This is a genomic window from Blautia ammoniilytica, assembly GCF_025566965.1.
Taxonomy (GTDB): domain Bacteria; phylum Bacillota; class Clostridia; order Lachnospirales; family Lachnospiraceae; genus Blautia_A; species Blautia_A ammoniilytica.
Genome location: NZ_JAOQJL010000007.1, coordinates 1 through 57,671, shown reverse-complemented (window position 1 = coordinate 57,671; position 57,671 = coordinate 1). Strand labels below are relative to the sequence as shown.

The following is a 57,671-nucleotide window of genomic DNA, read 5'->3' as shown; positions in this document are numbered from 1 at the left end:
GGGCCTACCGCACCGGCAAAAGGCCTGACTCTTATGGGAATCCAGTTTTTTGATTGATTTTTGCTTATATTTTATGCATATTTTTGTATTCATAAGGCGAAAAAGTAGTTGACATACTGCTGCCGGTATAATATAATTACTCAATGTGACGTAGTGCGAAGATACTTAAGCCAATAGCCCCGGCGACAGTATTTATCAGCGGTTTCGGACATTTCCGCAGTTTTTTGCATGTACGTTCAGGATTATAAATATTTGCGGGATACCGCAGTTTAACAAACAATCGTTGATAAATAGCAGGAGGTAAAACCATGCAGACTTATATGGCTAATCCAGATAAAATCGAAAGAAAATGGTATGTAGTTGACGCTGCTGGATGCACCCTTGGCCGTTTGGCTTCCGGTGTTGCAAGCGTTTTAAGAGGAAAGAATAAACCACAGTTTACACCTCACGTAGACACAGGTGATTATGTGATCATCATCAATGCTGACAAGATCAAAGTTACAGGTAAGAAGCTTGATCAGAAAGTTTATTACAACCACTCTGATTATGTTGGCGGCATGAGAGAGACTACATTAAAAGAAATGATGGCTAAAAAACCGGAGAAGGTTGTTGAGCTGGCAGTGAAAGGAATGCTTCCTAAGGGACCTCTTGGAAGAACCATGTACAAGAAACTTTTCGTTTATGCGGGATCTGAACACAAACATGAGGCTCAGAAACCGGAAGTTTTAACATTTTAATGAGGAGGTAGAAAACATTGGCTAGCGCAAAATTCTACGGAACAGGAAGAAGAAAAAAATCAGTTGCAAGAGTTTATCTGGTACCTGGAACCGGTAAAATCACTATTAATAAAAGAGACATTGATGAATATTTTGGATTAGATACACTGAAAGTTATCGTTCGTCAGCCACTGGTTGCTACAGAAACAGAAGGCAAGTTTGATGTACTTGTTAATGTTCATGGTGGTGGATACACAGGACAGGCTGGTGCGATCCGTCATGGTGTTGCAAGAGCCCTTCTTGAGGCAGACAACGAGTATAGACCAGTTCTTAAAGCTGCTGGATTCCTTACACGTGATCCACGTATGAAAGAGCGTAAGAAGTACGGTCTCAAAGCTGCCCGTCGTGCGCCTCAGTTCTCCAAGAGATAACAGGCCCGACAAACCAATTCAAAAATGCTCAAAAAGCCCGGAACCATGCGGTTTTCCGGGCTTTTTCCTTTCCAAAAAGTCTGTTGTCCTTTGTCCGATTTTGGAAGGATTTGACCTTGCCTGACCCGGTTTTTCTTGATTAATAATGGGGCAACAGGCCCTTTTTGACCCCGTTATGATTAAAAAATGGGGCAACTGCGAGCCGAAATCGGGGTGTTTTAGAGGGCATTTTCCCCGTCATTTTTTCGATTCCATGACGGCCTTTGTGAACGGTTTTTCTTTTGAAGGGGATGTCCTGATTTGTCAGGATTTGACCAAACCGAATCCAGTTTATCTTGTCCTTCTGAGTTGCCGCTGCTGTGTTTCAAGTGGATGAACTCTCGCACATTTGCGGCGCAGTGTTCCTTCCATATATACTGAAAGCGTAAAGGAGGAACGCCCTATGAAAAAACGGAAATTCAAGATATACCTCACCCCCGCCGAAAACAGCATTGTGATCCAGAGCCTTAATCACCTGCGCAATACTATGCTCCGTGAAAACCGGGACACCGGCTGCCTGGATGAACTTCTGCTCAAAGCCATGTGCGCCCCGGTGAAGAAGATGTAAAATTACATATCGCTGCCAGATGAGCCGCTTATTCTTTTCAGAAAGAGTAAGCGGCTTTTTTCATGTCCATCTTTCGGATTTTCTCATACATAGCCGTCCGTCTTGCCAACGGGCGGCTAAATCTAAGAAGAAGGAGGACATGAAAATGCCGGAACAAAGAAGCCGCCCCAGGGATGGCCGCGTGATCGCGCTGGCCAACCAGAAAGGCGGCACAGGCAAAACCACCACGACGGTGAACCTGGGCATTGGTTTAGCCCGTCTGGGGAAAAAGGTACTGCTCATTGACGCAGACCCACAGGGCGACCTCACCACCTGCCTAGGCTGGCAAGACCAAGACAGCCTGCCCACCACCCTGGCCACCGTTATGGAAAAAGTGATCCGGGATGAGCCATTCACCACGGATGAGGGCATTTTGCACCACAGCGAGGGCGTAGACCTTATGCCCGCCAACATTGAGCTGTCCGCGCTGGAAATGAGCCTGGTCAACGCCATGAGCCGGGAGTTTACTTTGCGGACCTATGTCAATGAAGCCAAGAAGCACTATGACGTGGTTCTCATTGACTGTATGCCGTCCCTGGGTATGATTACGATCAACGCCCTGGCTGCGGCGGACAGCGTGATTATCCCGGTGCAGGCCCACTATCTCCCCGCCAAGGGCATGACCCAGCTTATGAAAACCATCAATAAGGTGAAACGGCAGATCAACCCGGCTCTGAAGGTGGACGGGGTGCTGCTCACTCTGGTGGATGGGCGCACAAACCTTGCCAGACAGACAGCAGATACACTGCGGCAGAGTTACGGGAGCGTGTTGAAAATTTATCGTTCCGAGATTCCCGTAGCCATCAAAGCCGCAGAAATCAGCGCCGCAGGCAAGAGTATTTACGCCTACGACAAGGGGAGCAAGGTGGCCCAGGCTTATGCGGATTTTTCAAAGGAGGTGCTGGCGGATGGCGAAAAGCAACGGGCTAAACTTCAATCTTCCCTCAGTCGATGACCTGTTTTCCACGGAGGAAGAGCGGGCTGAGGCACGGCTTGAAAAAGTTGTCAATCTTTCGCCCACGGAAATCAGCGACTTCCCGAACCACCCGTTTAAGGTGCGGATGGACGCAGCTATGCAGGAAATGACGGAAAGCGTGAAGCAGTACGGCGTATTGGTCCCTGCCCTGGTGCGCCCCAAACCGGAGGGCGGCTATGAAATGGTGGCCGGACACCGCAGGAAAAAGGCGGCGGATTTAGCGGGGCTTGCGAAAATCCCCTGTATTGTGCGGCAGCTCACCGATGATGAAGCCACGATTATCATGGTGGACTCCAACTTGCAGCGGGAGCAGATTCTGCCCTCGGAGAAGGCGTTTGCCTACAAAATGAAGCTGGACGCATTAAAACGACAGGGTCAGCGGACGGATTTAACTTCTTCTCCACTGGATAATAAGTTAAAAGGCGTTACAGCAGCCCAGCAGATCAGCAGGGATAGCGGAGATAGTCAACCTCAGATTTATAGGTATATCCGCCTTACCCACCTTATCCCGGAAATTCTGGAGCTGGTAGATAACTCAGTCCTTAAAGACCAGGAAATGCTCCAGATTGCCATGCGCCCTGCGGTGGAGCTGTCCTACCTGCGAAAAGAAGAACAGGCCGACTTGTTCGCTATCATGGACGAGATGGACTGCACCCCGTCCCACGCCCAAGCCATCAAAATGCGACAGATGTCCGAAGCCAAGACTGGAGGGGAACGGCTGGCCAAAGACGCCCTTGTTTCCATTATGAAGGAGGAAAAGCCCAATCAAAAAGAACAGTTCAAAATCCCAAAAGAAAAAATCAGCCGGTTTTTTGCGCCGGGGACGCCCACGCAGAAGATCGAGGACACCATTGTCAAGGCGCTGGAACTTTACCGCAAACGCCAGCGCAGTTTAGAGAGATAGCCCACTCACAAGGGGGAAGTGCGCCCATTTGCAGGGAAACGGCAGCTTGTGCCGGTTCCCCCTCTCCACACCTCACCCCTTCCAAACAACCTAAACAGCCTAAAAAAAGAAGATATTTGGGGAGCCTGGATGTATATAGAAAGCTCCGGCCTCTTTTCCACAGGCAGACATCGGGCTGCGAGGAAAACCGGGCGGGCCTCTCTTTTTTAGACAGTAACCAACACAAGCCGCAGCACATCGGAAACGGTGTGCTTTTTTGCGGCCATTTCAAGGAGGTAACACGATGAAAGCATTGAGAAAGCCCCTGTCCCTGTTCATGGCCATGCTCATGTGCCTGGGCATATTCGCAGGGACGGGAACCACAGCGTTTGCCGCAGGGGAAACCATGACGACGTATATGGTGGAGTTCCCCCGTGCCAGCGACCCCAACAAGGCAGGCTGGGGACATTCCGCTATGAATTTCTTGGGCGGATGGTCTACCGGCGAAAATAACGGTTTTACCATCCACACGCAGGATTCCTTTAACGGGAAAGTCATCTACTGTATCGAACCCGGCGTCAGCGTTCATTCCGGCGACCAGTTTACTGGCCGGGGCGAGGATTTCTGGGATGATTACCCGTCCGATCTGAACCCCACTATCCCACCGGACACCATCAAGGAATATATCGGGCGGATTATGACCTATGGATGGCAGGGCAACGCCAGCACCTCATGGATGACCGATGACCCGGAGGACGCCAGCAAGATGGCCGGGGCAATCGCCACCCAGCTTCTTGTCTGGGAAACCGTCGTAGGCGAGCGCGACAGCCAGTTTAACCATGTGGACGCCAACGCCCAGGGCAAGAACAATATCGCGGAATATACCAGCCCGGAGAATCCCCTTTACAGCGAGATCTTCAGCCAGTATTCCGCTATTGAGAGCGCGGTAAAACGCCATACCATGCTGCCCAGCTTTTTCAGCAGCACCGCAGACGCCGGGGCCTACGAGCTGAAATGGGACGGCCAGCAGTATTCCCTCACTCTCACGGATACCAACGGCGTGCTGGGAGATTACACCTTTACCAGCAATATTACCGGCCTGAACTTCTCTGTGGACGGAAACCAGCTCACCATCACTTCCAGCCAGGCCATCAAAGGCTCTGTAACGGTAAAAGCAGAAAAAATCTCCGCCCAGCGCAGCGGCGTAGTGGTATGGACGGATGGGATTATCGGCGGCGGCAAGCAGGACTTTGCCACCTACGGGGAAACCGTGTCCGATTATATGGTGGGCTATCTGAACCTGGAAGTAAAAACCGGCAATATGAAGCTGGTCAAGACTTCCGAGGATGGACAGGTAGCCGGGATCAGCTTCACCATTACCGGCGAAGGATACAGCGCCACCAAGACCACCAATGAGGCGGGCGAGATCGACATCTCCGACCTCAATCCCGGCGTTTATACCGTAACCGAGCAGTCGATTGACAAATACGAACCCCAGGAAAGCCAGCGCGTGACCATCGTCAGCGGCCAGACCGCCACCGTGACTTTTAGCAACGTGCTCAAACGCGGCAGCCTGGAAGTGACGAAAACCAGCGAGGACGGGCTGGTGGAGGGCATGACCTTCCATCTGTACGGCACATCCCTCTCCGGGCAGCCGGTGGATGAGTATGCGGTGACAGACGGAAACGGTGTGGCGCGCTTTGAAAACGTGCTCATCGGCACGGGCTATGTACTGGAGGAGGTGGATACCCCCATCCGTTATGTGGTGCCGGATTCCCAGACAGCCACCATCGAGTGGAATGAAGTGACCCACAAGAGCGTGAACAATGTCCTCAAAAAGTTCCGTGTCACTGTCACCAAGAGCGATGTGGAAACGGGCGCGCCCCAGGGCGACGGTTCTCTTGCCGGAGCAACCTATGGGTTGTATAAGGGAGATACACTCATCGACAGCTATACCACCGATGAGAACGGCCAGTTCACCACCGGATATTACGTCTGCGATTCGGACTGGACAATCCGTGAAATCAACCCCAGCGAGGGCTACCTGCTGGATTCCTCTATCCACAAGGTAGGCGCGGAACCGGAATTGTATGAGATTGAGCTGAACGACACCGCCAACGATGTGACGGAGCAGGTCATCAAGGGCGACATTGCCATAATCAAGCATACCGACGACGGGGAAACCCAGATCGAAACCCCGGAATCCGGCGCGGAATTCCAGGTGTTTTTGAAATCAGCCGGCAGCTATGAAAATGCCAAGGAATCTGAGCGCGATGTCCTCGTCTGCGATGAGAACGGCTTTGCACAGTCGAAGAAGCTGCCCTACGGCACCTATATCGTCCGTCAGACCAAGGGCTGGGAAGGCCGCGAGCTGATGGACGATTTTGAAGTGTATATCGCTCAGGACGGCCAGACCTACCGTTATCTCATCAACAACGCCAACTTTGAGAGCTTCATCAAGGTGGTCAAGGTGGACGCGGAAACCGGCGTCACCATCCCCTATGCGGGGGCCGGGTTCCAGATTTACCGTCCCGATGGCAGCAAGGTGGAAATGACCTTCACTTACCCGACGCCGACCACCATTGATACGTTCTACACCAATTCCGAGGGCTATCTGGTAACACCTGAAAAGCTGGAATACGGCGCGGGATATTCCCTGGTTGAAGTACAGGCCCCCTACGGCTATGTGCTGGACAGCACCCCGGTTTACTTTGATGTGACCGAGGACAATTCCAGCGTGGAAGGCGGCGTGACGGTGATTGAAGTCACCAAGCCCAACATGGCCCAGAAAGGAATCATCAAAGTCAGCAAGACCGGCGAGGTATTTTCCTCTGTGACAGAAAACGAGGGCGTTTACCAGCCGGTGTATGAGGTGCAGGGCCTGCCCGGTGCGGTGTTTGAAATCACCGCCCTGGAGGACGTCTACACCCTGGACGGCACCCTGCGCTACTCTGCGGGCGAGGTAGTGGACACCATCACCACCGGCGAGGACGGGACAGCCCAGAGCCAGCCCCTCTACCTGGGCAAGTTCCAGGTGAAGGAAATCCAGTTCCCTCACGGCATGGTGGATACCGGCGAGAACGTCACCAACGTGGAGCTGGTGTACGCAGGCCAGGAGGTGGAAGTCACCGAAACCTCTGCCAGCTTCTACAACCAGCGCCAGAAAGCCCTTGTGACGCTTGACAAGGTGCTGGAGCAGGATGAAACCTTTGGCATTGGCATGAATGGCGAGATCTCCGCCGTGACCTTTGGCCTCTATGCCCAGGAGGACATCACCGCAGCAGACGGTTCCGTGATCCCGGCAGACGGGCTTCTGGAGATCGTTTCTGTGAATGAGAACGGCCAGGCCGTTTGCAGCACCGACCTGCCTTTCGGCAGCTTCTACCTGAAGGAGCTTTCCACTGACAGCCATTACCTGCTGAATGGCGAAACCTTCCCGTTCACCTTTGAGTACGGCGGGCCTTCTGTTGCCGTGGTAGAGATTTCCGCTAATGATGGCGAGGCTGTCACAAACGAGCTGATCCGCGGCGAAATCAAGGGCCTCAAAACCGATGAGAACGGCACGGGCCTGGGCGGGGCTGTAATCGGTCTGTTTAAGTCCGATGAAACCGAGTTTACCGCCGAAAACGCCCTTGCCACCACTACCTCAGCGGACGACGGCAGCTTTTCTTTCACCAATGTGCCTTACGGTGATTGGGTGCTGAAAGAACTGGAAAGCCCGGAAGGGTTCATCCTCTCCGATGAAGTGATTCCCGTTACTGTGGAGGAAGATGGACAGGTTGTAGAGATTTCCCTTGCCAATGAGCGTGTGTATGGTGATCTGCGGCTCACCAAGGTGGATAAGGATTATCCCGATAACAAATTGACGGGCGCTGAATTTGAAGTGTACCGCGATACCAACGGCAACAAAGAGCTGGACGAGGGTGACGAGCTGCTGGGCAAGCTGGAGGAAACCAGCACCGGCATTTACGAGATGTCCCACATCCTCTACGGCGGCGTGTTCGTAAGGGAAACCAAAGCGCCGGAGGGCTTCCTGCTGGATGAAAACGCCTATTATGTGGAGATCACCGAGAACGGCAAGATTTACGAGGTAGAGAACGAGGCCGGGATTGGTTTCACCAACATGGCCCAGACTGGCTCCCTGCGGATTGAAAAAACGTCCAGCGACGGCAAGGTGGAGGGCTTCTCCTTCCGCGTGACCGGGGCCAACGGCTACGACCAGACCTTCAAAACGGATAAAAACGGCGAAATCTTCATCGAGGGCCTGCGCGTAGGCGATTACACCGTGTCCGAGGTATCGGATGGGGCCAGCGCCAACTATGTGCTGCCTGCGGATAAAAAGGTGACGATTCTGGCGGATAAGACCACTGTGGCGCAAATGCACAATGAGCTGCGCGACACCCCGAAAACTGGTGACGACAGCAAGCCGTGGCTGTGGGCGGCCCTGATGGGCGTATCCGCTATGGGCGCTGCCGCCCTGGGCGTTGCGGCCTATGTGGGCAAGCGCAAAAAGGACAACCATACCGCAAAATAACGGCGGTTTGAATCTGTGTAAGGAGGAATGATTTTATGGAACTGAAAGCGATTATTGCCATTGCGCTGGTGGTATTCATCATCGGCGGCCTGATTTTCCTGAAAGTCAGAAGCCGGAAGAAGTAACCAGCCAGGGGCGGCCATGCGGGGCCGCCCCTTTTACATACCAAAAAAGAAAGGAGCTTTGCAGATGAGAGAACGATTTGAACAACGGCTGTTCCGCATCTTTGCCCAGGCTGGTTACTCCCCGGTGCAGCTTCTCACCATCACCCCGGAGGAGATGGTGGAGGTCCCCGGCATTACCGTTCCCAACATCCGGGCGGTGCTGTGCGTCCAGAACAAGGTGCTGGCAGACCGGAATAAAGTCCGCAGCGGCAGGCTGGTGGAGGAATTGCTGAAAGAAGCTGAAGAAAGCAGGTGTTGCCATGAATGAACTGCACCTGCTGGACATACTGGCGGCTCGGCATGGCTGTTTCATCTCCGACTTAAATCTTTCGCCTATCCTGCGGCGGGCGGCCCTTTTGGACCTGTGCAGGATGGATGAGAACAGCTACCCGCTGTCTCAATGGCAGGACACGGTGCGCTACCTTACCGGGGATGAACGGGATTTTGCCAGTGTAAAGGAAATCAAAGTATTTATTAAACAGGAATTGGAGGCAGAGTGATGAACGATGATTCCACAGAAAAACGCATGGCCGGTGATTATGAGATTATCCAGGCGGTGCAGATTGGCGACCGCGAGGTTGTCCTGGGGGAAAATCCGCAGGATGAAACCGGCATGAAGTATATGTGCGCCTTTTGTCGGCAAAACGCCTTATTTGCAGAATACAGCGAAGTGATGGCCAGTGATGATTTCCCGGAGATTGTGGAGCTGTTCGGCCAGCGGGTTGCCGAGCAAGCGCAGAAAACCCACATAGAACTCAATAAGCCCCGCATACAGGGCATAGACGACCGCCCCATTACAGCGGAGGGCTGCATCCCCATTTCCTATGAGGATGATCTGCACGGGAAAATCGTGGTGATAAAGCCGGAGGTGCTGCGCCGGGAATACCGCAGGGCCACTCGCCAGCTCAAGCTCTGTATGGGAGGCTTTGGGGCTTCCCCGCACAGCAGGGGGTCAGCCTGTTACTGCGTTGACCTTTATACTGGAAAAGAAAGCCGCTATGAGCGCATGGACGTGCTGGGAACGATACAGCCGGAGGACCTTCCCGGCTGGGCCAAGCATGGCCTTACTGCGATTCAGCAGGAACAGGCCAAAAAGAAAACCGCAAAGGAGCGTGAGCGATGATGGATTACAGAGAAAACGCCGGATATATCATTACGGATTCCTGTCATGTGGGCGACAGCGAATTTGTCTTGGGTGTTCATTTGACAGCGCCCCAGCAGTTTGTCACCTGGAAATGTAGTAACCGGACGGACTACGATTGGGGCCACTATTTCAGCGACCTGTTTTCCGCGCAGAAGGATTTGGTGGCGCGGGCGCAGGAGGAGGTGCAGTGCCTGGAGGAACAGCGGCAAAACACCATTGCGCCGGAGGCCCCGCCCTATTCCCCATGGGGCAAAGTCCAGGAGTGCGAAACGCTCTGCCCCGGCGTTTATTCCGTTTCTACCCCAGGGCATGGCGGCGTTATGGTGCGGCGGGAGCTGGCGGAAAAGGTATTCCGAAAAGAAGCGATGGGCTGCGGTTTTATAGCGAGCGGTTATCTTTGCTTTGAGGAAGATAATGACGCGCAGGTGGCTCTCCGGGAGCTGATGGATAAAAAGATGATCCAGGCTCCGGTGAACGGGCGCTTTGCCCCCGGTGCGTATGAGGCTGTTATCAATAGCAGCGTGCAAATTCACCACCCCGAATATTGGCAGGCAAGGGAAAAAGCCATATCGGAGCAAAAACGACAAGCGAAAAAGAAAGGACGTGAGCGATAATGGAACTGACAATTACCAGCATGACCCCGGCGGATCGCCTGTATGCGTACAACCAGAGCAGCCAGCTTGAAGGGCAAACCGGCTGTATCGGCCATCTGCGCGGGGATTTTGGCGCTGGAAAAGAGTTTTACACTTCCTGGTTCGACCATCGGAGGGAATACAAGACGGACGAGTTTAAGGCGGAGCTTGATGAGGTGGTCAACACTCTGCGGGAGAAGAATGGGCTGCTCTGTACCCGTGACAGCATGACCAGGTTTTGCTATCAGAACCCGGAGGCTGAGTTTGAGGGAAACTACTGCGCCGAGTATGGTTTTAAGGTGCAGACGCCGCAGCACACCTATATGCTCCGGTGCAATCCCAATTATGGAGACTACAACTTTTACCTCTACGCCTACGTTTCCCGATTCCTGGAACACCACATGGAAAAGGCCAAACAGGGTATCCGGTTTATCACGCCCGGCTACAAGGAGCTGTTCCGCATTCCCGACGGCGACCACATCCGCATTTTCACTGGCGGCGGAGAAACCCGCGACCGCACCTGCCGGGTCATCGACGAAACCCATTTTGAAACCAGCGGCGGGTATTCCAGCGCCCTGTATCATATCTGCGAATTTGCGGAGCGATTGGAGCAAACTCACGGGAGCGTGATCCCGCTGCGTTCTTCTCTGCCGGTGCAGTGTTTTAGTGTACTGCCCTCATCCGGGGAGCTGATTCTTCTGACCAGGGGCGAAAAAGGCTACAGCCCTTGCTATGATTTTTCAACTCCTGACGCTCAACAGAACCGAGAGTTTGCAGACGACCGCAATGTGAAGAATGGCGTTACCAAAGCACAGGAGGCCGCCATGCTTGCCGGCTCCATGCTTGGCTGGCAGACTCCCGCCGCCGATCCCAGAAACTATGACGAGCAGGGGCAGCCTATCAAGCCCAGGCAGAAAGACCGGGGTGAAGCCCGATGAAGGAGGAAAGACACGTTATCTGGAGCAATTATGGCCTGGACTATGAGGATTGGAGGGATGACCTGGAGGCGGACTACCCGGATTTATCCGAAGATGAGCGCATTTCCCTGATGTATGAGATCAATGGGGATTACCTGGATGATGAACGCGCCAACCTCAATGTGCAGCTCTCCCAACCGATTTTAGTCGTAGGCGACCTGGGCCTGTGGAATGGTCGGCGCATGGGATATAAGGAAATCCCCAGCGGCAATATCCGGGACTGCCTGTATTCCGATACGGATTATTCCACCTGGTATGTGGACCGGCTGGGTGATCTGCGGTGCGACGCCATCCACCATGATGGCACGAACTTTTATCTTTACCGCGTTTACAAGGACAGCGCCAGCCCTTCTCAAATTGAACTGCTGAAAGAAAAACTATATCGCGGCATTGCAACCCGCGCCGATATTACGAGAGTGACCCGCAGGCTGGGCGACGACATCGCCAAAGTCTACGGGTTTTCCATTCCCCGGCAGCGGCAGGCCGTCGCCATGGAAAGATGAGGTGATAAAAATGGCGTCTTTACCGCCCGTAAAACTGGATACGCATGAGGACTGGTTCAACTTGCTGATGACGGTTCTCCATCAGCAGGCGGAACAGAACCCCTATGAAGAATACCGGGAGATGGCTCAAAAGCTGATCGACCAGTTTATGCGCTATGGGAGGCCCTTTGTTGACAGTGACCATGCGCCCTGCGTGGCGCTTCGGATGTACCCGAAGGAGGCCGGAAATACCATCTGGCTGTTGCTGCTCTCCCTGTGCAATCAATATGACCCTGATAAGGATTACAGCGCAGAACTGAAAGCTGCGAAAAAAGAATAAGAAAAGGAGGGGCAACCGATGGCGATACGATATAAAGCCTTGACGGAGCTGTACCAGGAAACGCAGCGCAGCGTGACAGCTCCTGACCAGTGGCGGGCGTTTCTGGCTTCTGCCTGCCGCAACTACCGGCTTTCTTTCGATGAACAACTGCTTGTCTACGCCCAGCGCCCAGACGCCACCGCCGTCCTGGAGATCGAGCGATGGAACCGGCAATTTGGGCGCTGGGTAAACCGGGGCGCAAACGGCATTGCCGTTTTTGACGGTGAACACAATGGAAAACCCCGACTGAAATACTACTTTGATATTTCCGATACCCATGAGGCCCGGTTCCCCCGCCCCGTCCCCCTTTGGACGGTGCGGGAGGAATATGCGCCGGACATCATTGAAACGCTGGAAAACAGCTTTGGAGAGCTGGAGCGCAAGGAGGATTTGGGTGAAGCACTGCTCTCTGCGGCAAAGAACGCCGTGGAGGACAATATGCCCGACTACCTGGCAGAATTGAAAACCCTCACGGAAGGCAGCTTTCTGGAAGAACTGGATGAGCTGAACCTGGAAGTGGAATACCGCAGGGCGGTGCAAAACAGCATTGGATATATGCTGCTGGTGCGCTGCGGCCTTGACCCGTCTGAATATTTTGAGGACATGGATTTCCGGGATGTGACGGACTTTAACACCCCGCAGACGTTGAACGCTTTAGGCGTGGCCACCGGGGACATCTCCCAGATGTGCCTTTCCGCCATTTCCCGCACGGTTCTTGCCCTGCAAAGACAGCCCCAAAAAGAAAATCGCACATTTGAACCCCAGCAGAAAAACCAGTATGCTGTAACTGAACAGGAAAACACACAGCTGGAAAGGAGTTTTGAATATGACCGAGATCACTTACACCAGGCAGGGCGACTACAATCTGCCGAACCTTCTGCCGCCCCAGGAGGAGCCGGTTCCCCATGGGAAATACGCATTGCTTCGGAAGAAATTCCTCAAGGAGCACCGCAGGGTGACGTACACCAACCTGCTGACCAGCGGCAAGCTGAACAGCCATCTGGCGGAGATCCAGCAGACCGCCCAGCGCCGGATGGAGCAGATCGTGGCGCAGATGGCCAAGAACCAGGGCGTGACAGAGGAACTGAAAGCCAGCGACCAGATGAAGTGGGTGCAGATGATGAGCAACCTGCAGAACGCGGCGGAGGAAACGGTGCTGGCGGAGCTGATTTACAGCTAATTGATGAACCGGAAGAAAGCGCAGGTGGCGAACAGCTCCCTGCGCTTTTGGATGAAAAGCAGATCATGGCCATCATCGCCAACAAAGATGATGACCTGAAATATAAGAAAAATCAGATCGAGCTTTTCTTTTCGGTTCACAGCGACGTTCAGGAACGGGCCGACTACCTGAAATCCGCTTATCAGGACCGGTACACTGAGATCATCGCTGACGGGCAGCGCCTGGGATATAAGCCCCAGGAGAATGGCCTGCTCATGTGGGAAGGCTCTTACCCATCCCGCACCAGGGAATCTGTATTTTCCTGGGAAGTGGTGGCAGGCTGGACCGCCCAGCTTATTGACAAAAAAGAATACTTCATTCAGACGGACATCCCGCAGCTCCCTACCCAAGAGAGCCAGCAGATGTCCCTTTTTGATTTTGCGGCGTTTCAGCAGCCAACCCAGGCCGAGGGTACGGCCAAACCATCCATTTTCCCTCACCCGGCTCTGCCTCAGCAGGTAATCGACGAGGCGCTGTGCATTGGTGCTAACGACCAGAACAGCCGCCTCATCATCTGCGCCTATTTCAAAAAGGATAAGCCGGACAATGCCAGGTTCCTGGCAGAGCACTATGGAGAGAACGGCGCTGGCTTTTATCTGGATGGCCGACAGTATGCCATCTGGTACAACGCCGAGGGAATCCGCATTGCCCAGGGCGAAAGCGCCCAGCGTTCCAGCGCCACCCTCATCCCCTGGGAACAGGCGGCGGCCCGTATCCGGGAACTGCTGGACTTGGGCCGATATATGCCCCAGAGCGAGCTTGACCGGGTGGATGAGTATGAGCGCCAGCAACGGGCCGCGCAGCTATGGTATCTCCGGCAGGATTTTGCAGAAGGCACTGCCGACGCGGGCTATCTTCCCACGGTGAATACCATTTACGGTAAAAATCATGGGTTTCCAGAGGAAAGCGCCGCCATAAGCGATTTGTTAGGCCATCCGGAGGGGCTGCAGAACCTGCGGGATGAGCTGGAGCAGTTTGTCCAGGCATACAGAGAGAACCGGGAACTGCTGCGATTCCATTTCCACCGTCCGCAAAAATTGCTGGAGCAGCTTTCCGACCTGCAGCGGGAACCGCTGCACTTTACCGCCGCCGAAGGGTACGCCCCCCAGCGGCGTTTTTTCATCTCCGGGGACGAGATCGACAACCTTCTCCGGGGTGGAAAACGCAGCACCGATTACCGGCTGGCCGTGTATTCTTTCTATCGCAACCACACAGAGCGCAAGGAACGGGAGAATTTCTTAAAGCACTACCACGGCGAGTACAGCGGCCATTCCAGTGGGAATGACGATGTGACCTACCAGCTCAGTAAAGGCGTTTCTTTCAGCCACGGCAGTATCACCGCCCCCTACGCCAAGGTGGAGCTGAAATGGAACGCCGTGGAAAAGCGCGTCAGCGCCATGATCGCCCAGGGGCGGTTCCTCACCGATGAGGACCGCGCCGCCATGCCGCAGTATGAGAAGCACCAGCTTGCCCGGAATATCCGCACTTTCTTTGAAAACGTACCCCAGGAGCAGCCCCACCCCTATCCCTTTGGCTTTGACTATTGGGACGCGGTGAAGCTCATCGAGCCGCAGCTTGACGACCCGGCCCGTGTGGAAGAAATCTATCAGATGATGGTCCCCATTTGGGAGGCCACCCCGCAGGATGACAGGATGTACGCCCTGCGCCAGCAGGCGTTTGAAAACCTCACTGCCTTCCGGCAGGGAACCTTCACGCTCTTTGCAGAGCACAAGGAGCCTGTGGTTCCCACCATGCCGCAAGCCAAAGCCTACGACCTGGGCTACGGCTATTTGGGAAACGGCGTCACGGTGTGGAACCGGCTGGAGGAGGAACACGGTGACTACAAAACGGTTGCCCACATCGCCCCAGACCGCACGGTGACCTTCTACGAGGAGGAAATGCCCCAGGCAGTGCGGGAGGAAATCCAGCGGATTGCTGACACTTCGGAAATGACCATTTCCGCCACCCAGGACGCGCCGGTGTTCACCGTGCCGCCCAGGGCGCAGGAACCACCCCAAAAAGAAGAACCGGTAGACCCCTACCCGAAGCTGGCCGCCCAGGTGCTGCGTTTTGTGGGAGAGTTTGATGGTTCCCGCATGGGTTATGGTGAGGATGACGCCCAGGCGGTGGAAAATATCGCCCGGCAGCTCCATGACCCCGTTCAGAGAGAGGAAATCCGCAGACTGCTTCAATCCTTCCTGGACCATGCGGACCTGGAAGAAGAAATCGCGGTGGACATCACCCTCTGTATGGAGCAGATCGCGGAGCTGCCCCCGGCCCTTACCCCGGAACAGGCGCAGATAGAAGAAATCGCCGGTTATCTGGAGGAGGCCGGATATGCGGTATCCAGCGAACTGGTCGAAGAAGGTTTGATGGATTACCGTGCCCATGGCGGCAAAGGTAACAGCCAGGATGTTGCCGACTTCATTGAGCGCGAGTTTTTGTCCGAGGAGCCGGAACCTGCTTCACTGGAGATTGCCAAAGAATTTATCAACGATTTCTGCGAGGCCGAGTATGGCAGTCCAGCCGATTTCAGTGATCTGGAAAAGGTGGGCATTGCCTACACCACTGTTACGGATGAGGAAATTCCCATCCAGGTCAATGCCGACTTGGTCCATTACCGCATTGAGCGTTATCTGGACGGGCAGTTTTTGGAGCGCAGGCAGTATGAGAGCCTGGATGAACTCATCCAAAATGAGCTGGCCGAACTGGACTTTGACCAACTCACCTCTGTGGACCAGGACTATTTCAATGGAAAATACCCTCCCGACATAGAGCCATACATCTTCTGCGAGTGGAGCGAAAGCCCCGTGTTTGAAGATGGAAAACGCTACGGTATCCGTGAATTTGACACCCTGATGAAACAGGCGGATGAGGAGCAGGTGGCCGGTGCAAAGGCTGCTCTTGAAAAATACGGCACTTGGCAGGCGTGGTACGAATCCGATGACCCAGAAAATGCTCGGTTCCTGGGGTATGACAAGGTGAAATTTACCGTGGTCATGCCAGATGGCACCACCTACACCGAGCGCCAGGATATTGGGGACGGTGACGGGGGCGTTCTGGACTTCCTCGCACAATATCCCAAGTACCAAGACATCCTTCCCTTGTTGCAGCAAAGTACACCACCACAAAATGATTATATGCTTTTAAGCCGCCTGAAAGCCGACTGCGACTATTTCTTGGGCGCTGGCGGGCGGGCAGAAAAGCACCTGTGGGCTGGGAACGTGCGAGAGCAAATCGCCAAAATGCGGGAACTCTATGACGCCCTGCCGGAAAAACCGGAATGGCTCACCATGGAGGACATCGACCGCTATGCCCAGCGCATGGAGCCGCCTTACGAAGTGGTGGTGTACCACCACTTTGAAAATGGCTTTGATGAACGGCTGGATTACCAAACGCTGGCGGAGGCCGAACAAGCTGCGCAGAAATATGTGGCCGGCACTATGGAGGGCGAGGATGGCTTTGCCTATGATGGCGCGGGTATCTATGACCTTCAGGAGAACAGATGGCTGCGGGTTTACGGGAACTTCCCTGATGAACGAGCCATTGAGCAGGCAAAACAAGCCCCTGCCGCAGAGGAACCGTCAGCCAGCCCAGAGCAGGCCGATTTACAGCCTAAAAAAGAAGAAGCACTCCCACTGCCGCCGAAGCACCCCCGCCGTGAGCGCATTACTTTCACAACCCTGCACCCGGAGGTCCCCAGGGATCAGCGCCATGATTTCCACATCACCGATGACGCCCTGGGCCACGGCACCCCCAGCGAGAAATACGCGGCCAATGCTGCCGCCATCCGCACCTTGAAGCAGATCGAAGCTGAGGAACGGCTGGCCACGCCCGAAGAACAGGAAATCCTGTCCCGCTATGTGGGCTGGGGCGGCCTTGCAAACTGCTTTGAACAAACCAGCCCCCATTATGAGGAACTGAAATCTCTGCTGGATTCGGAGGAATACGCAGCGGCCAGGGCCAGCTCCCTCACCGCCTTTTACACGCCGCCTGTGGTCATCCGGGGAATCTATAAGGCCCTCGCTCAGATGGGCTTTACCCAAGGGAACATTTTGGAGCCATCCTGCGGCACCGGTAATTTCCTTGGCTTGCTCCCCACAGATTTGGCGGGCAGCAAAGCCTATGGCGTAGAGCTGGATTCCATTTCCGGGCGGATTGCGGGCCAGCTTTACCAGAATGCCAACATTTCCGTAAACGGCTTTGAAACTGTGCAAATGCCCGACAGCTTTTTTGATGTAGCCGTGGGCAACGTCCCCTTTGGGGATTTCAAAGTGCTGGATAAACGGTACGACAAGCACCACTGGCTGATCCACGACTATTTCTTCGGCAAGACGCTGGACAAGGTGCGGCTCGGCGGTATTGTGGCGTTCATTACCAGCAAAGGCACTCTGGACAAGGAAAACTCCAGCGTCCGAAAGTACCTGGCACAGCGCGCCGATCTCATTGGGGCCATCCGCCTGCCGGATAACACCTTCAAGCGGAACGCCGGAACGGAAGTGACCAGCGACATCATTTTCCTGCAAAAGCGCGACCACATCACCGATTTAGACCAGGATTGGGTGCATTTGGACACCGATGAAAACGGAATCCGCATGAACCGCTATTTCGTGCAGCACCCGGAGATGATTTTGGGCGACATGGTGATGGAATCCACACGGTTCGGGCCGGACAGCGCCTGCAAAGCCCGCGAGGGGGAAGATTTATCCGAGCAGCTTGCCAATGCCATCCAGTTTTTGCAGGCGGAAATCAAGCCCTATGAGCTGGAGGAGCTGGACGAGGAGGAAGATCGCTCCATCCCTGCCGACCCCACAGTGAAGAATTTCAGCTACACGATTGCAGATGGGCAAGTATACTACCGAGAAAACAGTCTCATGCACCCGGTGGAAGTCTCCGTCACGGCGGAAAACCGTATCCGTGGCATGATCGAGCTGCGGGAATGTACCCGCAGGCTTATTGAGTACCAGACCGAAGGCTACCCGGATGAGGATATTGCAGCCGAGCAGCAAAAGCTCAACGCCCTTTACGACAGCTTCACCGCCAAGTATGGGCTGCTGAACAGTCGCGGCAACAAGCTGGCCTTTTCGGAGGACTCCAGCTACTGCCTCTTGTGCTCTCTGGAGGTGCTGGATGAGCAGGGCAACCTAAAAAGAAAAGCCGATATGTTCACCCGGCGCACCATCCGGCCCCATGTGGCTGTCACCAGTGTGGATACAGCCAGTGAAGCGTTGGCGGTGTCCATTTCGGAAAAAGCCCGTGTGGATATGGACTATATGGCAGAGCTGTCGGGTAAATCCCCGGAGGAACTGGAAAAAGAGCTTGCCGGGGTGATCTACCGGGATATTCGCTGTGCGGAGAACCCGGAGGACATCCTGCCTTCTTTGGCGGATTTGAGCCGCTATCCTCTTGTCACGGCGGATGAGTACCTTTCCGGGAAAGTGCGCCAAAAGCTGCGGATGGCAAAAGCATTCCTGGAAGTGGCCCCTGACAATCAGAAGGAAACCGCCCGCAGAAATGTGGAGGCCCTGGAAGCCGTTCAGCCCCAGGATTTGGGCGCTGGAGAAATTGGCGTGCGCATTGGCGCGAACTGGGTGCCCATCGAGGTGTACCAGCAATTCATGGTGGAGCTGCTCACCCCCAATTACTATGTGCGGGATCGTATTAAAATCCTGCGCTCCGAAGCCACCGGCCAATGGAGCATCCGGGAGAAAAACGCCGACCGCAGCAATGTGAAAGCCATTACCACCTACGGCACCAAGCGGATGAGCGCCTACCACATCTTGGAGCAGACCCTAAATCAAAGGGATGTGCGGGTATTTGACTATATTGAGGACGAGAACGGCAAGAAAAAGCCTGTCCTCAACAAAAAAGAAACCGCGATTGCCCAGGACCGGCAGGAACTCATCAAGCAGAAGTTTGCCGAGTGGATCTGGAAAGACATCGACCGCCGGGAACTGCTGTGCCGTGTTTACAACGAAACCTTCAACGGCGTCCGCCCCCGTGAGTATGATGGGCGGCACATCCGGTTTGAGGGCATGAACCCGGAAATTTCCCTACGGCCTCATCAGATCAACGCGATTGCCCATATCCTTTACGGCGGGAATACCCTGCTGGCCCACGAGGTGGGGGCGGGCAAGACCTACGAGATGGTGGCCGCTGCCATGGAGATGAAGCGTTTGGGCCTTTGCACCAAGTCGCTGATCGTGGTGCCAAACCACATCACCGAGCAGTGGGCGGCGGAATGGCTCCAGCTCTATCCCAGCGCCAACATTTTAGTTGCCACGAAGAAAGATTTTGAAACCCAGAACCGCAAGAAGTTTTGCAGCCGCATTGCCACCGGGGACTACGACGCCATCATCATCGGCCACAGCCAGTTTGAAAAAATCCCCATGAGCCTGGAGCGCCAGCAGGCCATTTTGGAGCGCCAGATTGAAGAAATCCTGGAAGGAATCGAGCAGGCCAAGGCACAGAAGGCGGAACGCTACACGGTCAAGCAGATGGAGCGTACCCGGAAATCGCTGGAGACAAGGCTGGCCAAGCTCAACGACCAGAGCCGCAAGGATGACACCGTCACCTTTGAGCAGCTCGGCGTGGACAGGCTCTTTATTGATGAGAGCCATTATTTTAAGAACTTGTTTTTGGCGACAAAAATGCGAAACGTGGGCGGCATTGCCCAGACCGAAGCCCAGAAATCCAGCGACCTGTTCATGAAAACGCAGTATCTGGACGAGTTGACCGGCGGGCGCGGCGTGATTTTTGCCACCGGCACCCCTATCTCCAACTCCATGGTAGAGCTTTACACCATCCAGAGGTATTTGCAGTACAGGCTCCTGCAGGAGATGGGCCTTGTCCATTTCGATGACTGGGCGGGGAGCTTCGGAGAAACGGTTACAGCCATCGAGTTATCGCCGGAGGGCACCGGCTACCGAGCCAAAACCCGGTTTGCCAAGTTTTATAACCTGCCGGAGCTGATGGCTGCTTTCAAGGAGGTTGCCGACATCCAAACAGCGGATATGCTTTGTCTGCCTGTTCCCAAGGCAAACTTCCACACGGAAGTGATCCAGCCCTCGGAGCTTCAGAAAGAGATGATAAGGGGGCTGGCGGAACGGGCAGAGAAAATCCGTGCCGGTGGGGTTGACCCCCATGTGGACAATATGCTCCGCATTACCAATGACGGGCGGAAATTGGCGCTGGATATGCGGCTCATCAACCCTCTCGCTGCCGACGACCCCAATGGCAAGGTGGCTGTCTGCGCCCGGAATGTGTTCCGCATCTGGGAACAGACTAAAGAAAAACGCTCTGCCCAGCTTGTATTCTGCGACCTGTCCACACCTACTACCGATGGCTCTTTCAGTGTTTATGACGACCTAAAAAAGAAACTGATGGACGCCGGTATCCCGGAAGAAGAAATCGCCTTTATCCACACGGCAGACAGCGAAGCCAAAAAGAAGGAGCTGTTTTCCAAGGTGCGCGCCGGGCAGGTGCGGGTGCTGCTGGGTTCCACGGCCAAAATGGGCGCAGGCACTAACGTCCAGGATAAGCTCATTGCCCTGCATGACCTGGACTGCCCCTGGCGGCCTTCCGACCTTCAGCAGCGGCTGGGGCGTATCGTCCGCCAGGGCAATGAAAATGAGGAGGTGGAAATCTATCGGTATGTAACGGAAGGCACTTTTGACGCTTACCTCTACCAGCTTGTGGAGAACAAGCAGAAGTTCATCGCCCAGATCATGACCAGCAAGGCCCCCGTCCGTGTGGCGGATGATGTAGATGAAACTGCCCTCAGCTATTCGGAAATCAAGGCATTGGCCACCGGCAACCCACTTATTATCGAGAAGTGCAACCTGGATATGGAGGTGGCGCGGCTCAATATGCTGAAAGCCAGCCACTTGAACCAGGTGTACGCTCTGGAGGAACTGGTGTATCGGAAATACCCGGAGGAAATCACCCGGCTCACGGAACGGATCGCGGGCTATGAGCAGGATGTGGCGCTGGCGGCGGCCCACCCCAAGGCCCAGGAGGGCTTCTGCGGCATGGAGGTGGATGGCAGGCACTACACCGAAAAAGAGGGCGCCGGCAAGGCTATCATTGATGTTTGCACCCGTATGACAGGTTCCGACGCTGTTCTTTTGGGGCAGTACCGGGGCTTTTCCATGGTGCTGGCTTATGATGGCAGGAGCAACGAGTATCGGATCACGCTCAAAGGCACTCTTTCCCATACGGTGACGCTGGGGGCGGATGTGTTCGGCAATATCACCCGCCTGGACAACGCTCTGGAAAACCTTGCAGGCAGCCTGCAGGCCGAGCAGAACAGCCTGGAGGAAACCAAGGCCCAGCTTGAAAACGCCCGCACGGAATTGGCTACACCTTTTGCCCGCGAGGAGGAGCTGGCGGAGAAAACAGCCCGTTTGAAAGAGCTGAATATTCTGCTCAACATGGATGAGAAGGACAAAACATTGATGGACGATACCCCAGACGAGGGCGAGGATGTGCCTGCCCGGAGGGTTGCGGAGCTGGCACGGTAAAGGAGGATACGATGACCAACGAAGAATTAAATACCAGGCTCTATGAGAAAATGTTTGCGGAACAGGAGCAGTTCCGGGATTGGCTGCTCTCCCAACCGCCGGCTGAGATTTTGAACCATGCCTATGAGTACACGGTGCGGGAGGACATCCTGATGTCTCTTGAATACCACGATCTGGAGGATAGTCAGGCCAGGGCGCTGCTGAAATCTGACAAGCCCTTGAAGCAGATTTTTGAGAGGTGGGAGAACCAGGAAACCTCTTATATGGATACGGTATGGGATACTGTCCAGGAACAGGCCAGGGCCGCCGAAGCCAAACAGAAAGCCAAAGCGCAGAAAGAAAGGTGATTGCACATTTGCCATTGCGCTGCGGGGCAGGTATAGTATAATAAAAATCGTGATAAGGGGTGATGATAGATGGACGATGATAGATGGACGATAGCTACTGCCTGCTCCCGGAGCGCATTTCCGAGCAGTTTTCTGAAATCGACAGCGACATCGTGATGGATTTGGCGGCTGCCAGCCCGGAATATACCGAGTTGAAGGCCCAGATGGAGGAACTGAAACGCCAAAATCTTGTGATTGGCGCTCTGCTGGAGGGCAAGGGAGAACTTTCTTTTACCGCTGAGGAGCATGAAGCCTTGAAAGAATTTATCCGGCTGTATATGCGGGCCGATAATATGGAACGGGAACACATCTACTTCCGGGGCCATGCAGACGGATTTGCCTATCTGAAGAAAATCGGCGCTTTCAAAACTGAATAGTTTTTTGGGCGGCATGGAAAAATCCATGCCGCTTTTACATATCCAAATTCATTCGCACCCCCAAAAAGGTCTTGAACAAAACAAGTTTTTACGGATTAGGAGTAAAAACTATTGAAATTCTTGGAGTTTTTGGATATGGCTTAAAGCTGCCGCCCAAAACTGCACATTCCCCATTCATATCTGCATATAAATCGCAAAAGTATATGCAGAAAGTCGATTGGAGCAATCCAGTCGGCTTTTTCCATATCTGAAAAGAGTACAGCCCCTTTTACATAGTCAGCTACCCCACATGGGGCGGCTAATCTATGGCTATGTGAAGGGGGCTGTATTTTTTTATGCCTTTTTACGATTCAGAAGCCATCGAACGGGCAAGGCAGGTGGACCTGCTCACCTACCTGCAAACCTGCGAACCCCAGGAGCTGGTCCATGTGTCCGGCAACGTCTACTGTACCAAGACCCATGACAGCCTGCGGATTTCCAACGGCAAATGGTGCTGGTTTTCCCGCGGGATTGGCGGTTACAGTGCGCTGGACTATCTCATCAAGGTCAACGGCTATTCCTTTTTGGAGGCCATGGAAACTATCTCCGGAAGGGCTGCCATCCCGCCGCCTTCCTTTGTGCCAGCGCCGAAGGAGGAAAAGCCCAAGCACCTGCTTCTGCCCCAGGCCGCCCCGGATAATCGGGCGATGATGGCCTATCTCAAAGGCCGGGGCATTGACCAGGAGATTTTGGACTACTGCGTTCAGACCGGGCGGATTTATGAGAGCCGGAACAAGGGCCACAGCAACGTGGTTTTTGTGGGCTTCGACAAGGATGGCAAGGCGCGGTTCGGCTGCCTGCGGGGAATCAGTGAAGCCCGGTTCCACGGGGATTTAAGCGGCAGTGATAAGCACTTTTCCTTCGCCCTGCCCGCTTGCGTGGAAAATCCGGCAGTCCATCTGTGCGAGTGCGCCATTGATGTGATGTCCTATGCCACTCTCTGCAAGCTGGACGGGATTGACTGGCGGCGGCACAATCTGCTGTCCCTGGCCGGGGTGTACCAGCCGAAGAAAAAGATGGAGGAAAGCAAGCTGCCGGTGGCCCTCACCCGATTTTTGGATGACCACCCCCATGTGAAAACCGTCTATCTCCATTTGGACAATGACACGGCTGGCCGGCTGGCGGCCAAGGCAATCATGGCTGTCATGCCGGAGGGCTACCGTGTGGAGAACAAACCGCCGCCCCGTGGAAAGGATGTGAATGATTTTCTGTGCCACCGGCTGGGGATTCCCATTCGGGGCAGCCACAGCAAAGAGCCGGAGCGGTGAGTTGCCAGTTTTGCAGCTTCGACAGATTCTCCCTCTTGCAAATTGTTATCATATATGTTAACATTAAAGCAGTGAGGTGAGAGTATGGATGAACTGCGCAAACGGCAGAAAATCATATCCCAGCTTGTGGAGGCCCGTCTGGAGCAGGGCATTTCCCAGGCAGAACTGGCAAGGCGGCTGGGAATCCAGCGTTCCGGCATTAACCGCCTGGAAAGTGGGACACAGAACCCCACGCTTGATATGATCTTAAAAATCGCCTCGGCGCTGGGAAAGGATGTTTCACTGGAACTGAACGACAAGGAGGAGCCTATGAGTAATGTTTACAGTCTCCGCATTTATGATACGGAGCTAATGCGCTTTTCCATGGAAAAGCAGGGCTTGTCCGGCCTTGTGGCTGAAATCTTATACACCAACGAGGAGCAGGCCCATTTGCTGCCTTTGGATATGGAGCGCACCGGCGAGGGCGTCATTCATTGGCTGGAGCGGCGGGTTATCCCCAAAAACCGCGCCTTTGTGGACGAGATTTTGAAAACCCTTGGCCTCAGCCACAACGACACCAAGGGAATCATCGACGTGTGCAAGGGGCTGTCGCTCAACGACAGCTATTGGGTGGTGCCGGAAGGATTTGAGGGGGGATTCTCCCAATACAATCTTTACGAAAATCGCTTTTCCGAGATACTGGCGCTGGTGGCCTATACCGGCGCAGGCGGGAGCAGGCAGGCGTTTACCACATCCCCGGAGCTGACCACAGGCGGTATGCTGCCCAAGGCGTGGCGATATGTGGAGCACGATGGGATTTATCTCTACAAGGGCGGCACGACCGGCGCGTCCAATGCGGGCCGGGAGCCGTACTGCGAGTATTATGCTTCGCAGATTGCGGAAACCATGCGTCTGAACGCCGTGCATTATGACCTGGAGAATTGGAAAGGCATTACCGCCTCTAAGTGCGCCCTGTTTACCAACATCGACACAGCCTATATCCCCATCGGGCGCATTGTCCGAACCGGGGGCATTGCCGCCTGCCTTGCCTACTACGACAAGCTGGGGCCGGAGTTTTCCGAGCAAATCCGCAGTATGCTGGTGTTTGACGCTCTGATTTACAATGAGGACCGCCACTTTGGAAACTTTGGCGTCCTGCGGGATAACCACAGCGGCAACATTATTGCGCCCGCCCCCATTTTTGACAATGGGCTGTCCCTGTTCTGCTATGCCGGTAAGGAAGATTATGCGAATCTGGACGAGTATGCAAAAACCCGTTCTAACCCCTACAACATCTCCTATGAGGAAGTGTGTGCAGAGGTCATGGGGCCAAAGCAGAAAGAGCAGCTTCGCCGCATGATCGGGTTCCGGTTCAAGCGCCACGAAAGCCTGGGCCTGCCGGAAGAACATTTGCAGGCCATTGAGAAGCATTTGGAGAGCCGGGTGCGTAAGCTGCTGGCAATCCCCACCCGTCATCTGAAACAGGAGAAGGCGCGGTAAAAACGAATCTCTTTTTTGGAGAGCGTTCTGAAAATGGACGCTCTTTTTTGCTGCCCATTTTTAGAGAGGAGCGTGAGTGATGAACCATTATGATGTTACCATCCGGGAAACGCTGGAGGTGAAAATGAAGGTGGCGGCAAACAGCCGGGAGGAGGCCGAGCAGTTTGCCAGGGACCAATGGAAACGCGGCGAAGTCGTTCTGGACGCCAGCCATTTTACCGGCGTGGAGTTCCATGCCAAGCGGTATTTCCGTGACCGGGGCGAGCGATGAGTTCTTTTTTCGCCTGTCCCGGATTCCCCGCAGGGGAATGGAATGTAGCTGTACCAGCAAGCATCGCCTTTGTGATACCACAAAGGCCGCTTGTTAGGGGGAACGCCCCCTAATACCCCTTTTGAAAGGATGGAGGTTTTCATGGAAGGATTGTTTTTCGCCATTGGATTTCTGCTGGGCGGTGTGGTCGGCGTGCTGATTATGTGCCTGCTTCAAATCAACCGCATAGGCAGAAAGGAGGATTCGGAAGAATGAGAAAACGCAACGTACACGTACAGTTTTGGCTGGACAAAAAAGAGGCGGAAGCCTTCAACAAAAAAGTAAAGCGCAGCGGCCTTTCCCGTGAGGCGTACCTGCGCCATCTGGTGAACGGCCTGGTTCCCCAGGACGCGCCGCCGCCCGCCTACTACGACTTTATGCGGGAGCTTCACCGGATTGGCGGCAACCTCAACCAGATCGCCCAGAAAGCCCATGTGCTGGGCGTCATTGATGAGCGCCGCTATGATGAGGAAATGCGAAAATTCGACCAGCTCGTCCGGGACATCACCAAAGCGGTGATCCTTCCCCGCGCTATGGACACGAAGGGGTCCCCGCGAAGCCTGCTTCGTGGGGAGAAGGAGCACCCGCGAAGCGGTGAGCCTTTTGACGCTTGCGGCAAAAGCGGCAAGCGGAGCGCGGTGTGACGTGGCTACCACGTCTATCTGGCGGGTGAACGGCTGGCTGGGCAAGGTTCTCATCTATATCGAGAATCCAGATAAGACCGAAAATCCTGATTTCTTTGAAAAGCAGGATATGGATGGCAAGGAGGCCCAGGGCCTATCCGATGTGATCGAGTATGCCGTCCAGCAGCAAAAAACAGGCAAGACGGTGGAAAGCGAAGGCGAAACGGTCATGCGGCAGTTTGTTTCCGGGGTGAATTGCAGCCCCTCTACGGCCCGCGATGAGATGATAGCGGTAAAAAAGCGTTTCGGAAAGGAGGACGGGACTGTGGCCTACCACGGCTATCAGAGCTTTGCCCCCGGCGAGGCCACGCCGGAGCTGGCCCATGAGATCGGCCTTGCCCTGGCAAAAAAGCTGTGGGGTGAAAAATACCAGGTGCTGGTGGCTACCCATCTGGACAGGGAAAATCATCTGCACAATCATTTTGTAGTGAACACGGTTTCCTTCGTGGACGGCATCAAGTACCATCGTACCGAGCAGGATTATTTCGATATGCAGCGGGAATCCGACCGGCTGTGCCGCGAGTATGGGCTTTCTGTCATTGAGAACCCCCAGCGGGGAAAATCCAAGCACTACGGGGAATGGCGGGCCGAGCAGGAAGGCCGCCCCACCTATCTCTCCCTCATCAAAGCCGATGTGGATACTGCCATCCGCCAGTCTATGACGGAACGGCAGTTTTTTTATCATCTGCGGCAGATGGGCTATGACGTCAAGGTGGGCAAGGATATTACGGTCCGCCCGCCGAATTACCCCCGTGGACGCAAGCTCATGCGTAACTTTGGCGAGGACTACTCGATGGAGAACATCCGCAGGCGGATTTTAGCCCAGCGCCGCCCCCAGCGGGAACACAGGCCGGAGCCGTTTCGGTGCAGGCTACACGGGGATTTGAAACAGGCCAAAAAGGTGACGGGGTTCCGCGCCCTCTACTTCCACTACTGCTATCTGCTGGGGGTATTCCCCCAAAAGCAGAACCGCCCGCCCAGGCGGGTGCCTCATGCACTGCGGGAGGATTTGATCCGGGCGCAGGAGCTTACCGATGAAGCCTGCCTTCTTTCCCGCCACCGCATTGACACCCTGGAGCAGCTTAACGCCTATCGGTCCGATGTGAAATCTCAGTTTGCCGGCCTGACGGAACAGCGGAAAAGCCTGTACCGGAAACTTCGCACCAAGGCAGTGCTGGCCGACCCTGCCAGGCAGGAGTATATCCGGGCTGAGATCTCCAAACTATCTGCGCAGATCAAGGAGCTGCGCCGGGAGGTGAAGCTGTGCGGGGATATTGCCCTGCGCTCCACTTCCATCAAGGATAAGATACAGGCCGCCCGTGAGGAAGTCTCCGGCAGGGATGAGAAAGCCCGCCAGGAGCCGGAGCAGGGCCGGGCGGCTCCCCCAGGAAGGAGATGATTTTTGATGTATAACTCAGGCGACGCGGCGGAGCAAGTGGTACGGATGAGCCTGGAGGGCGCTGAATTTGCCCTCAAAATCACCGGTTCTGCTGCTAAAAATCTGGCCGCCGCCCTTTACACGGTTCTGAAAGACCAGAAAAAGACCAAGGGCAAAGCCCGCATTGAAGCCATGCTGCGGGAGAAGCGCCCCTTAAAGGTTTACACCATCAAGAAGGAGGATTGCCCGGAGTTTGCCAAGCAAGCCAAGGGGTACGGGATTCTTTATGCGCCCATCCCGGTGAAGAAAGGCGACGACACCATCGACATTCTGGTGTTCGAGGATGACGCTGCCAGAGCCAACCGGATCGTGGAGAAGTTCAAGCTCACCGTTGTGGATACGGCTTCGATCAAGGAGGATATTGAGAAATCCCGCGAACAGCGCGGCAGCGAACCCGCCGCGCCGGAGCAGGCCATGCCGGAAAAGAGTGTGGACGACCAGCTTTTGGATGAGCTGATGGAAAAGCCCACCCAGAAAGAAAAAGCCCAGCCGGAAAATCCGGCAGCGGAGAAGAACGCCCCTTTTGCCCCAGCGGCGGAAAAATCCCCTCCGTCCGAGCCTATCTCCGAGAGCAGCAGCAAGTCCGCAAGGGGTACTTCTGATGGAGCCGAGAAGCCTTCCGTCCGGCAGGAGCTGCGGGACATCCAGGCCCAGCGGAAGAAGGAGGCGGAGGCTGCCAGGGCCGAGGAGCCGGCTGCACCCCAGAAGAAGGCGGCTCAGAAAACAACCCGGCACCAGCCGCCCAAACCCAAAAAGAAGCCCAAATCGAAAGAGAGGTAATCTGTGATGAATAATTTTGACGATCTGTTTGAACAGCAGCCCCAGGCGGAGGCCGCGCCGCAAAAGCAGGAAAGCCAGAAAGAGCGCCCCAAGCGCCAGTGGTGGCAGATCCGGGAGGAAAAACAGCGAAAAGAAGCCTATGCCACCTTGGACCGGATTTTTGGAGAGTTCTCCGAGGGTACGGGCAGTATGGAGGCATATCTGGATGTGCAGAGCCGTTTTCCCTTCCACTCTGCTCGCAATGCACTTCTGATTGGGGATAAATGCCCCGACGCGGTGCGTGTAGGCGGCTACAAGGAGTGGCACGCCCAGGGGATCGAGATTTTGGAGGATGAGAAGCGTTTGCCCATCATCATTCTGGAGCCGGGCAAGGCATACCGGCGTGAGGATGGCAGCGTGGGCCAGAACTTTTACGCCAAGGAAGTCTATGATATTTCCCAGACTACGGCGCGGGATCAGGTTCAGCCCCAGGTGCGCTACGATGACCGTCTGCTCTTAAAGGGCCTGATTGCCAGTTCCCCGGTGCCCATCCGGGCCGTGGAGGAACTGCCACAGGGCCGTGGGGCCATGTTTTCTGCAGAGCAGAACGCCATCCTGGTGAAAAAGGGCATGGACGCGCCGGACATCTTCCGCTGTGTTTCTCTGGAGGTTGCCAACGTGCAGCTTGCCCAAAGCATGGACGGCTATTCCAGAGAGACAGATGGCTACAAAGCCTATGCTGTCAGCTATATGCTCTGCAAGCGGTATGGCGTGGACGCCAAAGAGTATGAGATTTCCAAACTGGACGGCGTGTTTCAGGGGCAGGTCCCCAGGGAGGATATTCCTGCTGCCCTCACCGATATGCGGGATACGTTCAAATCCCTCAATGGCCGTATGGCCAGGGCTATGGGCCTCACCCGCGACAGCAAGCAGAAGGAACAGGAACGGTAAAGGAGGAGTAGACCCATGGAAAAACAGGAAAAAGTCGTCCTCACCCTGGACAGCTATGAGCATGGGATCATGATTCGCGCCCTCAACGAACTGCGCAACGATATGCTGGAGGAACAGCGTGACCCCGGCCCGGTGGAGGACGTTCTGCTGAAAACCATTGACGCCCCAGCCCAAAAAGACAAGAAAGCGAAGCGCCGGGATGAAGCCAGATAATAAGGCGGGCGGCCCCTGGCTCTATGCCCTGGGGCTGGTCCCGGTGATCTGGTTCGCCCTGCTGATTGCGCCTGCCATTTCCGGGGGACTTTCGGAGATCGTCAGCGCCCTGCCTGCGGCAATGAACAATCCATTCAAAATCGTGTGGTGTGAGGACAGTGTAAAAACTGTCCTCATTTTTATTGCCGCCTATGGGCTGGGCATTGGCATTTATCTTTCTTCCCGGCGCAATTACAGACGAGGTGAAGAACACGGTTCCGCCAAATGGGGCGATCCGCGGGCCGTGAATAAGAAATACCGGGACAAGGATCCGTTCAAAAACCGCATTTTTACCCAGCACGTCCGCATGGGGCTGGATGGCCGGAAGCACCGCCGCAACCTCAACACTTTGGTGGTGGGCGGCAGTGGTGCGGGAAAAAGTCGGTTCTACGCCAAAGTGAACATCTGCCAATGCAATACGTCCCTTTTTATTTTGGACTGTAAGGGGGAACTGCTTCGTGACTGCGGCGGCCTGTTGGAACAGATGGGCTATGAGATCAAGGTGGTGGACCTTCTGAACATGGAGAAAAGCCATTGCTACAATCCCTTTGCCTATCTGAAATCCGACAACGATGTGCAGAAGATGGTGACGAACCTTTTCAAAGCCACCACTCCGAAAGGGAGCCAGTCCAACGACCCTTTCTGGGATACTGCGGCCAGTATGCTCCTCATGGCGCTGGTGTTTTATCTGTGGTACGAAGCGCCGGAGGATGAGAAGAATTTCCCCATGATTATGGAGATGCTCCGAGCCGGGGAGGTGCGGGAGGATGATGATTCCTACCAATCGCCGCTTGACGAACTGTTTGACCGGCTGGAAATGCGCTCCCCGGATCACATCGCTGTGAAGTATTACAAGGATTACCGTTCCGGCTCTGCCAAAACGCTGAAATCCATCCAAATCACCTTGGCGTCCCGCCTGGAAAAATTCAATCTTTCTTCGGTGGCGGCTCTTACCGCCACGGATGAACTGGACCTTTCCAGCCTGGGCGAGAAAAAAGTGGCACTCTTTGCCCTCATCCCGGACAACGACGCCAGCTTCAATTTCTTGGTAAGTTTGCTGTATGCCAGCACTTTCCAGGAACTTTTTTATTCTGCCGACCGGGTACACGGCGGTAGCCTGCCCGTACCGGTGCATTTTCTCATGGATGAGTTCGCCAACGTGAGCTTGCCGGATGATTTCGACAAGCTGCTGGCCACCATGCGCTCCCGGAATATCAGCGTTTCCATCATCATTCAGAACATTGCCCAGCTCAAGGCGCTGTTTGAAAAGCAATGGGAATCCATCATCGGCAACTGTGATGAATTTTTGTACCTGGGCGGCAATGAAACGTCCACTCACAAGCTGATCTCTGAGAACTACCTGGGGAAAAGCACCCTCTGGCTGGACACCTACGGCAAGAGCACCGGGCATTCCGGCAGCTACTCCACCAACAACCAGATCACGGGCCGGGAGCTGATGACGCCCGATGAGGTCCGTATGCTGGACAATAACCTGGCCCTGCTCTTTATCCGTGGCGAAGCGCCGCTGATGGATGAAAAGTATGACCTTTTGAAACATCCCAACATCAAGTACACCACCGATGGCGGCGCGCCTGTCTATTCCCACGGCGGCACTGAAAACGCCGTGGCGGATATGACCATTGGCCGCCTCACCCCCGGCGACCTTGCCAATATCCAGGAGCCGGAAACCCTTTACGAACTTCTGTCCGATGAGGACATGGAGAATATCTTTCAATTTAAGGAGGACACCAAAAATGAAACTGTTTCATAAGGAAAGCAAGCAGAAGAAAGAAACCCGCAGCCTGCCCATGGGAAAAAAGAGCCGGAGCGCCTTTGCTGTTTATGCAGCCCTGGTGCTCATGCTGTGCTGCTGCACCACTACGGCCTTTGCCGCCAGCGACCCGTTGACTGTTATCAACAACCTCAGTGATTTCATCTTCGGCCTGATCCGCGCCGTGGGTATGATCCTGCTGGGCTTCGGCGTCGTGCAGATCGGCCTTTCTCTGAAAAGCCATGACCCCAGCCAGAGGGCTAACGGCTTTCTCACCTTGGCCGGCGGTGTTGTGATTACGTTTGCGAAGGAGATTTTGACCCTGATTACCGGCTGATTCTAATAACGGCAGTGTGGGGGCAGGCCCATGGCGGCCTGCCCCTTACCGTTGCCGGAAAGGAGGTTGTTGAATGTCCGATAACTGGGTTGTTCAAAATTTGCAAAATGCCCTCGACACCTGGAACAAGTACCTGTCCGAGATCTGGCAGCTCATCACCCAAAGCCCGGAACAGTTTAAGGGTGGCTCCATCTGGGGCGTCATTGTCAACATCCACGACGCGGTGCGGGCCATTGGCCTTGCGCTTTTGGTGCTGTTCTTTGTAGTGGGCGTCATGCGTACCTGCGGCAGCTTTGCCGAGGTAAAGAAACCGGAGCACGCCTTAAAGCTGTTTATCCGGTTCGCCATTGCCAAAGGTGTCGTGACCTATGGGCTGGAGCTGATGATGGCCCTCTTTAATATCGTCCAGGGCCTCGTTTCAACAATAATGAACGCGGCGGGCTTTGGAACCGCGCAGCAGACGGTTCTCCCCCAGGAGATTGTCACGGCGGTGGAAAGCTGCGGCTTTTTCGAGAGTATCCCCCTCTGGGCGGTGACGCTCATTGGCGGGCTGTTTATCACGATATTGTCTTTCATTATGATAATGACCGTCTACGGGCGGTTTTTTAAGCTCTATTTATACACGGCCATCGCGCCGGTGCCCCTGTCCACCTTCGCCGGGGAACCGACCCAAAACGTGGGCAAGAGTTTTATCAAGAGCTATGCCGCCGTGTGTCTGGAAGGGGCCATCATTGTGCTGGCCTGTATCATCTTTTCCCTGTTCGCGGCGGCCCCGCCTGCTATTGACCCCAATGCGGCGGCAGTCACCCAGGTGTGGAGCTATATCGGGGAGCTGGTCTTTAATATGCTTGTCCTCGTGGGCGCGGTGAAAATGGCCGACCGCGTGGTGCGCGAGATGATGGGCCTGTAAAAAAGGAGGAAAATAAATGCGTTATCAAACCTATGTGCTGCACTTGATTGATGGAACCGCCATCCCAATGGTGGAGGATTACGACCTGCCCGCTGAAAAGGGAATTGTGGGCACTTCTCCAAAGCAGCCCCAGACGAGATTTTTACCGTGGGCGACCGGCTGCTGGGCTTTGCCTATATACCCAAGAGCAGCATTGTTTACCTGGAAACCGGCGATGTGATTGTGAGGTGATATTTTGGAAGTCAAGATCAACCGGGAAATCCGCAACTACACCGAATCCATGTTTTTCGGGCTGAGTATGCGGCAGTTCATCTTTTCTGTCCTCGCCTGCAGCGTGGCCGTGGGCCTTTACTTTATCCTGCGCCCCTACTTTGGGGTGGAAACCCTGTCCTGGATGTGCATTTTGGGGGCGGCCCCCTTTGCCATGCTGGGGTTCATCACCTATCACGGTATGACGGCGGAACAATTTATCTGGGCGTGGCTGCGCTCGGAAATGCTGGAGCCGAAGGAGTTTAAGTTCGAGGACAGCAACTACTACTATGCGGCCCTGAAAGATACCATCGAGGAGCTGCAAACCGGGCGGCCCGGCAAGAAGCGCCGGAAGGAGCCGAAACACTTTAGCAAACGGAAGGAGGCCAAGCATGATTAAGACCATCAAAACCATGTCCAAGCAGGAAAAGGAGCGTTACACCGTCCCCCGGAAGGTGCAGGATGTGATCCCCGTCCGCCGTATCTGGCCGGACGGCATCTTCCTTGTGGGGAACAAGTTCTCCAAAACCTATAAATTCAGCGACATCAACTATCTGGTGGCCAGCCGCGAGGACAAGGAATCCATGTTCCTCACCTATTCGGAGCTGCTCAATTCCCTGGATTCCGGTGCGGTGACGAAAATCACCATCAATAACCGCCGTATGAATCAGGCCAACTTTGAAACGTCCATCCTCATGCCCATGCAGGGGGATTTCCGGGATGAGTACCGGGGGGAATATAACCAAATGCTGCTGGATAAAGCCACCGGAGCCAACGGCATTATGCAGGAAAAGTATATCACCATCTCCGTGGTGAAGAAGGATATTGAGGAGGCCCGCGCCTATTTTTCTCGTGTGGGAGCCGACCTGATTTCCCACTTTGCGGCCCTTGGCTCCAAGTGCGTGGAGCTGGACGCCACCGAGCGCCTGCGTATCCTGCACGACTTCTACCGCCAAGGCGAGGAATCCGAGTTTGTTTTCAATGCCCGTGAAATGATGAAGCGGGGCCACAGCTTCAAGGACTATATCTGCCCGGACGGGATCGAAAAAAAGAGCGACTATCTGAAGCTGGGCGGCAAGTTCTGCCGGGTGCTGTTCCTCAAAGACTACGCCTCTTATATTAAGGATAACATGGTGACGGAGCTTACCGATTTCAACCGAAATCTGATGTTCTCCATCGACATTGTGCCGGTTCCCACGGATGAGGCCGTGCGGGAGGTGGAAAACCGCCTGCTGGGTGTGGAAACCAACATCACCAACTGGCAGCGCCGCCAGAACGCCAACAACAACTTCTCTGCTGTGGTCCCCTACGATATGGAATTGCAGCGCAAGGAAAGCAAGGAGTTTTTGGATGACCTCACCACCCGCGACCAGAGGATGATGTTCGCGGTGATGACCCTGGCCATCACCGCCGACACCAAGGAGCAGCTTGACAGCGATACCGAAGCGGTGCTTTCCGTGGCGCGAAAGCACATGTGCCAGCTTGCGGTGCTCAAGTTCCAGCAGCTTGATGGCCTGAACACCGCCCTGCCCATCGGGGTGCGGAAAATCAACGCCTTCCGTACCCTCACCACGGAATCCCTGGCCGTATTCATCCCCTTCAAGGTCCAGGAGATCCAGGATAAGGGCGGCATTTACTTTGGAGAGAACGCCATTTCCCACAACCTCATCATGTGCAACAAGGCGAACCTTTTGAACCAGTCGGCCTTCCTGCTGGGCGTCCCCGGCGCGGGCAAGTCCTTCAGCGCCAAGGAGCTGATCGCGTTTCTTATGCTCCACCCAGATTACGCAAATGACGACATCCTGATCTGTGACCCGGAGGGAGAATTTGGCGCACTCGTCAAAGCCCTGGGCCGGGAGAAAGCGACGGTGGCCCATCTGGTGGCAGGCGGCAAGGACCGCCTCAACGCCATGTATATGGTGGAGGGCTACGGTGAGCAAAACCCCATCGTGGAAAAGAGCCAGTTTGTCATGTCCCTCATCGAGCAGATCGACAAGCGCGGCGTGGGGCCGCAGCATAAATCCATCATCGACCGCTGCACCGCCCTGGTGTACCCGGAGGCGGAGAATGCCGGGAGGGTGGCTACCCTCTGCGACCTGCGTCAAAAACTGCTGGAGCAGCCGGAGGATAAGGCCAGGGAGATCGCCCTTTCCCTGGAGCTTTACACCACCGGTTCCCTGGACATCTTTGGCCGGGAAAGCACGGTGGATTTGAACAAGCCCTATGTGGTGTTCGACATCCACGGCCTGGGCGAGCAGCTAAAGCCTGCCGGTTCCCTGGTCATCACCGATACGATCCTCAACCGCGTCACCCTCAACTGGAAACGGGGCAAGCGCACCCATGTGTTCATCGACGAGTTCCATGTGATGTTTGAGAATGAGCAAAGCGGCATTTTCTTTAATTCCGCATGGAGGCAGTTTAGAAAGCGTGGGGCCTACCCGACTGCTATCACCCAGAACGTGGAGTACCTTTTGGATTCCGTCCAGGCCAGCACCATGCTCTCTAACTCGGAGTTTATCGTCATGCTGAACCAGGCGGCGTCCGACCGGGCAAAGCTGGCGAAGCTCCTCAATATCTCCAACGAGCAGATGAGCTATGTCACCAATGCGGACGCTGGCTGCGGCCTCATCCGGTATGGCAGCGCCCTGGTGCCGTTCATCAACCGATTCCCCCGTGACACCAAGCTCTATGCCCTGATGACGACCAAGCCCGGTGAAGGCGTATTCGGCGGCGAAGAGGTGCCGGTATGAGCAATCTTCGCTTTGCGTCCCCGGAACACCGGGATTTCTTTTTGGATATGATGAGCGAGGCTCGGAGGAACGACTGTTACCACCGGGCCTTTTTCTATGTGATGGGGATTGCCCCGGAAACGCGGTCAAACATCCGCCAGATGTTTGACTTCAAGCAGGACTGTATCGAGCCGGATGGTATGCACGGCGGCTGGCAGACCAGCGGCACCGTCCGGGTGTGCCGCCTTGCTTTTAATCTCTGGAACGGCTATACCGACCCGGAGCACAGCAACGCCTATTCCCCGGAGGATTTGTTCTGCTGCGAGTTCGCCCCCTACTTTATGGAAGGCGTGAAAATCCGTTACCCGAAATACTGCCGGGAGCTGCCCCCTGTAAGAAAGCAGGCGGAACCGGCGCGATGATACGTTTGAGAATGGAGGAATGAACAATGGCTGAACCGGCTCTTACGTTGCGGGACCACCCGCAGATCATAGACCTGATTTCCGTTCTGGAACAGAGCGGGCTTCAAAAGCAGAAGGAAGAAGTACAGGCCCTGGTGGGCTATATCGACGGTATGGAAGAAAAGCTGTCCCAGATGATGGACGAAATGAAGGAAATGCGCCTGGAGGTGGGCAAGCTCCACGACAAGGGAATCCGCGCACGGTGCTCCCAGCTTGCGGACACTGTGGAGGGTAAAGTCCGCCAGACCAAAGTGATGGTTTCCACGGCAAAGGAAAACCTCATTTCATCTGCAAAGCAGATGGTGCAGACCTTCCGGGAAAAAGGGCGCTCTGCCCTGTGCCATGCGGCCCAGGCCCTGCACATCCCCTCAGTTCTTTCCCGGATGGGACGGGGCTTTGCCCATTCGGAAAAAAGCATGGGGCAACTCGCTGTGAGACTGGACTCCATGCGGGAAGAATTGCACCAGGCGGGTGGCCACATCAAAAACGCCGGGCTTGCCCTTACGGGAAAGGAACCCCAGGAAAGCAAGGAATTATCTGCGGATAAGGGTGTGCTTGCCAAGCTGCGGAGCTTTGTGCTGTCTTGCGGCAAGGTGTTTTCGGAAATGGAACGCGACATGGCGCTCACGGTGGAGCGAATCAATGGCGGGCGCTCATCGGTGAAAACCGAACTGCAGGGGTTGAGATCGGCCCAGGCCGGGCAGCGCCGCCAAGCGGCCAGCAAGGAACAGGCACGATAAGTACAGGAGGGTGAAATATGAGTGACAAAGTGAAAAGCAGACTGATGATCGCTGGGGCGGCCTTTTGTGCCGCCCTGTTCCTTTTCTCCGGGGCTATGTTGGCCCGCGAATATCTGGACCAAAAGCAAAGCGCCGAAGCCTTTGACGAGGTGGCCGGGCTGGTCAAGGAAGATGTGGAGTTGCCCGCGCTGGAGCTGGCCGATGACCCGGCCCAGGAGCCGGAAGAACTCACGGCTTTTGAAAAGTATGCGGATGTGTACGCCAAGAACAGCGATTTGGTGGGCTGGATTTCTATTCCCGGCACCCGGATTGATTATCCCGTCATGCAGACCAAGGATAACCCCAACTTCTATCTGAAGCACGCTTTTGATAAGTCGTACAGCAGCTATGGGGTGCCCTATATGCAGGAAAACTGCGACGTCGGCATTTCCGACAATCTGATGCTGTACGGCCATCACATGAACAACGGCAGTATGTTCTCCGATCTGTGCAAGTACGAGAGTGAGGATTTCTACCAGGACCACAAGACCATTCATTTTGATACGCTGGACAGCTTTGGCGAGTATGAGGTAATCGCCGCATTTAAGACGGTGGCCTACTCAGAGCAAGGCTTCAAGTATTACCACTTCGTCCGGGCCGAACAGGAAGAAGATTTTGACGAGTTTATTGCCAAGTGCAAGGAACTGGCGCTCTATGACACGGGCGTGACTGCGGAATACGGCGACCAGCTCATTACCCTTTCCACCTGCGAGTATTCCCGAACCAACGGGCGGATGGTGGTTGTCGCCAAGCTGCTGGAGGAATAAGGGCGGCCCCGCCCGGGGAAGGAGGTGAAGCCCATGGGCAAGGGTATAAAAACAAGAGTTTCTGCGAAAAAAGGCATTAAAGCGATTGATAAAGCGGCGGTTGCTTCTGAACGGATGAAGGAGGCATATATCCGCACCAAGGATAAGGCCGACCACAGCCTGTATGCGGAGGAAAGCTCTCCTGGTGAATATGCGTCCGACCGCCTTTCCGCTGGGGTGGATAACGTCACCCATGAAGCGGTTCACCAGTTTGATAAACAGGGCCGCAGAGGGGTTCAGACGACTAAGGAGAATATCTCCCAGCTCAAGGAGAAAATCCAAAAGCGGAAAGCCGCAGCCGAACAGCCGAAAAAACAAGCGGAGAAACAGGCGGCTCAGCAGGCTGGGCAGCCCGCCACACGCTGGAGTGGCCGTCAGGCAGCCGATACGGTTTCCGAGCCGGCCAAGGCGGTCCGTCAGGAGCGCGGGGCCATCAAGACCCTGGACCGCGGCAAGAAAGGCATTAAGACAGTGGACAGGGGCCGAAAAAACATCAAGCAGGCTTCTTCCACGGCCAAGGGAACCATAAAAACCACCAGCAAATCCATTAAGACGGCGGAAAAGACTGCCAAGGCCAGTATCAAGACCAGCCAACAGGCGGCTAAAGCTGCCCAGCGGACTGCCCAGGCCACGGCGCGGGCGGCCAGGGCTGCAGCTCATGCCGCCCGCATAGCGGCTCGAACTGCGGTAGTTGCGGCAAAGGCAGCGGTCAAGGCTACGGTTGCGGCGGTGAAAGCCATCATTGCAGCCACCAAGGCGCTGATTGCCGCCATCGCTGCCGGGGGCTGGATCGCCGTGCTGGTAATTATTGTAATCTGCCTCATCGGTATGATTATCGGCTCCTGCTTTGGGATTTTCTTTTCCGGCGAGGATTCCGGCACCGGGCAGACCATGCAGACTGCTGTACAGGAGATCAATACAGATTACCAGGAGAACCTGGATGAGATCAAGACGTCCCACAGCTATGATGTGTTGGAGATGTCCGGTTCCCGCGCTGTGTGGAAAGAGGTATTGGCGGTTTACGCCGTCAAAACCACCACCGATTCGGACAACGCCCAGGAAGTGGCCACCATGGATGATGAGAAGCTAGAGCTGTTAAAGGACATCTTCTGGCAGATGAATGAGATCTCGTCCAGCACGTCCACCCAGACGGAAACAGTGATTGAAACATCCGATGACGGCAACGGCAATATCGTGGAAACGGAAACCACGGTCACGCAAACCTATCTGTATATCACTGTCAGCCACAAGACTGCGGAGGAAATGGCCAACCAGTTCGGCTTTAACGAGGACCAGCGGGAACAGATGGCGGAACTTTTAGCCGATGAGAACAATTCCCTTTGGTCCCAGGTGCTTTACGGCATTACCGGAGGGGATGGCGAAATCGTCACGGTGGCGCTCTCCCAGGTGGGCAATGTTGGCGGCGAACCGTACTGGAGCTGGTACGGCTTTGGCAGTCGTGTGGAATGGTGCGCCTGCTTTGTAAGCTGGTGCGCCAATGAGTGCGGTTATATCGAAGCCGGCGTGATCCCGAAGTTTGCGGCCTGCGCGTCCCAGGGTGTTCCCTGGTTCCAGGAGCGTGGGCTGTGGCAGGATAACAGCTATGAGCCGCGCCCCGGCGACATCATCTTTTTTGACTGGGATGATGGAGGCCAAGACGGTTCTTCCGACCATGTGGGGATTGTGGAGAAGGTGGAGAATGGCCGCGTCTACACCGTGGAGGGCAACTCTGGCGACTCCGTGCGACAGAACAGCTATCCCGTGGGATACTATGAGATTTACGGGTATGGCACACCTGCCTGTTAACAGCTCCAAAAAAGAAGAAGCCCAGCCGCACAGGCGGCTGGGTACATAATGATAATAACAAAAGCATCGTCCCCTTGACAGCAAGACAAAAATATGCTATTCTGATTTTGGTTTGATAATTAGATTATCTTAAATAAAGCGATTATCAGAGAAGGGAGAAAATATTTTGAGTTACTGTTCCGACTTGACAAGAGAGCGAATTATGGAATGTGCGAAAGTGGAATTCCTAAAAAAAGGCTTTCAGGCAACGCAGCTTAAAGATATTGTTACCGCTGCAAAGGTTACAACAGGTGCAATATATCGACATTTTAAGGATAAAGAAGCGTTGTTTTTTGCCTTAATCGAAGATGTTTACCATTATACATTAGATTTTCTGGATAATGCAGAACCTTACGATAAAGTTGGAATTAGAGAAGCTATTGAAAGGGATTCTGTTGAAGCGTCATATGTTCAGGCAATGACATATGTCAACTATATGTACGAGCATTTGGAGGAATTTCAACTCTTGCTGAAATGCAGCAAAGGTTCTCGCGTCGAAAACTTTATAGAAGAAATTACAATTCAATATACGAAACAGAATGCCCTATTTGTAAAGGCGGCATATGAAGCGGGATATGCGAAATGTCTGCCAAACGATATAGAAATACACATTTTGACGCATGGATATATTACTGCACTATGTGAGTGTGTTTTGCACGATGTTCCTTATAAAAAGGCGGAGGATTATGTAAAAAATATCATAAAATTCCAGCACTATGGCTGGTATGGTGTATTAGGGCTTCCACTAAAATAAGTGGCTTTTGCCATTTATTTTTTGCCAAATAGTTAGTTTTCGCTAACCTATTTAAGGAGGATTTTTCATGAAGAAAAAAACGAAACCTGGAGCAATTCAGCAATTGTTGAGTTATGCAGGAAATAATAAAAAGCAACTATATCTTTCAACCTTTCTTGCAACGCTGGGCGAACTATTCGGGATGGCCCCCTTTATTACAGTGTCATTATTAGTCGCGGAACTATTTAACAAAACAGCTACTATTCAAAATGTATGTATCTTGTTTGCAGTCGCTTTGGGCGGGCAAATATTAAAACTGTGGCTTACATATCAATCCTCTTTTATGTCGCATAAGGCTACATATAAAATATTGAAAAATATCCGTAGCAAAATCGCAGATAAAATGCTTCGGGTTCCAATGGGCGTCATGTTGGATACGCCGACCGGAAATTTCAAAAATTTGATGGCAGATACAGTTTCAAAATTAGAGGATTCGATGGCTCATTTTATGCCTGAAATAACCTCTAATGTAGTGGCTCCCCTATGCTGTATACTACTGGTATTTATTCTTGACTGGCGCATGGGATTAGCTGCATTGATTACAATTCCCCTCGGACTTTTGGGTTACATTGGAATGATGAACGATTATGTGAATAAAAGTACCACTTATATGAAATCACAAAATGCGATGAACAGTACGCTGGTTGAGTATGTAAATGGTATAGAGGTTATTAAGGCATTTAATCAAGGAAGTGCTTCTTATAGTAAATTTACAGGTGCAATTAACTTCTTCCATGACAGTACTCTGGCATGGTGGAAGCAGAGTTGGCTTTGGTCAGCAGTCATTCAGGCTGTAATGCCGACAACATTGTTGGGAACGCTTCCGATTGGCGCATGGCTTTATATGACTGGAACATTACCATTATCAGATTTTATCACTTGCATTATCCTTCCTATTGGATTTATTGCCCCGCTTATGCGAGTAGGAAAATATTCTGAACAATTTAATATGGTGAAAGCCTGCCTCGATCAAATACGGGATTTTATTGAAAAACCGGAACTGAAACGTCCAGAAAAAAATGTTGCACTGGATGAAACAGCCTATCGCTTTGAAAATGTTTCTTTCGCTTATAACGAGACGGAAGTTCTGAAGAATGTATCCTTTGAAATCAAACCAGGTACTGTTTCAGCAATTGTCGGCCCTTCCGGTTCCGGAAAATCAACGATTGCAAAACTCATGGCTGGTTTTTGGGACGCCACAAAAGGAAAAGTTATTTTTGGCGGAAAGAATATTAAAGAGATTCCTTTCGCACAGTTGATGGGTGAAGTCAGTTATGTTGCACAGGACAATTTTCTGTTCGATGAAAGTATCCGTGAAAACATCCGGCTCGGAAAACCGGATGCGACAGACGATGAGGTGGTAGCTGCTGCAAAAGCTGCCTGCTGTCATGAGTTTATTGTAAAGTTGGAAAACGGATATGATACAAATGCCGGAGACGCAGGAGGAAAACTTTCTGGCGGAGAACGTCAGCGAATTACTATCGCAAGGGCAATTCTAAAAAATGCAAGAGTAATTATTCTTGATGAGGCCACGGCCTATGCTGATCCAGAAAATGAGTATCTCATTCAAAACGCTATCAGTAAACTTGTAAAAGGAAAAACCCTCATCGTAGTAGCTCATCGTCTTGCGACCATCCAGAAGGCTGATCAAATCCTTGTGGTGGAAAATGGAAAGATTGTTGGCTGCGGCAGGCAGGAAGAGCTTTTATCAGAATGCCCACTTTATCAAAGATTATGGAGTGATTATGTGAGTTCAGCTGATCAAGTGGAAGGAGGGACATTTTAATATGTTTTCAATTATAAAAAGGATTTTACGGTTATCTGGGAAATATCGTCCCCGTGTAATTGCCGGACTGATCTTCAATGCTCTGAAATCCTGCTGCGCCGCCTTTGTATTTTTTGCTGTGCTATTGGTAATGTTGAATATCGAACACTTAACAGAGACTGTCATTTTACAGGCATTTGGAATTGTTGCACTTAGTGTTTTGGGCCGCTTTTTGTTTCAGTACCTAAGCGATGTGCTAATGAGTGCGTCTGGATATGAGATTTTCCGGGAAAAGCGTCTTGAGATTGGAAATCAGCTCAAAAGGGCACCAATGGGCTATTTTACAGAAAATAATCTCGGCACCGTACAAACAGTATTGACAACAACAATTTCCGATCTGGAAGGGAATTGTATGCTTGCACTAACATTTTTGGTAGGAGGTTTTGTACAGGCGCTTGCCATGACGCTAATGTTGGGTATATTTTGCTGGCAGATTGGGTTTTTGGCTTTAACAGGAATTTTAGCGGGAATTCTTGTACTGGGCCAGATAAAAAAGCGGGCCGGCGCGCATACGGAAGATATGCAAAATGCTCAGGAATTGTTGGTGGGAAGTGCATTAGAATACATAAAAGGCATTTCTGTTCTGCGCATATTCGGAAAAGGCAAAGAAGGAAAAGGAAAAGTGGATCAAGCCTTTGAAAATAAGTGTCGCAGCGATATAGCGGTTACAATTTCTACTGCCGGAATTATGAAGCTGTATGAAGCCGTATTTAAGATTACAAGTTGCCTGTTATTTTTATTGTCAGCTTTGCTCTATTTGTGGGGAGTTATCACATTGCCCTATTGCCTTTTATTTATCATCTGTGCATTTTTAATGTTCATGGAATTGGAATTGATGAATGACGGGGCCTTTTTGAGTAAAATGCTCGCTACGCAGTTGGATCGGCTGGATTTCATCTCAGATATACCGGTTTTAGATGGAGACGGAAAGGATATTGTCCTGAAATCATATGAGATTGAACTGAAAGATGTTATTTTCGCTTATGACAGCCGTCCGGTTTTAGATGGAATCACCTTGAAAATCCCACAGAACTCTACTTGTGCTATCGTTGGGCCGTCAGGTTCAGGGAAAACAACTTTGTGTAATATGATTGCAAGATTTTGGGACGTAAATTCTGGAAGTGTTAAAATTGGAGGACACGATGTAAAAGAATTTACTTGTGATAGCCTTTTATCATATGTAAGTATGGTATTCCAAAAGGTGTATCTGTTTAATGATACGATTGAAAATAACATCAAATTCGGAAAACCTAACGCGACCCATGCGGAGGTGGTAGAGGCCGCTAAAAGGGCCCGCTGCCATGATTTTATAGAGGCGCTCCCACAAGGCTATGAAACAATGATAGGAGAAGCAGGTTCCACTTTGTCTGGGGGAGAAAAACAGAGAATTTCAATAGCAAGGGCGATATTGAAAGACGCGCCCATCGTTATTTTGGATGAAGCGACATCCAGCGTAGACCCGGAAAATGAAAAAGCTCTTTTGGACGCAATTTTTGAATTGACGAAAAATAAAACACTAATTTCTATCGCTCACAGGTTGTCTACTGTTCGGACGGCAGATCAAATTATTGTCATTGATCAAGGCCATATTGTTCAAAAGGGAACCCATAAGGAATTAGCAGAAAAAGAAGGGATTTATCGTACTTTTTTGAAGTGCAGGGAGAAATCCATCAGTTGGAAGCTATGAGGTGTGTTGCCATGAAAAAACAATTTCCAATTATATCTTTTGAACATGCCTCTTTTCAGTATGAAGGACAGTCTCAGGAAAGTCTAAAGGATGTAAAGCTTATCATAAAATCGGGAGAATTTCTTGTTATTACTGGGCAGAGCGGATGTGGAAAGACCACATTAACCAGGTGTATCAATAATTTGATTCCCCGCTTTTTTGAAGGCAGATTATCCGGCGAAGTCATTGTATTGGGACGTTCCATAAAAGAATCGGACGCCGGTGAGGCTGGCAAAGAGATTGCTTCAATTTTTCAAGATCCCCGCAGTCAATTTTTTACTACAAACAGTTCCAGCGAAGTTGCATTTGCCTGCGAAAACTATGGAATTCCACATAAAGAAATCGTTAAACGTGTTAACAGCGCCTTTCAGTCACTGAATATGGAGAACCTAAAAGACAGAGATATTTTTGCCCTGTCCAGTGGAGAAAGGCAAAAAGTTGCTTTTCTCGCAGCGACTACTCTTAATCCACAAATTTATGTTCTGGATGAGCCTTCGGCTAATTTAGACATTCATACAATCTTACAGGTAAGAGAGATTCTTTCTGCTTTGAAAGCCGCTGGACACACGATTATTGTTTCAGAACACAGATTGTTTTACTTATACGGACTCGCAGATCGCTTTTTAATTATGGAGGATGGTCAAATCTGCGAAGAATTAACAGGTGAGGAAATGGCAGAATTATCTGCTGTCCAAATGCACAACAGAAGGCTTCGCCCGTTAAATTTGGATTTAATACAAATAGAAAGGAAAGAATCTATTTGCCGCTCGGAAGTATTTCTCCAAATTAGAAATTTGAGCTTTTCGCATAAAGCCATGCCGGAACTTCTTCACAACATTTCATTAGAAGCCTACAAAGGCGAAACGATTGCCTTGATTGGAGAAAATGGTTGCGGGAAAACAACATTGGGGAAAATCTTGTCTGGCTTGATTCGCTGCCGCCAAGGTGCGTTTTACATTGATGGAAAGAATGTGAAGCAACAAAAATTATCCGACTATGTGTACTTTGTTATGCAGGAGGCAGATCACCAGCTTTATACAGACAGTGTGACGGAGGAATTGAGGTTAGGAAACAAAAGGATTCCAAGCATAGATGAAAAAGTGTCTCAAATTTTGAAAATGCTCCATCTGGAAAACTTCAAAGACTGCCATCCGTATGCTTTATCAGGCGGTCAAAAACAGAGACTGACAATAGGAGCGGCAATGCTTTCGGAAAAACCAATCATCGTTTTGGATGAACCAACAAGCGGGTTAGACTGGGATAATATGTGCGCTGTTGCCAATGCTGTTAATTATATGCGTGAGGCTGGAAAGCTGGTCTTTATTATTACGCATGATCTGGAGTTTATCAGCCTGACCGCCTCGCGCGCTTTGCTTTTGAAGGAAGGGATTATTAAAGATGATTTACAAATGACGGAACAAAACAATTTCAAAATCGTAAAGAATTTTATGGTGGAGGAAGGTGGTGAATAAATTGAGAAAGCATGGAGTATATTACGATTCTCGCATAAAACTTCTGTTGATTCTATTGACATCAGCTTTGGCGTTTGCTTTGGGTGGAGGCTTAACAGGCTTGTTACTCTTTGGCGTCGTTTGCCTGTTTGCTTTGCTAAGTGGACTTTGGAAAACAAGTATCAAAGTTGCAATAGTTTATATAGTTCTGCTTATGTTGGCGCAAGTCCTTCCAATTCATTTATCTTCCGTGATAACATTCTTTTTACTAAGAATTTTGACTATTGCACTTGCTTTGAATATTCTATTTCAGACTACGGAAATATCGGAATTGATAGCAGCGCTTCAGGCAAGTCATATCCCTCAAGCAATTGTGATACCAGTGGCTATCATATTGAGATTTCTTCCATCTTTGAAACAAGATGTGCTTTATATAAAACAAGGGATGAAAACGAGGGGCGTGGGATTGTCTTTTTGGAGAATAGTAAGTCATCCGGCGCAGACATACGAAGGCTTTTTAGTCCCTATACTTATGCGCCTTCTGATGACGGCGACAGAATTATCCGCATCAGCGGAAACGCGAGGCATCAGCTATCCTTGTGAAAAAACTCACTATATATTAGTTGATTTCCGCTTAAGAGATAGTATTTTGTTGATAGGTATGCTTGCTCTTTTTGCGGTTATCATATGGACATCGTTCCAACCAATATCATTTTAAGGAGGATTTATTTCATGCAAACCGAAAACAAAAAAGGATTTCAAGTAAAGGATTTGATCGTCACAGCTCTTTTATCTTTGTGCGCACTTGTTATCTATATCATTTGTGCGTTCCTATCTTTTTCTCCCTACACGATGTTAGTGGTAAGTCCATTGTGGTCATTATTGGCAGCTATTACATATTTCCTTGTAGCAGCTAAGACTAAGAAACCGTGGGCACTGTTCATTTTTTGTGCGGTAACAGGCATTTATGGATTTTATCCGCCCATGATAATTTGCTGCATTATTGCTGGCATTATTTCTGCGTTGATCGCGTGGAAAACAGGTTGCACTAATGGAAAAACACTTACGTTCAGTTATATCATTTATATGGTTTTAGCAGCATTCAGTGGTACATATATTCCCTTCTTGTTTTTCTCAAATCAAACACTTGAGCAGTATGCGGGAATGTTTGGCGAAAGTTATTTGGGAATTTTGCAAACGTTAGTATCACCTGTAACAGCTATCATAATGCTTGTCGTTGTTGCAATTTGCGCCTTTGTTGGCGCGCTCATCGCTAAGAAACTGCTCAAGAAGCATTTCAAAAAAGCAGGTATGGTGTAAATGAAGTAATTATATGTGTCAGAAGGAGGTGTACCATTATGCCCTTAACATCATCTATGGAGGACTATTTAGAGGCAGTTTTAATAGTAGCTAAAAAACAAATTGAGGTGCGCTCTGTTGATATAGCTCGACAATTAAATGTTAGCAAACCAAGCGTCTGGCGGGCAATGACTGTCCTAAAAGATGGTGGTTTCCTTACAATGGATGATCACAGTTTTCTTTTACTCACAGATTTAGGACAAGAAACAGCCAAGAAAATCTATGAGCGTCACTGTTTTTTTACTGAACAGCTTATCGCCGCAGGTATTGACCCCAAGACTGCGGAGGCCGACGCCTGCCGGATTGAACACAACATCAGCGACGAAAGTTTCTCACGGCTGAAAGAGACAGCAACACAGAAACAAGATTAACCTGGATAAATTTTTAATGGCTAACTTATGGGAGGAAAAATGAAGATTAAATAGAAAAGACACGCCGACGGGCTTGCAGAGTAGCAAGTCCTCAGCCATGTCTTGGAAACAAGAGAATGGAGGTGGTTCCCATGCAGCAAACAGAATGGGTTTATTGTCCCGTCTGCGGGAATAAAACCCGTGATCGAATCAGGGAGGATACGGTTTTAATCAATTATCCTCTCTACTGCCCGAAGTGCAAACGAAAGAGCTTGATTCAGGCGAAACAGCTACACATCGTTGTCATCAAAGAGCCAGACGCATAGACGCAGAGCCGATGAACCCGTGAGAATTTCCCACGGACATCGGCTCTTTTTCACTCTTTGGGCTGGCTATCCAAGGCCGCTCTAACTGTCGCCTTGATGATCTGCATAGAACGCTCATCGCAGTTATACAGCATACGGACAAGGCTTTCCATTTCAGAATCCTCAATCTTCTTTTCCGGGAAGAAAATCTGATCGGGTAAAATGGACAGCTCCCGAATCAGCTTGTACAGGATGTCGTAGCTGGGCTTTTTGCCTTCGTTCTCGATACGATATATAAATCTCTCGCCTACTCCGACCTTGGCTGCCAGATCTTCGACCGTAATATCTGCTTTCATGCGGGCATTCTTGATGATCTCGCCAAGCATTTCATGTTCATTCTGCACTTTCAGTTCACCTCTCCTTCTATTTTACGGATTTATGCCAGATTTATAATGGCATAGCAGTTCAAATTTTAGAGAACTGATAGTGCGGATAAAAGTGAACTGACCAGGATCGTATAACTGGCCCTGTCAATAAAAAAAACGAGGTTTTGGCAGGTTGGTTTGTCATGCCCATCCCTCCAGACCACGTTTTGGCCTGGAGGGATATTTCATGCGTTGGTCATCCTTCGCACCGCTGCTTATTAGAAGCAGCGAGTATGATTCTATGTCGTAGGCCGCCTGCTTGACGGTGTACGGTCAAAAAAACTTCCCGTTTTTCAGCGGGATACTATGCCCTTCGCACTGAACCATCATGCCATGATTTATACGAACTAAAAAGAAACGCACTTGCTGTTTGGGGGAATACCCCATTCTGCAGGTGCGTTTTTCAATATAGAGAAACCCCATTTTCACGTTGTAGGGGACCGCCGGCCAGTCTGAATTTCTCGCAATTCAGACTGATCGGAGGGAAAACAGCGTGGACGCTGATAAAAAAAGAATATGGATTCGCGGCCAATTTGTCGAGGTCACGGATGAAGTGTACCGGGCCTATATGCAGGGCGACCGGAAAATGCGCTATTTTGAGAACGATTTGAAAACCGAGCGGTTCGTTCTCGGAAAGGAGGGCCAAGTGGTGCAGATCATCCCCAGCCGCGAAGATTCTTTGGACCGGCTGGTGGATGAAAATGCCCGGCAATTCTCCGATGAGCAGGAAAGCGTGGAGAGCGTGGTGCTCCACAAGCTGGAAGTGGACAGGCTACATACCGCGCTTTCCCTGCTTACCCCAGAAGAACGTGCGCTGATCCAGGCATTATTCTTTGATGAGCGCAAGGAGAGCGAGCTGGCGGTGGAACTCGGCATTTCTCAGCCCGCCGTTTATAAGAGGAAAATGAAAATCCTCAAAAAGCTAAAAATTTTTCTGGAAAAATAAGTTTTAGCGGTTATAGAACCTCTCACCCAACGGCAAATAGGGTGAGAGGTTCTTTTTATGGCCTCATGGCACCTTGAAAACTGCATACCCATTCATCAGGCACATTCCCGCTGCTTTGGCGAAAGCCAAAGCCCAGGTAGCGGCTGCGCAGTGATCTGCCGGGAGAAAACAACGAGACACCACCGAAAAAAGAGATTGTAGGTCTTTGGTTTGTTCTTCCAGGCAAGGAGCGAGAAACAGCAGGCTGCCAGTACCGGGCGGCTCCCGGTACGGCCATAACCAGCAGCGGGGACAATGATACTCCCGTCCAGCCTAACGTCCGAGCGTTGAAGCGGTTTGCCGCCGTGATCCGTCGCAGGCAATGGGGGCGGTTGCGTGAGAACCACGCGAGGGGTGAGATTCCCCGTGGAGCTGGTGAGCCGCCAGCCGTTTGATGACTTCCCGCAGTGTTCCGGGGTGTCGAGGACAAATAGGAACACTTTGAAATACGGGCCGTACAGCAGGACGGGCCAATGAAAACAGGAGGATTGTTTTATCTCTCCCTGGCCTTCATTCTGTTCTGCTGTCCGGCTCTACATAGGCGGCACCTGCCGCCTGCATTTCAAAGGGAGGTCATAGACATGAATAAGACATATCTGCGCGGCGATATGTACTATGCCGATCTGGGCCGGGGAATCGGCTCCGAACAGGAAGGGTATCGCCCTGTCCTTATTATTCAGAACGATACTGGAAACAAGCACAGCCCCACGGTCATTGTGGCAGCCATATCCAGCAAAGTGGACGCCAAGGCCAAGCTGCCCACTCATTACCTTCTCAAAGCAGAGAACGGCCTGGAGCTGCCTTCTCTGGTGCTGATGGAGCAGCTCCGCACCATTGATAAAAGACGGCTGGAAACGTACATCGGACATCTGGAGGAACAGCATATCCGCCGGCTCAACCGCGCTCTGGCAGTCAGCGTGGGATTGATTGAAGAAACGTCGAAAAATTTAATCATGTGCCTTTGTCCGGCCTGTGCCAATAACTTCTACGGCACAGGCTCTTATTATTTGCGCCGGGTCCACCCTGGCCGGGTGGAAAAGGACATCTGCACCTACTGCGGCCAGCGGCCCGGTTTTGATTATGAAGTAGTAAAAAAGAAGGAAAGGAAGTGAAGATTGGATATGGAAAAGCTGATTACTCGTAAGGAGGCGGCAAAACTGTTGGGAATCAGCCTTGCCACCTTGGATGAAGCCAGAAACAGCGGTTTGATTTCCTATATTCAATATGTACCGAATGGGTGCGTATATTTCACTTCTGCCTACCTTCAGGAATATGTTGCTAAATGCACCTATCGGGCAAAACCTGTGGAAAAGAAAGCAACCTACCGAAATGTGCGAGGAAACAAATCGCACCTTTGAGCAAATCGTGCGGTTTTGGTAAAACAAAGATACAACACCGATTGCATTTGGAGGTAGAAAAATGGCAGCAAAAAGAAAACGAATTCCCAGGTACAGCAAAGTCCAGATAAATGGGCATGAGTATTACAAAACAGATATTGAGGACGCAGATGGCAAACGGGTGATTCTTTACGGAAAAACCCGCGAGGAAGTTTACGACAAGGAAATGGCGGCTCTTGAGCAAATCGACAACGCCACATTCCGGCGTAAATCCCCCACGGTCGCCGAGTATTGTGAAAAGTGGCTTCTGATGCAGTCCGTCCATATCCGTGCCACCACATTGATTGATTATACATCCAAGGTGCGGCGGCATATTATCAAGGAGCTGGGTGAGAAACGAATGGCCGATGTAACCCTGGATGACATCCAGGTTGCCCTTGTGCCAGTCTCTAAAAAGTCGGCTTCAGTATATAAGTCCGTGGTAATCCTCTACAAGTCTATTTTCCGGGCGGCCAAGGAGAGCCATGTGATTGATACAAACCCGACGATATACCTTGAGGCAAAAGGCGGAGGCGTTCCGCAGGAGGAGCGGCAGGCTTTGACGGATGAACAGGTAGAACGGCTTTTGGACGCCATTCGTGGGTTGCCGCCCTATGTATTTGTGATGATTGGCCTGTATGCCGGGCTGCGGCGGGAAGAAATCCTTGCACTGCAATGGGATTCGGTATATCTGGATACAGATGCGCCGTATTTGACGGTCCGGCGGGCGTGGCACACGGAACATAATAGGCCGGTCATTCTCACAGAGTTAAAAACGAAGGCTGCGGAGCGGAATATCCCTCTCCCGGATCGTTTGGCAGAGTGCTTGAAAGCGGCAAAGAAAAAATCGACATCAGACTATGTAATTGCCAACCAGGATGGAGAGCCGTTGTCTTATACGCAGTTTAAGCGGCTTTGGCAGTATATCGTGACACGGACAGCAAAACCGAGGATAGCTCGCAAACTTGTGGACGGGAAATATGTGAAGTATATGCTTTACCCGAAGCTGGGTGAAAAAGCACGGAACAATGGTCATGTGGTATATAGCTTGGATTTTGAGGTTACGCCACACATGCTTCGTCATACCTACATCACAAATTTGATTCATGCTTCGGTAGACCCGAAAACAGTTCAATACTTGGCTGGCCATGAGAGCAGTAAGATCACGATGGACATTTATGCGAAGGTAAAGTACAACAAGCCGGAGCAACTGGCAGGAGTTTTAAGCGGAGCCTTTGCAGAATGGGATGGCGGTGAATACGAAGCGGCACAATAATTTGACGGAAAACGTACAAAGGGCGGGGAGTGTTCCCCGCCCTTTGCGTTTCCCAGAATCGCACCTTTGATAGAGCCATGATTTTTCAGTATAAAGAAGGTATCGGCGCTGAAATACATATTAAATAGAAAGGAACTGAAATCATGGCGAAAAAACAAGAAAATGTTCCCCGGTATGGCACTGCCATGCGGAGGGGGATTCAATATTACAGGACTCGGATCACCGATGCCGATGGAAAAAGGGTGGACTTGTATGCTGAAACCTGCGAGGAACTCCAGTTAAAGGAGATGGAGGCTCGACGCCAGGTAGAGGAGGCGGTTTTCCGCAGAAAACATCCAACGGTGGCAGAGTATTGCGAGAAGTGGTTGCTCATGCAGTCGGCAAAGGTATCTTCCGGCACGTTGAGAGGATATACCCAGACCATGAACAACTATATTGTCAAACCTTTAGGCGATATGTATCTTGAGGATGTGACTGCAGACGATATTCGGCTTGCGATGATTCCATTGGCTTCAAAATCTGCTGGATTGTATAGTAAGGTAAATATGCTCCTGAAATGTGTCTTTTATTCGGCAGAGCGAAGCCAGTTACTTGAATATAATCCCTGTGAGGGACTCTCGGCCAAAGGGGGAAAACCGGGGAAAAAGATAAATGCCTTGACGGATGAGCAAGTGAAGCTACTTTTAGATACTGTCCGAGGGCTTCCGCCCTATACCTTTATAATGATCGCTTTATATTCCGGCCTGCGTCGTGAAGAAATTCTGGGACTGCAATGGGACTGCGTATTTCTGGATGTTCCTACGCCGTACATCTCTGTACGGAGGGCATGGCGCTCAGAACATAACAGGCCGGTGATTTCCACAACGCTGAAAACGAAGGCGGCTCGGAGAGATATTCCGATCCCAAAGTGTTTGACAGACTGCCTGCGGGAAGTGAAAGAGAAAACCGAATCGGAATATGTGGTTGCTGACAGAAATGGAAATCCTCTTTCATCTTCGCAGTTTCAGCGGGTATGGAAATATGTAACCGTTCGCTCTACGAAACCCCATAACTATTATAAGTATGTAAATGGCCAGTGCGTGAAGTGTACGGTAACGCCTACCCCTGGCAGTCATCAGAAAAATAACCCGAAGTTAGTGTATGCCATTGACTTTGATGTAACCCCACATCAACTTCGTCACACCTATATTACTAACCTGCTGTATGCAGGCATTGACCCAAAAACTGTTCAATATCTTGCCGGGCATGAAAACAGTAAGACGACTATGGACATTTACGCGCAGGTGAAGTATAATAAACCGGAGGAACTTCTGAGTGTTGTAAATGCTGCATTTGCTCCATCTGTTGGTGTCTAAAATGCCCCCATTTTTATGATTAAATACTGGGGCAACATTTGAGGGCAGAGGCCAAAAAGCCCATAAAATCAAGGAAAACCGGCGCTAAACTGTACGCCAATACGGTCTCAAAGCCGCTCGTCGCGCTCCGCAGTTCAGCAAGCGATAATTTCAGTTCTCAAAGAGATAATCAAAAGAACGATCAAAACGTATACAAAACCTCAGAAACCTTGTGTTTCTGGGGTTTTTCTTTACCCATGCATCCCAGTGAGATGCTCAAAAACGTGGTGGAACTTTGTGGATATGTAGCGCGTATGCATCACGTATGCAGCAAAAATCACAGCAACTATGTGGTCGGATTTTTGATGAAACAGAGAGGTATAAGAAAAGCAGATACGAGTAAGATTTTTATACTCCTGATATCTGCTTTTTTCTGTTTACATACCTTCCTCTCTATTTTCTCTATCCTCCACAATTTTGTTTACGGCATCGATCAAGATCCGAACATCAAGATGCGTGTAGACACGTTCTGTAAGAGTCATTGCTCCGGAATGTCCGACAATCTTCCAGATGGACATTTTCTTTCTTAAGATCCAGAAATTCGCTGATACGGCAGCCTTTGTAAAGAAGCATCAGAACAATCTGATAATAGGGATCCTCCTGCATAGTCCATACACGTTCAACTTCTTCTTTGCTGAATTTGTTGCGGTCAAGTTTGTTTGGATTACGATCCTTATATTTTGCAACATCGACATATGTAGAATAATCTTTGTTGCAGATACATATTTCAAAGCATATCCGATGATAATATAATTCTGTTTCTTTGTCCCTTTTTCCGGATCAAGTATATATCCGTCTGTTTTTCTTACAACCCAGGGATTTCGTCTTTTCCCTGACATTTTGGTTACACTTCCATAACCATTTGGTAATTTCATAAATAATAGCCTCCTTCTTATCGCATACAGCGATTCTTGGGAGCCTAAAATCCAAACTGTTCATCTAATAAAGCGTTTCTTCTTTTGATTCGCTCATCTTCTGTCAATTCCTCGACTTCTTTTTCTGAAAGCGTTGTGCTGGCATAATAGGCGAGCGTTTCACATCAGTGGAAAAGCCTAATTCTTTCAACTGATCTAAATAGAAGAGAAACTGCATCACATATGATACTGCTGTCAGAGTGCCAATAACTTGGCCACGAAAGTCATCTTTGACAAATATTTGGATTGTTGTAATTGTCTTGATGTTGATAGCTACGCTTGTCCAACCAGCGATAAACTTAAGTATGCAAAAAGCCATAACTGTGAGGATATCCCTTTACTGGAATTAAGGCGTTATAACCGCAAGACAAAATGGTTCTTGTGATAATCGAGGAGACCATCCTTTTTCATCTTTCCAAGCTCCAGCGACAGTCCGCTACGCTCAACGCCAAGATAATCCGCAAGCTGCTGTCTTGAAAAAGGAATGTCAAATTCGTATTTTCCGAGTCGCTGTGCTTCTGCGGAAAGGTAGGACATGATCTTTGCCCGCGTGGTACGCTGTCCCATATGCGTGAGTTTTTCGTTAAACCGCAGATTTTTCTCGGCAAGTTCACTGAGAAGATTTCGGATTACTCGGCTGTGATGTGAGCATGCAGACGGGCACACATTTAGGATGCGCTTTACATTCAAAAACATTACGGTGACAGGCGTTTCCGCTATGACGCTTACATTCAGTCTGGAACCTGGAGCGCAGGCATAGACGGCAGCAAAGGTCTGTCCCGGTCCGGCTTTTGAAAGGATATTCCAGTTTCCCCAAATATCCTCCTGTATAATCAGTACACTTCCCGACAGCACAATACCGATCGAACCTACCGTATCACCGGCGCGCAGCACAAAAGCTTTCTTTGGAAAATCCTCTTTTCTTGTGCCAAGACAGGACAGCATGGATGTAAGCTCATTCTCGGAAATGCCGGAGAAAAGCTGAGATGACCGAAGAATGGATAAAAAATCTTTCATAAAAATCCTCTCTCGTTGAAAATTCAACCGACTTGTTGATTGTATTATAGTATAGTATGCTTAAAAAAGCAAGGAGGCACGGTTATGAAAAGAAGAATTATTGAGATCGATCAAGATAAATGCAACGGCTGCGGTGCCTGTGCTGCCGCTTGCCACGAGGGCGCTATCACCATGGTGGACGGCAAGGCAAAGCTGATGCGGGACGATTACTGTGACGGTTTGGGTGACTGTCTGCCCACTTGTCCCACCGGGGCGATCTCCTTTGTGGAACGTGAAGCTGCTGCATATGATGAACAGGCGGTACTCGCCAATAAACAGAAAAAGATGCAGCAGGAGGGGATGCACCTTCACGGTGGCTGCCCCGGAACACGGATGAAAACCATGCAGCACACAGAGCCGTCCGGCGCTACGGCTACTCCCGCCCAGGTGCAAAGCCGTCTTTCCCAGTGGCCGATACAAATCAAGCTGGTTCCCGTGAATGCGCCTTATTTTGGCGGTGCAAAGCTGCTTATTGCTGCCGACTGCACAGCTTACGTCTATGCCGCTTTCCACGAGCGGTTCATTAAGGGACATATCACTTTGGTGGGCTGCCCGAAGCTCGACAGCGTGGACTATTCGGAAAAACTCACCGAGATCATTCGCAATAACGACATCAAGAGCGTAACCATCGTGCGCATGGAGGTTCCCTGCTGCGGTGGACTGGAGTATGCAGCGAAAACCGCTTTGCAGAACAGTGGAAAATTCATTCCGTGGCAGGTTATGACCATTTCCACGGACGGAAATATACTTGATTAAAGAAAGAGAGGCTTTCAAGATGGATAACAAGATGTTTTGCTTTCAGTGTGAACAGACAGTGGGCTGCACCGGCTGCACCGGGAAGGCCGGTGTCTGCGGCAAGACCGCCGATGTGGCGAAACTTCAGGACGAGCTGACGAGCGCACTCATCGGGCTGGCCAGAGCCACAGACGGCGATACCCCGGTCAACGCCGACACATGGCGGCTGATGATCACGGGGCTGTTCACCACTGTCACCAATGTGAACTTCAACGAAAAGACAATCCGCGAGCTGATCGACCGTGTACACGCGGAAAAGGAACGGCTGGTACCAAACTGCTCCAGCTGCAGCTCTCGTTGTGGGCGGAATGATGATTACGATATGAATTTGCTCTGGAACGCGCAGGAAGATGTGCGCAGTCTCAAGTCACTCATTCTTTTCGGGGTGCGGGGCATGGCAGCCTACGCCCATCACGCCATGGTGCTGGGCTATGCCGATGAAGCCGTGAATCGCTTCTTCGCTAAGGCGCTCTTTGCCATTGGCGAGGATTGGGACATGGACGAGCTGCTGCCTATCGTGATGGAGGTTGGTGAGAAAAATCTCAAGTGCATGGCACTTCTGGACAAAGCCAACACCGAAAGCTATGGAACGCCCACGCCTGTTACCGTACCCCTGACAGTGGAAAAGGGACCGTTCATCGTCATCTCCGGACATGACCTCCACGATCTCAAGCTCCTTCTGGAGCAGACCGAAGGCAAGGACGTCAACATCTACACTCACGGCGAAATGCTTCCCGCTCACGGCTATCCTGAGCTGAAAAAGTATTCCCACCTCAAGGGCAATTTCGGCACAGCATGGCAGAACCAACAGAAGGAATTTGCGGAGCTTCCCGCGCCGGTGCTGTTCACCACCAACTGTCTGATGCCGCCAAAAGCAAGCTATGCTGACCGTGTGTTCACCACGGCGGTGGTATCTTACCCCGAAATGATGCACATCGGAGAGGACAGGGACTTTACCCCGGTGATTGAGAAGGCTTTGGAACTGGGCGGTTACTCCGAGGACAAGCCTTTCACCGGCATTAACGGCGGCAACGCGGTCCTGACTGGTTTTGCCCGCAGCACAGTGCTTGGCGTGGCAGATCGGGTCATCGAGGCTGTCAAGTCCGGCGCAATCCGGCATTTCTTCTTGGTTGCCGGTTGCGACGGTGCACGGCCCGGCCGCAACTACTATACAGAGTTTGTCAAGCAGACGCCTGCCGATACCGTAGTGCTGACCCTTGCCTGCGGCAAATACCGTTTCAACGACCTTGACCTCGGCACCATCGGCGGTCTGCCCCGTCTGATGGATGTCGGACAGTGCAACGACGCTTACAGCGCTATTCAGATTGCCATTGCCCTTGCCGATGCTTTCGGTTGCGGTGTAAACGATCTGCCGCTGTCTATGGTGCTCTCTTGGTACGAGCAAAAAGCTGTGTGCATCCTGCTGACGCTGCTGTACTTGGGGATCAAGAATATCCGCCTTGGCCCCACGTTGCCGGCGTTCGTTTCGCCCAATGTGCTGAACTATCTCGTAGAGAACTTCGGAATTGCCCCCATCACTACGCCGGAAGAGGATCTGAAGCATCTCCTCAAATAACATCGCTGTTCAGGGCATATACGGGTAAGTACTACTTGCTTCTCGTCTCCGTCTTTTGCCCAGTAGCCAAGCGGCTAACGGTTTATATTGACCCTTTTCTTAATAACTGCGCTGGTGTCACAGCAAGACCGTTACAATCGGCCTTGCGGCGCGGAACGGCGGCCTTGAAATATTACATTTCAAGCCGCCGCAGACTGTAGACAAAGCCCTGCTTTTGCAGGGTTTTGCTATTGTTGGAACCACTTTTCTGATATAATAAATATCAGAAGGGCGGTGTTTTTTATGATGACGAAAAATACAGATAAAAAAAGAGAACAAATGATGATGTTTTCCATGGATGACATGGTACCTCAAAACCATATGCTGCGATTAATTGATAGGGCAATCGATTGGAATTTTATTTATGATCTGGTTGAAGAAAAATACTGTCCGGATAACGGCCGTCCCAGTATGGATCCCGTCATGCTGATAAAGATACCATTCATTCAGTATCTCTATGGGATAAAAAGCATGCGTCAGACCATGAAAGAG

General features: G+C 51.8%; 55 protein-coding genes and 1 pseudogene (1 of these 56 running past the window's edge). 53 read left to right on the top strand and 3 right to left on the bottom strand.

All coding sequences use genetic code 11. The features are described from left to right. The 45 genes and pseudogenes from truA to OCV61_RS04675 all read left to right on the top strand — a co-directional run. On the top strand, positions 1-57 hold the 3' end of the coding sequence (gene truA / locus OCV61_RS04895) for a tRNA pseudouridine(38-40) synthase TruA (RefSeq protein WP_158420894.1). It extends 684 nt beyond the left edge of the window; 57 of the gene's 741 nt are visible here — the last part of the coding sequence; its start codon lies beyond the left edge, outside the window; its stop codon occupies positions 55-57. A 251-nt stretch (positions 58-308) separates the two neighbouring features. Then, positions 309-737 carry a 50S ribosomal protein L13 gene (gene rplM / locus OCV61_RS04890; protein WP_158420893.1) on the top strand — a complete coding sequence of 143 codons (429 nt, stop codon included), beginning with the start codon at positions 309-311 and terminating at the stop codon, positions 735-737. A gap of 17 nt (positions 738-754) precedes the next feature. Continuing rightward, positions 755-1,147, top strand: coding sequence for a 30S ribosomal protein S9 (gene rpsI / locus OCV61_RS04885; protein WP_158420892.1), 393 nt, complete (start codon positions 755-757; stop codon positions 1,145-1,147). Between the two features lie 442 nt (positions 1,148-1,589). Further along, positions 1,590-1,754 carry a hypothetical protein gene (locus tag OCV61_RS04880; RefSeq protein WP_015535538.1) on the top strand — a complete coding sequence of 55 codons (165 nt, stop codon included), beginning with the start codon at positions 1,590-1,592 and terminating at the stop codon, positions 1,752-1,754. Positions 1,755-1,899: 145 nt separating this feature from the next. Further along, positions 1,900-2,748 (top strand): ParA family protein, encoded by an 849-nt coding sequence (locus tag OCV61_RS04875; RefSeq protein ID WP_105204999.1) that lies wholly within the window; start codon positions 1,900-1,902, stop codon positions 2,746-2,748. Next, on the top strand, positions 2,702-3,673 hold the full coding sequence (locus OCV61_RS04870; RefSeq protein WP_015535536.1) for a ParB/RepB/Spo0J family partition protein: 972 nt from the start codon (positions 2,702-2,704) through the stop codon (positions 3,671-3,673). Before OCV61_RS04875 ends, OCV61_RS04870 begins: the two co-directional genes overlap by 47 nt. Before the next feature lie 283 nt (positions 3,674-3,956). After that, the gene (locus OCV61_RS04865; RefSeq protein WP_015535535.1) at positions 3,957-8,186 is read left to right on the top strand and encodes a SpaA isopeptide-forming pilin-related protein; all 4,230 of its coding nucleotides are present in this window, start codon (positions 3,957-3,959) and stop codon (positions 8,184-8,186) included. Positions 8,187-8,375: 189 nt separating this feature from the next. Beyond that, complete coding sequence (locus OCV61_RS04860; protein WP_015535533.1) at positions 8,376-8,618, top strand: hypothetical protein; 243 nt, start codon at positions 8,376-8,378, stop codon at positions 8,616-8,618. Then, entirely contained in the window at positions 8,611-8,850 is a 240-nt protein-coding gene (locus OCV61_RS04855) for a hypothetical protein (protein ID WP_015535532.1), read from the top strand. Before OCV61_RS04860 ends, OCV61_RS04855 begins: the two co-directional genes overlap by 8 nt. After that, on the top strand, positions 8,850-9,473 hold the full coding sequence (locus OCV61_RS04850; protein ID WP_015535531.1) for a hypothetical protein: 624 nt from the start codon (positions 8,850-8,852) through the stop codon (positions 9,471-9,473). The genes OCV61_RS04855 and OCV61_RS04850 overlap by 1 nt, the downstream gene beginning before the upstream one ends. After that, positions 9,470-10,108, top strand: coding sequence for a DUF7007 domain-containing protein (locus tag OCV61_RS04845; RefSeq protein ID WP_015535530.1), 639 nt, complete (start codon positions 9,470-9,472; stop codon positions 10,106-10,108). The genes OCV61_RS04850 and OCV61_RS04845 overlap by 4 nt, the downstream gene beginning before the upstream one ends. After that, entirely contained in the window at positions 10,108-11,064 is a 957-nt protein-coding gene (locus tag OCV61_RS04840; RefSeq protein ID WP_015535529.1) for a hypothetical protein, read from the top strand. The genes OCV61_RS04845 and OCV61_RS04840 overlap by 1 nt, the downstream gene beginning before the upstream one ends. Next, complete coding sequence (locus OCV61_RS04835) at positions 11,061-11,606, top strand: hypothetical protein (protein WP_015535528.1); 546 nt, start codon at positions 11,061-11,063, stop codon at positions 11,604-11,606. Before OCV61_RS04840 ends, OCV61_RS04835 begins: the two co-directional genes overlap by 4 nt. 10 nt (positions 11,607-11,616) lie before the next feature. Continuing rightward, positions 11,617-11,925 (top strand): hypothetical protein, encoded by a 309-nt coding sequence (locus OCV61_RS04830; protein ID WP_015535527.1) that lies wholly within the window; start codon positions 11,617-11,619, stop codon positions 11,923-11,925. 18 nt (positions 11,926-11,943) lie between these two features. Continuing rightward, a pseudogene (locus OCV61_RS18915) lies at positions 11,944-16,266 on the top strand (LPD25 domain-containing protein); the annotation flags it as partial. Between the two features lie 21 nt (positions 16,267-16,287). Next, a complete protein-coding gene (locus OCV61_RS18910) occupies positions 16,288-21,705 on the top strand; it encodes an LPD11 domain-containing protein (RefSeq protein ID WP_416795187.1) in 5,418 nt (1,805 codons plus the stop codon). 11 nt (positions 21,706-21,716) lie between these two features. Next, entirely contained in the window at positions 21,717-22,052 is a 336-nt protein-coding gene (locus OCV61_RS04815; protein WP_015535525.1) for a DUF3848 domain-containing protein, read from the top strand. An 83-nt stretch (positions 22,053-22,135) separates the two neighbouring features. Continuing rightward, complete coding sequence (locus OCV61_RS04810; protein WP_015535524.1) at positions 22,136-22,468, top strand: DUF6664 family protein; 333 nt, start codon at positions 22,136-22,138, stop codon at positions 22,466-22,468. A 335-nt stretch (positions 22,469-22,803) separates the two neighbouring features. After that, positions 22,804-23,775: a DUF3991 and TOPRIM domain-containing protein gene (locus tag OCV61_RS04805; RefSeq protein WP_015535523.1), complete on the top strand. Its 972-nt coding sequence runs from the start codon at positions 22,804-22,806 to the stop codon at positions 23,773-23,775. A gap of 84 nt (positions 23,776-23,859) precedes the next feature. Next, the gene (locus OCV61_RS04800) at positions 23,860-25,254 is read left to right on the top strand and encodes a helix-turn-helix domain-containing protein (RefSeq protein WP_015535522.1); all 1,395 of its coding nucleotides are present in this window, start codon (positions 23,860-23,862) and stop codon (positions 25,252-25,254) included. A gap of 79 nt (positions 25,255-25,333) precedes the next feature. Further along, the gene (locus tag OCV61_RS04795) at positions 25,334-25,525 is read left to right on the top strand and encodes a DpnD/PcfM family protein (RefSeq protein WP_015535521.1); all 192 of its coding nucleotides are present in this window, start codon (positions 25,334-25,336) and stop codon (positions 25,523-25,525) included. A gap of 141 nt (positions 25,526-25,666) precedes the next feature. Beyond that, on the top strand, positions 25,667-25,780 hold the full coding sequence (locus tag OCV61_RS04790) for a DUF3789 domain-containing protein (protein ID WP_015535520.1): 114 nt from the start codon (positions 25,667-25,669) through the stop codon (positions 25,778-25,780). After that, positions 25,777-26,208, top strand: a complete 432-nt coding sequence (locus OCV61_RS04785; protein WP_015535519.1) for a plasmid mobilization protein — start codon at positions 25,777-25,779, stop codon at positions 26,206-26,208. The genes OCV61_RS04790 and OCV61_RS04785 overlap by 4 nt, the downstream gene beginning before the upstream one ends. 1 nt (position 26,209) lies before the next feature. After that, a complete protein-coding gene (locus tag OCV61_RS04780; RefSeq protein ID WP_044932516.1) occupies positions 26,210-27,646 on the top strand; it encodes a relaxase/mobilization nuclease domain-containing protein in 1,437 nt (478 codons plus the stop codon). A gap of 6 nt (positions 27,647-27,652) precedes the next feature. Continuing rightward, positions 27,653-28,465, top strand: a complete 813-nt coding sequence (locus OCV61_RS04775; protein WP_015535518.1) for a PcfB family protein — start codon at positions 27,653-27,655, stop codon at positions 28,463-28,465. Positions 28,466-28,471: 6 nt separating this feature from the next. Then, a complete protein-coding gene (locus OCV61_RS04770) occupies positions 28,472-29,395 on the top strand; it encodes a hypothetical protein (protein WP_015535517.1) in 924 nt (307 codons plus the stop codon). Positions 29,396-29,410: 15 nt separating this feature from the next. Beyond that, positions 29,411-29,608 carry a hypothetical protein gene (locus tag OCV61_RS04765; protein ID WP_015535516.1) on the top strand — a complete coding sequence of 66 codons (198 nt, stop codon included), beginning with the start codon at positions 29,411-29,413 and terminating at the stop codon, positions 29,606-29,608. Beyond that, positions 29,595-31,418: a VirD4-like conjugal transfer protein, CD1115 family gene (locus OCV61_RS04760; protein ID WP_015535515.1), complete on the top strand. Its 1,824-nt coding sequence runs from the start codon at positions 29,595-29,597 to the stop codon at positions 31,416-31,418. Before OCV61_RS04765 ends, OCV61_RS04760 begins: the two co-directional genes overlap by 14 nt. Next, complete coding sequence (locus OCV61_RS04755; protein WP_015535514.1) at positions 31,402-31,755, top strand: hypothetical protein; 354 nt, start codon at positions 31,402-31,404, stop codon at positions 31,753-31,755. The genes OCV61_RS04760 and OCV61_RS04755 overlap by 17 nt, the downstream gene beginning before the upstream one ends. A gap of 73 nt (positions 31,756-31,828) precedes the next feature. Continuing rightward, positions 31,829-32,665 carry a VirB6/TrbL-like conjugal transfer protein, CD1112 family gene (locus tag OCV61_RS04750; RefSeq protein WP_015535513.1) on the top strand — a complete coding sequence of 279 codons (837 nt, stop codon included), beginning with the start codon at positions 31,829-31,831 and terminating at the stop codon, positions 32,663-32,665. Between the two features lie 16 nt (positions 32,666-32,681). Continuing rightward, positions 32,682-32,885 (top strand): hypothetical protein, encoded by a 204-nt coding sequence (locus OCV61_RS04745; RefSeq protein ID WP_055271107.1) that lies wholly within the window; start codon positions 32,682-32,684, stop codon positions 32,883-32,885. Between the two features lie 15 nt (positions 32,886-32,900). Further along, positions 32,901-33,314, top strand: coding sequence for a PrgI family protein (locus OCV61_RS04740; protein ID WP_055271109.1), 414 nt, complete (start codon positions 32,901-32,903; stop codon positions 33,312-33,314). Beyond that, entirely contained in the window at positions 33,307-35,664 is a 2,358-nt protein-coding gene (locus OCV61_RS04735) for a VirB4-like conjugal transfer ATPase, CD1110 family (protein ID WP_081459203.1), read from the top strand. The genes OCV61_RS04740 and OCV61_RS04735 overlap by 8 nt, the downstream gene beginning before the upstream one ends. Next, complete coding sequence (locus OCV61_RS04730; protein WP_081459202.1) at positions 35,661-36,065, top strand: DUF6075 family protein; 405 nt, start codon at positions 35,661-35,663, stop codon at positions 36,063-36,065. The genes OCV61_RS04735 and OCV61_RS04730 overlap by 4 nt, the downstream gene beginning before the upstream one ends. Before the next feature lie 26 nt (positions 36,066-36,091). Then, positions 36,092-36,844, top strand: coding sequence for a DUF6674 family protein (locus tag OCV61_RS04725; protein WP_105205004.1), 753 nt, complete (start codon positions 36,092-36,094; stop codon positions 36,842-36,844). A 17-nt stretch (positions 36,845-36,861) separates the two neighbouring features. Continuing rightward, the gene (gene srtB, locus OCV61_RS04720; protein WP_015535510.1) at positions 36,862-37,650 is read left to right on the top strand and encodes a class B sortase; all 789 of its coding nucleotides are present in this window, start codon (positions 36,862-36,864) and stop codon (positions 37,648-37,650) included. Positions 37,651-37,683: 33 nt separating this feature from the next. Then, entirely contained in the window at positions 37,684-39,495 is a 1,812-nt protein-coding gene (locus tag OCV61_RS04715) for a CHAP domain-containing protein (RefSeq protein WP_164998203.1), read from the top strand. A gap of 202 nt (positions 39,496-39,697) precedes the next feature. Further along, positions 39,698-40,288: a TetR/AcrR family transcriptional regulator gene (locus OCV61_RS04710; RefSeq protein WP_015535507.1), complete on the top strand. Its 591-nt coding sequence runs from the start codon at positions 39,698-39,700 to the stop codon at positions 40,286-40,288. Between the two features lie 67 nt (positions 40,289-40,355). Next, entirely contained in the window at positions 40,356-42,113 is a 1,758-nt protein-coding gene (locus tag OCV61_RS04705; RefSeq protein ID WP_015535506.1) for an ABC transporter ATP-binding protein, read from the top strand. 1 nt (position 42,114) lies between these two features. Then, entirely contained in the window at positions 42,115-43,839 is a 1,725-nt protein-coding gene (locus OCV61_RS04700; RefSeq protein ID WP_015535505.1) for an ABC transporter ATP-binding protein, read from the top strand. An 11-nt stretch (positions 43,840-43,850) separates the two neighbouring features. Beyond that, positions 43,851-45,350 carry an ABC transporter ATP-binding protein gene (locus OCV61_RS04695; RefSeq protein ID WP_044932501.1) on the top strand — a complete coding sequence of 500 codons (1,500 nt, stop codon included), beginning with the start codon at positions 43,851-43,853 and terminating at the stop codon, positions 45,348-45,350. Beyond that, on the top strand, positions 45,343-46,047 hold the full coding sequence (locus OCV61_RS04690; protein ID WP_044932499.1) for an energy-coupling factor transporter transmembrane component T family protein: 705 nt from the start codon (positions 45,343-45,345) through the stop codon (positions 46,045-46,047). Before OCV61_RS04695 ends, OCV61_RS04690 begins: the two co-directional genes overlap by 8 nt. Positions 46,048-46,061: 14 nt before the next feature. Beyond that, positions 46,062-46,649, top strand: a complete 588-nt coding sequence (locus OCV61_RS04685) for an MptD family putative ECF transporter S component (protein ID WP_015535504.1) — start codon at positions 46,062-46,064, stop codon at positions 46,647-46,649. 38 nt (positions 46,650-46,687) lie between these two features. Beyond that, positions 46,688-47,059 carry a metal-dependent transcriptional regulator gene (locus OCV61_RS04680; RefSeq protein WP_015535503.1) on the top strand — a complete coding sequence of 124 codons (372 nt, stop codon included), beginning with the start codon at positions 46,688-46,690 and terminating at the stop codon, positions 47,057-47,059. A gap of 116 nt (positions 47,060-47,175) precedes the next feature. Next, positions 47,176-47,364, top strand: a complete 189-nt coding sequence (locus tag OCV61_RS04675) for a cysteine-rich KTR domain-containing protein (protein ID WP_465223582.1) — start codon at positions 47,176-47,178, stop codon at positions 47,362-47,364. A gap of 50 nt (positions 47,365-47,414) precedes the next feature. Here the strand turns inward: OCV61_RS04675 and OCV61_RS04670 are convergent, their stop codons facing one another. Next, positions 47,415-47,747, bottom strand: a complete 333-nt coding sequence (locus OCV61_RS04670; RefSeq protein ID WP_049940538.1) for a helix-turn-helix domain-containing protein — start codon at positions 47,745-47,747, stop codon at positions 47,415-47,417. A gap of 514 nt (positions 47,748-48,261) precedes the next feature. Between OCV61_RS04670 and OCV61_RS04665 the strand changes: the two genes are divergently transcribed. The 5 genes from OCV61_RS04665 to OCV61_RS04645 all read left to right on the top strand — a co-directional run bounded on the left by OCV61_RS04665 (position 48,262) and on the right by OCV61_RS04645 (position 52,760). Beyond that, on the top strand, positions 48,262-48,714 hold the full coding sequence (locus OCV61_RS04665) for an RNA polymerase sigma factor (protein ID WP_044932497.1): 453 nt from the start codon (positions 48,262-48,264) through the stop codon (positions 48,712-48,714). Between the two features lie 620 nt (positions 48,715-49,334). Continuing rightward, the gene (locus OCV61_RS04660) at positions 49,335-49,865 is read left to right on the top strand and encodes a type II toxin-antitoxin system PemK/MazF family toxin (RefSeq protein WP_015535501.1); all 531 of its coding nucleotides are present in this window, start codon (positions 49,335-49,337) and stop codon (positions 49,863-49,865) included. A 9-nt stretch (positions 49,866-49,874) separates the two neighbouring features. Further along, positions 49,875-50,111: a helix-turn-helix domain-containing protein gene (locus OCV61_RS04655; protein WP_044933357.1), complete on the top strand. Its 237-nt coding sequence runs from the start codon at positions 49,875-49,877 to the stop codon at positions 50,109-50,111. A gap of 61 nt (positions 50,112-50,172) precedes the next feature. Further along, positions 50,173-51,405 (top strand): tyrosine-type recombinase/integrase, encoded by a 1,233-nt coding sequence (locus OCV61_RS04650; RefSeq protein WP_015535500.1) that lies wholly within the window; start codon positions 50,173-50,175, stop codon positions 51,403-51,405. A 143-nt stretch (positions 51,406-51,548) separates the two neighbouring features. After that, on the top strand, positions 51,549-52,760 hold the full coding sequence (locus OCV61_RS04645) for a tyrosine-type recombinase/integrase (RefSeq protein WP_015535499.1): 1,212 nt from the start codon (positions 51,549-51,551) through the stop codon (positions 52,758-52,760). A 611-nt stretch (positions 52,761-53,371) separates the two neighbouring features. Here the strand turns inward: OCV61_RS04645 and OCV61_RS04640 are convergent. Then, positions 53,372-53,674: a hypothetical protein gene (locus OCV61_RS04640; protein ID WP_158420891.1), complete on the bottom strand. Its 303-nt coding sequence runs from the start codon at positions 53,672-53,674 to the stop codon at positions 53,372-53,374. A 393-nt stretch (positions 53,675-54,067) separates the two neighbouring features. Further along, the gene (locus OCV61_RS04635; protein WP_158420890.1) at positions 54,068-54,730 is read right to left on the bottom strand and encodes a Crp/Fnr family transcriptional regulator; all 663 of its coding nucleotides are present in this window, start codon (positions 54,728-54,730) and stop codon (positions 54,068-54,070) included. 84 nt (positions 54,731-54,814) lie between these two features. Here OCV61_RS04635 and OCV61_RS04630 point away from each other — a divergent pair, with 84 nt between their 5' ends. From OCV61_RS04630 to OCV61_RS04620, 3 genes are all read left to right on the top strand, one after another. After that, entirely contained in the window at positions 54,815-55,525 is a 711-nt protein-coding gene (locus OCV61_RS04630; protein ID WP_158420889.1) for an ATP-binding protein, read from the top strand. 19 nt (positions 55,526-55,544) lie between these two features. Next, positions 55,545-57,140: a hydroxylamine reductase gene (gene hcp, locus OCV61_RS04625; protein WP_262582687.1), complete on the top strand. Its 1,596-nt coding sequence runs from the start codon at positions 55,545-55,547 to the stop codon at positions 57,138-57,140. A gap of 282 nt (positions 57,141-57,422) precedes the next feature. Further along, a partial coding sequence (locus tag OCV61_RS04620) for a transposase (protein WP_158420888.1) occupies positions 57,423-57,671 on the top strand: 249 nt, incomplete at its 3' end.

Coding starts and splice junctions, on each gene's coding strand:
- rplM (WP_158420893.1), top strand. CDS start 309: ATGCAGACTTATATGGCTAATCCAGATAAAATCGAAAGAAAATGGTAT.
- OCV61_RS04880 (WP_015535538.1), top strand. CDS start 1,590: ATGAAAAAACGGAAATTCAAGATATACCTCACCCCCGCCGAAAACAGC.
- OCV61_RS04875 (WP_105204999.1), top strand. CDS start 1,900: ATGCCGGAACAAAGAAGCCGCCCCAGGGATGGCCGCGTGATCGCGCTG.
- OCV61_RS04870 (WP_015535536.1), top strand. CDS start 2,702: ATGGCGAAAAGCAACGGGCTAAACTTCAATCTTCCCTCAGTCGATGAC.
- OCV61_RS04865 (WP_015535535.1), top strand. CDS start 3,957: ATGAAAGCATTGAGAAAGCCCCTGTCCCTGTTCATGGCCATGCTCATG.
- OCV61_RS04860 (WP_015535533.1), top strand. CDS start 8,376: ATGAGAGAACGATTTGAACAACGGCTGTTCCGCATCTTTGCCCAGGCT.
- OCV61_RS04855 (WP_015535532.1), top strand. CDS start 8,611: ATGAATGAACTGCACCTGCTGGACATACTGGCGGCTCGGCATGGCTGT.
- OCV61_RS04850 (WP_015535531.1), top strand. CDS start 8,850: ATGAACGATGATTCCACAGAAAAACGCATGGCCGGTGATTATGAGATT.
- OCV61_RS04845 (WP_015535530.1), top strand. CDS start 9,470: ATGATGGATTACAGAGAAAACGCCGGATATATCATTACGGATTCCTGT.
- OCV61_RS04840 (WP_015535529.1), top strand. CDS start 10,108: ATGGAACTGACAATTACCAGCATGACCCCGGCGGATCGCCTGTATGCG.
- OCV61_RS04835 (WP_015535528.1), top strand. CDS start 11,061: ATGAAGGAGGAAAGACACGTTATCTGGAGCAATTATGGCCTGGACTAT.
- OCV61_RS04830 (WP_015535527.1), top strand. CDS start 11,617: ATGGCGTCTTTACCGCCCGTAAAACTGGATACGCATGAGGACTGGTTC.
- OCV61_RS04815 (WP_015535525.1), top strand. CDS start 21,717: ATGACCAACGAAGAATTAAATACCAGGCTCTATGAGAAAATGTTTGCG.
- OCV61_RS04810 (WP_015535524.1), top strand. CDS start 22,136: ATGGACGATAGCTACTGCCTGCTCCCGGAGCGCATTTCCGAGCAGTTT.
- OCV61_RS04805 (WP_015535523.1), top strand. CDS start 22,804: ATGCCTTTTTACGATTCAGAAGCCATCGAACGGGCAAGGCAGGTGGAC.
- OCV61_RS04800 (WP_015535522.1), top strand. CDS start 23,860: ATGGATGAACTGCGCAAACGGCAGAAAATCATATCCCAGCTTGTGGAG.
- OCV61_RS04795 (WP_015535521.1), top strand. CDS start 25,334: ATGAACCATTATGATGTTACCATCCGGGAAACGCTGGAGGTGAAAATG.
- OCV61_RS04790 (WP_015535520.1), top strand. CDS start 25,667: ATGGAAGGATTGTTTTTCGCCATTGGATTTCTGCTGGGCGGTGTGGTC.
- OCV61_RS04785 (WP_015535519.1), top strand. CDS start 25,777: ATGAGAAAACGCAACGTACACGTACAGTTTTGGCTGGACAAAAAAGAG.
- OCV61_RS04775 (WP_015535518.1), top strand. CDS start 27,653: ATGTATAACTCAGGCGACGCGGCGGAGCAAGTGGTACGGATGAGCCTG.
- OCV61_RS04770 (WP_015535517.1), top strand. CDS start 28,472: ATGAATAATTTTGACGATCTGTTTGAACAGCAGCCCCAGGCGGAGGCC.
- OCV61_RS04765 (WP_015535516.1), top strand. CDS start 29,411: ATGGAAAAACAGGAAAAAGTCGTCCTCACCCTGGACAGCTATGAGCAT.
- OCV61_RS04760 (WP_015535515.1), top strand. CDS start 29,595: ATGAAGCCAGATAATAAGGCGGGCGGCCCCTGGCTCTATGCCCTGGGG.
- OCV61_RS04755 (WP_015535514.1), top strand. CDS start 31,402: ATGAAACTGTTTCATAAGGAAAGCAAGCAGAAGAAAGAAACCCGCAGC.
- OCV61_RS04750 (WP_015535513.1), top strand. CDS start 31,829: ATGTCCGATAACTGGGTTGTTCAAAATTTGCAAAATGCCCTCGACACC.
- OCV61_RS04745 (WP_055271107.1), top strand. CDS start 32,682: ATGCGTTATCAAACCTATGTGCTGCACTTGATTGATGGAACCGCCATC.
- OCV61_RS04735 (WP_081459203.1), top strand. CDS start 33,307: ATGATTAAGACCATCAAAACCATGTCCAAGCAGGAAAAGGAGCGTTAC.
- OCV61_RS04730 (WP_081459202.1), top strand. CDS start 35,661: ATGAGCAATCTTCGCTTTGCGTCCCCGGAACACCGGGATTTCTTTTTG.
- OCV61_RS04725 (WP_105205004.1), top strand. CDS start 36,092: ATGGCTGAACCGGCTCTTACGTTGCGGGACCACCCGCAGATCATAGAC.
- srtB (WP_015535510.1), top strand. CDS start 36,862: ATGAGTGACAAAGTGAAAAGCAGACTGATGATCGCTGGGGCGGCCTTT.
- OCV61_RS04715 (WP_164998203.1), top strand. CDS start 37,684: ATGGGCAAGGGTATAAAAACAAGAGTTTCTGCGAAAAAAGGCATTAAA.
- OCV61_RS04710 (WP_015535507.1), top strand. CDS start 39,698: ATGGAATGTGCGAAAGTGGAATTCCTAAAAAAAGGCTTTCAGGCAACG.
- OCV61_RS04705 (WP_015535506.1), top strand. CDS start 40,356: ATGAAGAAAAAAACGAAACCTGGAGCAATTCAGCAATTGTTGAGTTAT.
- OCV61_RS04700 (WP_015535505.1), top strand. CDS start 42,115: ATGTTTTCAATTATAAAAAGGATTTTACGGTTATCTGGGAAATATCGT.
- OCV61_RS04695 (WP_044932501.1), top strand. CDS start 43,851: ATGAAAAAACAATTTCCAATTATATCTTTTGAACATGCCTCTTTTCAG.
- OCV61_RS04685 (WP_015535504.1), top strand. CDS start 46,062: ATGCAAACCGAAAACAAAAAAGGATTTCAAGTAAAGGATTTGATCGTC.
- OCV61_RS04680 (WP_015535503.1), top strand. CDS start 46,688: ATGCCCTTAACATCATCTATGGAGGACTATTTAGAGGCAGTTTTAATA.
- OCV61_RS04675 (WP_465223582.1), top strand. CDS start 47,176: ATGGAGGTGGTTCCCATGCAGCAAACAGAATGGGTTTATTGTCCCGTC.
- OCV61_RS04660 (WP_015535501.1), top strand. CDS start 49,335: ATGAATAAGACATATCTGCGCGGCGATATGTACTATGCCGATCTGGGC.
- OCV61_RS04655 (WP_044933357.1), top strand. CDS start 49,875: ATGGAAAAGCTGATTACTCGTAAGGAGGCGGCAAAACTGTTGGGAATC.
- OCV61_RS04650 (WP_015535500.1), top strand. CDS start 50,173: ATGGCAGCAAAAAGAAAACGAATTCCCAGGTACAGCAAAGTCCAGATA.
- OCV61_RS04645 (WP_015535499.1), top strand. CDS start 51,549: ATGGCGAAAAAACAAGAAAATGTTCCCCGGTATGGCACTGCCATGCGG.
- OCV61_RS04640 (WP_158420891.1), bottom strand. CDS start 53,674: ATGAAATTACCAAATGGTTATGGAAGTGTAACCAAAATGTCAGGGAAA.
- OCV61_RS04635 (WP_158420890.1), bottom strand. CDS start 54,730: ATGAAAGATTTTTTATCCATTCTTCGGTCATCTCAGCTTTTCTCCGGC.
- OCV61_RS04630 (WP_158420889.1), top strand. CDS start 54,815: ATGAAAAGAAGAATTATTGAGATCGATCAAGATAAATGCAACGGCTGC.
- hcp (WP_262582687.1), top strand. CDS start 55,545: ATGGATAACAAGATGTTTTGCTTTCAGTGTGAACAGACAGTGGGCTGC.